The sequence below is a fragment of the Streptomyces sp. NPDC029044 genome, assembly GCF_040637495.1.
In the GTDB taxonomy this organism is placed as follows: Bacteria; Actinomycetota; Actinomycetes; order Streptomycetales; family Streptomycetaceae; genus Streptomyces.
Map to the genome: position 1 here is coordinate 1 of NZ_JBEZWN010000034.1, position 55,475 is coordinate 55,475.

Consider the following 55,475-nt stretch of genomic DNA (forward strand, 5'->3'; position numbering starts at 1 on the left):
CCCTCTCTCCCCCCACCCGCCGCTCTCCCGCTCGGCGGGGGCCGCGGGGGGGGCCGGGGTGGTGGGGGCGGGGGCGGGGGGGGCGGCGCAGGCCGCGCCGCCGCCCGACCCGCGTGAGGCACTGACCGACATGTGGGCGGACGGGGGTGCCGCATGGCGGACGTGATCACCTACCGGAACGCGGTCGCCGAGGGCATCGCCCGCGAGATGCGGCGGGACGCCTCAGTCGTGTGCCTCGGGGAGGACATCGCCGCGGCCGGCGGGGTGTTCAAGACGACCACGGGGCTGCTGGAGGAGTTCGGGCCCGAGCGCGTGTGGGACACGCCGATCTCCGAACAGGCCATCGTGGGCGCGGCGATGGGCGCCGCCATGACGGGGATGCGCCCGGTCGCGGAGATCATGTTCTCCGACTTCCTGGCCTGCTGCTGGGACTACCTCGCCAACGAGATCCCCAAGGTTCGCTACATGACCGGCGGCCAGGTGACCGTGCCCCTCGTCGTGCGCACCGCCAACGGCGGCGGGCTCGGCTTCGGCGCCCAGCACTCCCAGGCCACCGAGAACTGGGCGCTGACCGTCCCCGGGCTGAAGATCGCGGCGCCGGCGACACCGGCCGACGTCACCGGCATGCTGGCGGCGGCGATCCGCAGCGACGACCCGGTGGTCTTCTTCGAGCACAAGGGGCTGCTCGCGACCAAGGGGCCGAAGCCCCCGCCCGGTCACGTCGTGGAGCTCGGCCGGGCCGCGGTCGTCCGCGAGGGCACCGACGTCACGCTCGTCGCGCTCGCCTCGACGGTTCCCCTGGCCCGCGAGGCCGCAGACGTCCTGGCCCGGGAGGGCATCGAGGCCGAGGTGGTCGACCTGCGCTGTCTGGTCCCGCTGGACGCCACGACCGTCCTCGCCTCGCTGGGCAAGACCTCGCGGCTCGTCACCGTCGAGGAGAACCCGTACCAGGGCGGCTGGGGCGCCACCGTCGTCTCGGTCGTCGCCGACGAGGGATTCGCCCTGCTGGACGCGCCCGTGCGGCGGGTCGCGGGGGAGTGCGTCCCGCTGCCGTTCGCCGACACGCTGGAGCAACAGGTCATCCCCACCGTCGACAAGATCGTCACGGAGGTCCGCCGGCTCGCCGCGTACTGAGCCGCACACCCGCCACCGCACACCCCATGGGAGGAAGCGCGATGACCACCAGGACACTGCTGCGCTCCGGTCACGTGATCTCGATGGACCCGGACATCGGGGACCTGCCCCAGGGGGACGTCCTCGTCGAGGACGGCCGGATCGCGGCCGTCGAGCCGGAGATCAGCGCCGACGCCGAGGTCCTCGACATGACCGGCCACATCGTGATCCCCGGCTTCGTCGACACCCACCGTCACACCTGGGAGGCCCCCATCCGGGGCGTCGCCCCCGACGCCACCCTCGACGACTACTTCGTCGACATCCTCGACACCTTCGCACCGCTGTACACCCCCGAGGACGTGTACGCGGGCAACCTCGCGGGCGCCCTGGAGTGCCTCAACGCCGGCATCACCACCCTCGTCGACTGGTCGCACATCAACAACACCCCCGAACATCCGGACGCGGCGATCCAGGGCCTGAAGGACTCCGGCATCCGGGCGCGGTACGCGTACGGCAGCGCCAACACGTCCCTCGCGGACTACTGGTTCGAGAGCCGGATCGTGATCCCGGCGGACGACGTACGGCGGATCCGGTCGACGCACTTCGCGTCCGACGACGGCCTGCTCACCATGGGCCTCGCCACCCGCGGCCCCGGCTTCTGCGTCGACGAGGTCGTCACCGCCGAGTGGGCCATGGCGCGCGAGCTCGGCCTCCCCATCACCGTGCACGTGGCCATGGGCCGCCTCGCCGGCCGTTTCGGCATGGTCAGGCAGCTCCACGGGCTGGGGCTGCTCGGCCCGGACACCACTTACGTGCACAGCTGTTACCTCAGCGCGGAGGAGTGGCGGATGGTCGCCGACAGCGGTGGCACGGTGTCGGTCGCGCCGCAGGTGGAGCTCCAGATGGGGCACGGCTGGCCGCCCGTGATGCAGGCCATCGAGCACGGTCTGCGGCCCTCCCTCAGCATCGACGTGGTCACCACCGTTCCCGGCGACATGTTCACCCAGATCCGTGCGGCCTTCGGGGCCGAGCGCGCACGCGTCAACGCCGACTGCTGGCAGGCCAACATGCCCGTCCCCGGCACGATGCTGACGGCACGTCAGATGCTGGAGATCGCCACCGTGAACGGGGCCCACGTCGCCGGTCTGGAGGACCGCACCGGCTCCCTGACCCCGGGCAAGCGCGCCGACATCGTGGGGATCGACGCCACCGCCCCGAACGTCGCCCCCGTGCACGACGCGGCGGCCGCCGTGACCCTGTGCGCCGATGTCTCCAACGTGGACACGGTCCTCGTCGACGGCGTGATCCACAAGCGGGACGGCAGCCTCCTCGGCGACACCGCCCGTGCACTGCGGCTCGTCGGCGAGTCCAGGGACCGGCTCCTCGCGGCGAAGGAGGCCAAGGGGGCGAAGGCGCCGGCATGACGAATCACCTGGTGCGTCACGCCGCCGGCCCGGCCGAGCCGCCGCACGACGGCCGCGGTCACCGGCGCCGGGCGCTGGTCGGCGAGGACGACGGCAGCGTCCACACCGGCTTCGGCCTGTGCGAACTGCGGCCCGACGGGCGGGTGCCCGCCCACGTGCACTCCTACGAGGAGACCTTCTTCGTCCTCGACGGGGCAGTGATCCTCGACCTTCCGGACGGCTCGTACCTGCTGGAGACGGGCGACTACGGCCTGCTGCCGACCGGTGTTCCGCACGCCTGGCGCGGGGCCGGGGGCGCCGGCGGCCGCTGGGCGGACATGCTGGCCCCCGTGCCCCGCGCCCGCTACGGACACGACACCCAGGCCGTGCCGGACCTGCCCGCGCGCGAGCCGGCCCGGGTCGACGTCCGTGACCCGCGCACCCGCTCCTTCGGCCACTTCGAGCCCGGCCAGATGGATCCCGGCAAGCAGTCGCAGGACCTGCTGGCCGTCACGGCGAGCATGCGGACCGCGCTGCTGGTCTACAGCGGGATCACGGTGAAGATGATGATCGACGGCGATCTGGGCGCGGTCGCCTCGACCATGTTCATGGTGCAGTACGCGTCCGACGGGGTCATCGGAACCCACGACCATCCCTTCGAGGAGACCTATCTGATCCTGGAGGGCGTGGCCGAGGCCACCCTGGACGGCGAGCGGTACCGGCTGGAGCCCGGCGATCTGGCCTGGGCGGGCGTCGGATGTGTGCACGGATTCGTCAACGCGGGGCAGGGGACGCTGCGCTGGCTGGAGACACAGGCGCCGCAACCGCCGTCACGGCACTCGTACCGGTTCACGCGGGACTGGGACTATCTGCGCGCGGCACTGGAGGAGAAGTCATGAGCAGTGTGCTCGTCGTCGGCGGAACGTCCGGGATCGGGCTGGAGTTCGCCCGGGCGCGGGCCGGCCATGGAGACGACGTCGTTCTCACCAGCCGCGACGTCCAGCGGGCCGACACCGTCGCGAAGGAGGTCGGCGCCCGCGGACTCGCCCTCGACCTGGCCCGGCCGCTGGAGGTCGCGGGGGCCCTGGCCGGCATGGGGCGCGTCGACCATCTGGTGATCGCGGGCGTCACCCGGGACGACAACAAGGTGACCGAGTACGACATCGACGCCGCCCTGCGCCTGGTCACCCTGAAGCTGGTGGGCTACACGGAGGTGGTGCACACGCTGCGCGGCCGGCTGCACGACGACAGCTCCATCGTGCTGTTCGGCGGCCAGGCGAAGGAACGCCCCTACCCGGGCGCGACGACGGTGGCGACGGTCAACGCGGGGGTGCGGGGCCTGATGAACTCGCTGGCGGTGGAACTCGCTCCGGTCCGGGTCAACACCGTGCATCCCGGTGTCGTGGGCGACAGTCCGTACTGGCAGGCCAAACCGGAGAAGGTGCTCGCCACGCTGCGCACCGAGACCCCCACGGGCCGGCTCGCCACCATGGCGGACGTGGTCGACGCGGTCGACTTCCTGCTCCGCAACCGGTCGGTCAACGCCGTCGAACTGACGGTGGACGGCGGCTGGTTGCTCGGGTGAGCGGCCTTGCGGCGGAGGCGTCGGCGGGTGCCGGTCACCCGGCACGCCGCAGGGTGTCCTCCGCGACCTCCTTCTCCACCGCCGCCCGCACCAGCGCGGCGGCGAGGACGGCCGGGTCGGTGTCACCGGCCAGCTCGGTGAGGCGCTCCGGATCCTCGGGCAGGTCCAGCCGCTCGGCTCCCTGGAGGGCCTTGGCGTCCATGTAGGGAGCCGCCTCCGGCCAGATGCCCTGCGCCTCGCGCAGGAAGATGTCGGCACCGGCGGGCCCGATGCCGGGGAACTCCTGGAGGAGACGGCGCAGTTCGGCGACCTCGCCGTCCGCCTCCCGGCGCAGCCGCCGCAGGTCGCCGCCCCACCGCTCGGTCAGCAGCTCGGCGGCGTCGCTGAGCTGGGTGGCCGTGCGTTCGTCGTAGCGCCGGTAGCCGCCCTGGCCCAGGGCGTCGACCCGTTCCTGCCAGGAGGCCTGCGCCATACGGCGCGGATCGCGCAGCCCCGCCTCGTGCAGGGCACGGGCGGTGGCCAGCGCGATCGAGCCGCGGATGCGGGCACTGAGCAGGTGGGACAGCACCAGCAGCCGGTACAGCGGCTGCGGGGTGTCCTTCAGCCCGATGCCCGCCTCCTCGGCGTACGTCCGGCCGTGCGCGCCGACGAGTTCCCGTACGACGCGTTCTGGGCGGCCCACGTGCCTACCCCTTCAGCGTGTCGTGGCCGACCGTCATCAGCCAGCGCCGGCGCCGGGTGTCCTCGGCCGTCACCTCCGGCTCGGGCTCGTTCTCCAGGTCCACCTGCCCGGTGACCGTGTCCACGACCTTCCGCATCACGCGCAGGTCGTCCTCGGTCAGGTCGGTGCGCCGCTTCTGGAGGATCGCCAGGACGTGCTGCCCGGTGGCGGAGCCCGCCTGGTCCGGCAGCGGCTCGGTGGCCTCGTCGGCGTCGCGGACCCGCAGCCAGGCCGCGAGTTCCTGCGAGGTCATGTTCACCACGCGGTGGAAGTCCTCCCACAGCGCGTCGAGTTCGAGGGCGTCGGTCATCGCCTGCCCCTTCCGTACGTACGTCGGTCGTCCTGTGCCCGTCCCCGCCAGGTCAGCGGGGGAAGTTCTCGGCGTCGAACATCCAGCGCTGCTTCTCCAGCTCCGCGGTGATGCCGATCAGCAGGTCCTGGGTCACCGGGTCCGCCTTCTCGGTCACGTCGATGCGCTCGCGCAGCCGGCCGACCGCCTCCTGAAGCGCCTCCACCATCACCTCCACGGCGTCCGAGTCGCGCACCCAGCCCTCCTTCGGGGCGGGCAGCGTGAAGGCCTTGGCGATGGTCTCCGGCCGACCGTCCGGCGGGACGCCCAGCGCCGCGGACCGCTCCGCGACGGTGTCGGCGAAGTCCCGTGCCGTGGTGACCACCTCGTCGAGCTGGAGGTGGATGGACCGGAAGCGGGGGCCGACGACGTTCCAGTGCGCCTGCTTGCCCACCAGCGAGAGTCCGAGCAGATCCACCAGCGTGTCCTGGAGGGCCTCGCAGGAGACCTTGCGGGCGTCGTCGGGCAGTGTGCTCCTCACAGCCGTCATAGGGCACTTCTCCTTCTCGCGTCGTTCCTGGTCGTCCGGAGCAGTGCGTCGCGCTCCTCCTCGCCGGTGCCGCCCCACACGCCCGAGGCCTGACCGCTGCTCAGCGCGAAACTCAGACAGGGGTCGGTCACCGGGCAGCGTGCGCAGATCCGCTTCGCGGCGCTCACGTCCCGCAGGGCGGGGCCGGCGGTGCCCACGGGAAAGAACAGCTCGGGGTCCTCGTCCACGCAGGCGGCGCTCCGCAACCACTCCATGAACGCGCGGGTGCCCTGGGCACACTGGTGCAAACGCGTCGTGCGGGGATAGTCCGGCCTGCGATATGACCTGTAGGGAACGCCGGTGGGCGCAGAATCTTCACAGGTGGCGGGGCAAGGGGCTATAGTTCGAAACTAGCAGTGCTAATTAATGCGCGTTGTCGCGCGGCGTGAGGAGCCTCTCGTGCGTCCCGTCCACTTCGCGGCCGCCCGCCGCACCCCCATCGGCAAGCTACGGGGATCCCTCTCCTCGGTACGGCCCGACGACCTCGCGGCGACCGTCGTCCGCGCCCTGGTGACCGGCGTGCCCGCCCTGGACCCCGCCCGGATCGACGACGTCTACTGGGGCGCGGCGAACCAGGCCGGCGAGGACAACCGCAACGTGGCCCGCATGGCGGCGCTGCTCGCCGGTCTCCCCGACTCGGTGCCCGGCGCCACCGTCAACCGCCTCTGCGCCTCGGGCCTGGAGGCCGTGACCACGGCCGCCCGCACCATCGCCGCCGGCGAGGCCGACGTCGTGATCGCCGGCGGCTCCGAGTCGATGAGCCGCGCCCCCTTCGTCCTGCCCCGCCCCGACGACGCCCTGCCGCACCGCATGGAGACCGCCGACACCCGTCTCGGCTGGCGCCTGGTCAACCCGGCGATGCGCGATCTGCACGGCCTGCTGGCCATGGGCGAGACCGCCGAGGAGGTCGCCGCGCGGTACGGCATCCCGCGCGAACGCCAGGACGACTTCGCCCTGCGCAGCCACCAACGCGCCGCCCTGGCCCGCAGATACGGCCACTTCGACGACGAGCTCCTCCCGGTGGAGCGCCCCGACGGCGTGGTCGTCGACACCGACGAGTGCGTCCGCGAGGACACCTCGGTCGAGAAGCTGGCCCGGCTGAAGCCGGTCTTCCGGGACGGCGGCACGGTCACCGCGGGCAACGCCTCACCGATGAACGACGGCGCCGCCGGGCTCCTCCTCGTCAGCGAGGAGGCCCTGAACGACCTGGGCCTGGAGTCGCTGGGCCGCTACGTCGCCGGCGCCTCCGCCGGTGTCCACCCCGACATCATGGGCATCGGCCCCGTCCCCGCCACCCGCAAGGTGCTCACCCGCGCCGGCTGGAGCGTCGGCGACCTGGAGGAGGCCGAGTTCAACGAGGCCTTCGCCGCCCAGGCCCTGGCCTGCGTGGACCAGCTCGGCATCGACCCCGACCTGGTCAACCCCAGCGGCGGCGCCATCGCGCTGGGGCACCCCCTGGGCTGCTCCGGCGCCCGCATCCTCACGACGCTGCTCCACCGGATGCGGCGCACCGGGGCGGGACGGGGCCTCGCCACGATGTGCGTCGGCGTGGGACAGGGCAGCGCGGTCCTCGTCGAGCGGACATAGCGGCAGCCGAGCGGTGGCCCAGGCGGCCCGGCGGGCCCACCAGGCGAGACAGCGCTTACGGGCACCGGTTCGTTGCACATAGCATCAGTGTTCGCATGAACACCATGACGCTCTGGCACATCACCGGCTGGGAGTTCGCCGCCCTCGCCTTCGCGGCCCTGCTCGTCGGCTTCTCGAAGACCGCCGTGAGCGGGGCCAACACGGTCAGCCTCGCCATCTTCGCCGCCGTGCTGCCCGCCCGTGCCTCCACCGGCGTGCTGCTGCCCATCCTGATCGCCGGAGACCTCCTGGCCGTCGCCACCTACCGGCGGCACGCCCACTGGCCCACCCTGTGGCGGCTGTTCCCGGCGGTCGCCGCGGGCGTCGTCGTCGGCACGGTGTTCCTGCTCTGGGCGGACGACGCGGTCGTACGGACCTCGATCGGCGCGATCCTGCTGCTGATGGCGGCCGTGACGGTGTGGCGCCGGCGCACGGCCGACAAGGAGGAGGAGCCGGACTCGGTCGCCACCCGGTCGGGCCGCCTCAAGGCCCGCTCCTACGGCGTGCTCGGCGGCTTCACCACCATGGTCGCCAACGCCGGCGGCCCCGTGATGTCGATGTACCTGCTCTCCGCGGGCTTCCGCAAGCTCGGCTTCCTCGGCACCTCGGCCTTCTTCTTCCTCATCGTCAACGTCTCCAAGCTGCCCTTCAGCGCGGGCCTCGGCCTGATCGACGGCCGCTCGCTGCTCCTGGACCTGGCGCTCGTGGCGTTCGTGGTGCCCGGCGCGCTGCTGGGCAAGTGGGCCGTGCACAGGATCAACCAGCGGCTGTTCGAACAGCTCGTCATCGCGGCGACCGTCCTGGGCGGCCTGCAACTACTGCTGCGCTGACTCCCGCAGCAGCGCCGGAAGGTCCGCGAAGGAGTCGATCACGTGGTCGGGCGTGCCGTCGGCGTCCCGCAGCGTCTCCGGCTGGAACTTGCCCGTCCGCACGAGCACCCCGGTGACGCCGGCCCGCTGCGCCGCCAGCACGTCGGACTCGACGTCGTCCCCGACCATCACCGCCTCCCGCGCGCCGACGCCCAGCCGGGAGAGTGCCGACGCGAAGAACGCGCGTGCCGGCTTGCCGGTGATCTCGGCCTCCACCCGCGCGGCCCGTTCCAGCCCGGCGAGGAACGCCCCGGAATCCAGCCGCAGCCCCTCGTCCGTACGCCAGTACAGGTTGCGGTGCATCGCCACCAGCCGGGCTCCGCGCTGGAGATGCCCGAAGACCCGGTCGAGCTCCGTGTACCCGAACTCGGGACCGGCCCCACCGACCAGGACGACGTCCGGCACGGCCCCGGTGTCACCCTCCCCGACGACCGTGACACCGTCGAGGTCCTCCGCGATGTCGCCACTGTTCAGCAGCGCGCACCGGGCACCGGGACAGTGCTCGGCCAGGTACGCGGCGGTGGCGGCGGGCGCGGTCAGGATCTCCCCGGCGGACACCGGGAACCCCGCCTGCGCCAGCGTCCCGGCGATCGACGCCCGGGTGCGGGAGGTGGTGTTGGTGACCAGCAGGACGGCGAACCCGGCCGCCCTGACCTCCCGCAACGCCTCGACGGCCCCGGGCAACGGCCGCCACGAGACGGTGAGCACCCCGTCGATGTCGATGAGCACGGCACGCACGGACTCCATGCCAGGACGATAACGACCGGGAGCGGTGATCGCCGGTCACCACCCGCCCCGCCCCGGGCGGAACCCCACACCCGCCCCGCCCAGGGCAGAACCCGACCTCGTACGCTCGACGCCGTGTCCCCTCACGTCCTCGTCCTCGGCGGCACGGCCGAGGCCCGTGCCCTGGCCGCCGCGCTGGCCGAGCACCCCGGTGTCCGCGTCACGACGTCACTCGCCGGGCGCACGGCGAAGCCGGGAGCGCTCGACGGGGACGTGCGCGTCGGGGGCTTCGGCGGGGCCCGGGGACTGGCCGGGTGGCTGCGCGAGCAGGGCGTGGACGCCCTCGTCGACGCCACGCACCCCTTCGCCGGGTCGATCACGGCCAACGCCGCCCGCGCCGCGGCCGAGACCGGCGTACCCGCGGTGGTGCTCCGCCGCCCCGGGTGGCGGCCCCGCCCCGGGGACCACTGGCACCCGGCCCCCTCGCTGGACGCGGCAGCCGGCCTGCTCCCGCACCTCGGCCACCGGGTGCTCCTCACCACCGGGCGGCTCGGCCTGGCCTCCTTCGCCCACCTGACGCGGCTCCACTTCGTCGTACGGTCGGTGGATCCCCCCGAGCCGCCGATGCCGCCCGACACCCATGTGCTGCTCGCCCGCGGCCCGTTCACCGTCCCCGGCGAGACGGCCCTGCTGCGTGAGCACCGCATCGACGTCCTCGTGACCAAGGACAGCGGGGGAGCGGCGACGGCGGCCAAACTGACCGCGGCCCGGGACCTCGGTCTGCCGGTCGTGGTCGTACGGCGGCCGCCGCTGCCGGACGGCGTGACGGCCGTTCCCGATGTGGCAGGCGTGCTGGAGCGGCTGGGGCTCGGGTAGGACGCTCACACCGAGCCGGCCGCGAGGGACTTCTCCCCACTACGCGGCAGCCCATGGCTCAGATCCTCCACCAGCAGCCGCTTCGCGATCGCGTCGACCGCCACCCGCAGGTCGCTGTCCGAAGGACGGCCGATGTCCCGCCCCAGCCGGTCCTCCAGCCAGTCGGCCCAGGCCCGGGTGAGGACCGCCGCCTCCCTCCGAACTGCCCAGCGTACGGAAGAAGGTCACACGGGTGCCCGGTGATGTGCCCGCCGCTCCCGTCAGCCGCGGGGGTTCCGGCGCAGCAGATACGTGTCCATGATCCAGCCCTTGCGCTCACGGGCCTCGGCCCGCAGCCGCTCGATGCGGGGCCCGGCCTCGGCGATCGGGCCGGAGGCGAGGATCTCGTCCGGGGTGCCGATGTAGGCGCCCCAGTAGATGTCGACGTCCTCCTGCGCGTACTGCCGGAACGTCTGGTGGGCATCCAGCATCACCACCACGTCGTCCACACCCTCCGGGAAGCCCTCCGCCAGCCGCCGCCCGGTGGTGATCTGCACCGGCCGGGCCACCCGGTTGAGGCCCGTGCGGTGCCGGGCGACGAGCGCCGAGACGCTGCTGATGCCGGGCACGACGTCGTAGTCGAACGCCACGGCGCCCCGCTCCAGCACCTCCTCCAGGATCCCCAGCGTGCTGTCGTACAGCGACGGGTCGCCCCACACCAGGAACGCGCCGGTCTGCTCCTCGCCCAGCTCCTCGGCGATCAGCCGCTCATAGATGTCGGCCCGGGCGCTGCGCCAGTCCCCGACGGCGGGGGAGTACGCCGCGCCACCGGCGCTCCGGTCCCGCTCGGGGTCGCGCGCCTCGACGACGCGGTACGTCCCCCCGGGCACGTGCGCGTCGAGCATGTCCCGGCGCAGCCCGGTGAGATCCGCCTTCACCTCGCCCTTCTCCAGGATGAAGAACACGTCCGTGCTCCGCAGCGCCCTGACCGCCTGGAGGGTGAGCTGGTCGGGGTCGCCCGCACCGATACCGATGACATGAATCTTTCGCACGGCCCGAGTCTGCCGCACGCAAACCGGGGCGGGTACACCGAGGTCGGCTCGTCGCCCCTGGGTGTGGGGGAGGCCATCGTCCGTCGCCGCAGCTCAGCGCCCGGCTGCCGGACCCCGCAGCCGAGGCGCCCGCGACCCCGCGTCGACCGGCCGGCCGGTTCGTTCCACGTCCCCGGCCAGCTCCCGCGCCCACGCGGCCACGCTCACGACGTCGATCCCGTGCGGCAGATCCTGCCCGGCCGCGGATCCCCACGCCTCGGCCGCTCCCGCCCCGCGCCGCAGCAGCCGGGCCCCGCCGGTCAGGTTCCCCCGGGCGGCGTGCGTGAGCCCCACGGCGAGCTGGGCGAGCCCCCGCCACAGCTCGCGCTCCTGATCGGGCCCCGACTTCCACGCGTCCTCGAACACCTCGTGCGCGTGGAACGGCTTGCCCTCGTCCAGCAGCCGCTGCGCTTCCGCGACGGTCTCCTCGGGGGTGCGGACGACACCCTCGGGCTGCCGGGGCACCCCGTCCGCGCCGTACGGAAGGGGCCGCCCGAGACCGTCCCGGGGCCGGGCGTTGCGCGCCCGCCCCTCACTGTCACGGTCCCGTGCGTCGCCAGGCCGGTCCGGGGTGTTCTCTCCTGTGCTGCCCATACGCCGATTGTCCCGCCCGGCCCGCTTTCGGCGCGGCCAGGGGTGTGGGGTAAAGTGCTGTTCGCGCGATCACGCGGCTCACCGCGGGTGGCGCGCACCGGGACGTGGCGCAGCTTGGTAGCGCACTTGACTGGGGGTCAAGGGGTCGCAGGTTCAAATCCTGTCGTCCCGACGGTGCGAAGGGTCCCGCAGGCCGATGCCTGCGGGACCCTTTCGTTGTGCGTACACGCCGGCCCTGTGCGTACCCCCTTGACCTCAAGAGCACTCCAAGCTGAAGACTCCCCAGCGTGCCCCGAACCCCGGGGCACGCCCGAGGGGAGACACCCATGAAGTACCGCACGATCGGCACGGACCCGCGCACCCGCCGCGAGGTGAGCGTGCTCGCGCTCGGCGCGATGCTGTTCGGCTCGGTGACGGACGAGGCGACGTCCTTCGCCGTGCTCGACCGCTACGTCGAGGCCGGCGGCACCTTCATCGACACGTCCGACAACTACGCCTTCTGGACCGACGGCGGCCAGGGCGGCCAGAGCGAGGAACTCCTCGGGCGCTGGCGGCGCAGCCGCGGCGTCGGCGACGAGATCGTCATCGCGACGAAGCTCGGCGCCCGCCCCCTGGCCCCCGGCACCGGCTACACCGACAACCCCGAGGGCCTGTCGGCGAAGGTGATCCGCGAGTCGGCGCAGCGCAGCCGCGAGCGGCTCGGCATGGAGAAGCTCGACCTGCTCTACGCGCACATCGAGGACCACACCGTCCCGCTCCAGGAGACCGTCGAGGCCTTCGGCGGGCTCGTCGCCGAGGGCACGGTCGCACTGCTCGGCGTCAGCAACCACGCCACCTGGCGCGTCGAGCGGGCCCGGTCCCTTGCCGCCGCGGCCGGCCTGCCCGGCTACGAGGTGCTCCAGTACGCGCACACCCACCTGCGCCCCCGCACCGACGTGCCCGACGGCCTCTTCCCGGACGGCAGCCTCGGCCACGCCGGCCCTGACCTGCTGAGCTACCTCAGGGCCGAACCCGGCCTGACCCTGGTCGCGTACTCACCCCTGCTCAAAGGCGCCTACACCCGCCCGGAGCGGCTGCCCGCCGACTTCGACCACCCCGGCACACCGGCCCGGCTGGCCGTACTGCGCGAGGTGGCCCGGGAGACCGGGGCGACCGTCAACCAGGTCGTGCTCGCCTGGCAGATCGGCGGCGACCTGCCCGTCCTGCCGCTGGCGGGGGTCTCCTCGGTCGCACAGCTGGAGGAGAACCTGGCGGCGGTGGACCTGGAGCTGACCCCGGAGCAGCTCGCCCGGCTGGACGCGGCGCACTGACACCGTGCGACCGTGGAGGGGAACGGCAAACCGGACCTCCGGAAGGAGCACCGGCCATGACCACCCACCCGGCCCATCCCGCCGCCGGCTCGATCAGCACCACCCCGGAAGGCCTCCTGTGGGAGCCCAGCGAGCGCTGGGTGCGCGGCCGCAAGGGCGACGTCACCGTCGTCGACAGCCGCCACCCGGTGCTCGTCTGGGAACCCGGCCTGCCCGTGCCCCAGTACGCCTTCCCGCGGGCCGACGTGCGTACCGACCTCCTGCGCCCGGCGGCCGACCCGCCCACCGGCACCCACACCGGCTCCCGGATCTTCTACGACCTGGCCGCCGGCGACGGTGAGGTACGCGCGAACGCGGCCTGGACCTTCCCCGCCGACGACCTGGCCGGTCACATCGCCTTCGAATGGTTCAGGCGCACCGACACGGGCCTCGACCACTGGTACGAGGAGGACGAAGAGATCTTCATCCACCCCCGTGACCCGCACAAGCGCGTCGACGCGCTGCCCAGCAGCCGGCACGTGCGGGTCGAGATCGACGGGCAGGTCGTCGCGGACAGCCACGACCCCGTCCTGCTCTTCGAGACCTCGCTGCCCACCCGGTACTACCTCCCCCGGGAGGACGTCCGCCTCGACCTGTTCGACGCCACCGGCCACCACACCGGGTGCCCCTACAAGGGCACCGCCTCGTACTGGTCCTGGCGCGACGAGGGCGACGTGCCGCCCAACCTCGTGTGGACCTATCCCGAACCGCTGCCCGCGGTGGCGGCGATCCAGGGGCGCGTGGCCTTCTTCAACGAGGTCGTCGACATCACGCTGGACGGCGAGCGCCTGGAACGCCCGGACACGCCGTTCAGCGGGATGCTGCGGAAGGCGAGCCGCCGGTGAAGCCGTCGAGCAGGGCGTCGAGACCGGCCGCGAGGCCCTCCGGGCCGCCCTGCTCGGCGAGCGCCGCCGCCGCCTCCCTGAGGGTCGGCAGCTCCTTCGCGGACAGCCGGTGCAGTCCGAGGCGGAAGGCCGGGTCGGTCTCGTCGGCGTTGTCCACCGTCGGGCGCAGCTCCACGGACACGTAGCCCAGCAGCCAGGCCGTGAAGGCGCGGAACACATCGGCCGCGGCCGCGTCGTCGAAGCCGGCGCCCCGCAGCAGGGACAGCACCCTCTCGTGATCCCGCAGGACCGCGGCGGGCCTGCGGGCGAGCGGCACCGCCAGCAGACGCGTCGAGAGCAGCGGCACCGCCTGGGGGTGCGTGAGACACACGGCGTAGGTCGCGCGGGCGATCCGGTGCAGCCCCGCCCGCCAGTCGGGGTCCTCGTCGGTGTCCGCGGCCAGCCGCTCCTCCAGCTCCAGGTACAGCGCCTCGACCAGCCCGTCGAGCAGCGAGTCCTTGCTCGACGCGTACCGGTAGAGCGCCATGGCCTCCACGCCGAGCTCGGTGCCGAGGCGGCGCATGCTGAGCGCCGAGAGCCCTTCGCGGTCCACCAGGGTCAGGGCACTGGCCAGCACCCGCTCCCGGTTCAGCCGGCCGTAGCGGCCGCGGTCGCTGGCGCGGCGGGCCTGGGTCGGCGCGGCCGCTCCGCCCTTGCCGCGACTCCTGGCTCGCTGCTCGGCCATGACCGCCTCCTCGTCTCGGGGGCTGGGCCCCGGCGCGACCCGGCATCCGCGGGTGTGACGTGTATACGTACATCGTAGGGCGGAGGGCCCCGGGCGGCCGGGAGGCCGGGCCGGGGAGAGGCGGCGGCAGTCAGCGGAGGCGGTCGACCACGCCGACGGCTCTGACCGCGGCGCGGTGCACCCGGGGGCTGGCATTGATCGCCGTGTGGGCGGTGCGGCCCGACGCCATGCGCAACCTGCACAGCACCGCTGCCGGGGTGCGCCGGCCGACGTACCCCTCGGTGACGCTCAGGTCCGCCGTCTTCAGCGCGTCCTTGTAGCGGGAGGTGCCCTTGCCCATGTCGATGTGGGTGATGCCGCGTTCCGCGGCCGCCCCGGCGCACTTGAGGTGGAGCAGGATGCCGGGTGAGTACTTGGCGAACCGGGTGTCGTAGGCGGGGAACCAGGTGGCGTACACCTCGCGGGAGCGCAGCCCGTAGAGCATGGCGACGGGGGTGTCACCCGCGCGAAGCACGGACAGGGTGCCCGAACAGGACTCGGACGGCAGGTCGAACAGTTCCCGCAGGAACGCCCTGAACCAGGCCTGGGAGAGCGGGTCGCGCTCTCCCCTGGCCTGGAGCTGGGCGGACTTCCAGCGGAACAGGGTGTCCAGCAGTGCGGGGTCGGGCGCGTGGAAGTCCAGCCGGAGCGGCCCCACGTCGCGGGCCAGCCTGCGTTCCTGTCCCCGCGCGGCCCGCAGCGTCTTGGGCCGCAGCCGTTCCAGGTAGGCCTGGTGGCCGCCGTTCAGTTCCATCACCGGGGAGGCGACCCGGGCGCGCGGCGTGCCCGCCGTCTCGAAGGGGGTCTGGCCCGCGGCCAGATGGTCGTACTCCCACAGCGCGAGACCACAGGCCTTGAGCAGGTCCGCGGGGTCCCAGTTCAGGCCCGGCCGGTGGATCAGGCCCTGGCAGTCGCAGAAGCCGGAGCCGATCGGTTTGCCGGCCCCCAGGGCGTGCCGCTCGAAGGGGAAGAACCCGACGGTGTCACCGTCCGCACGCAGGCGTGCCACCCGGGAGGTGGGACGCCTGCGGCCCACGGCCCGGGTGAACTCGCTGGCGAGAAAGGGACTGGCCAGTCTCAGCTCCGCGCGCTGCATGTCGTTCCACGCGCCGAGGTCGGCGGCGGTCAGTTCGTCGGGACGCAGAACGGTGACGTCCATTGCGATCACCTCAGTCGTAACGGGAGATCATCGCGGAGTAGTCCGCGAGTGACGAACCCGGGGTGCCGTCGTAGAGGTTGCTGTCGAACGCCCACATCAGGCCCCGTAGTCCGCACGTGTCCATCTGGCGGGCCGCGGCGGACATGACGCCGGGGTAGTAGGGGCTGACCCGCGTTCCGGCGCTCTCTCCGCTGAGCAGCGTGAAGCCGTGCTGCCGGGCGGCCCGGCTGACCCAGCGCATCGACGACCACTCGTCGTGCACGCGGTCGGGCGGAGCGAGGACGTTCACCTCGGGGTCCTCGGGGGAACAGCCGTTGTTCCGGGGCTTGCCGGTGCCGTCCACGAGGGAGGTCGGCACGATCTGCACGTTGTGACGGTGGCGGATCTGTCCCAGGGTCCGGAAGAAGCCGACTCCGAGGGTGACCAGCCGGTTCCCCGCGGACTCGTCCAGGTGGCGCTGGACGGCACGCCGGAGGTCGCGCGGGTAGTAGCCGCTGCCCGCCAGCAGCACCTTCAGGTAGCCGCTGTAGCGCAGCGACCTGTAGAACTCGATCTGCCAGTTCACCGCGTTCGACAGGGCCAGCAGGTACCAGTCGTACCACGTGCTGACCTGAGCCTCGGTGAACTCCCTTCCCCCGTAATCGCGTTGGCCCGGCTTCCAGCCGGGGGACGGGTTCGCGGGGGTACCGGGCGGCCGGCCCGCGCGGTCCGGGCTCTGGGCGTTGGCGTCGAAGGCCCAGTAGGAGTTGTCCCCGTCGCCCGAGGGGTAGCCGAACTCGCCGGTGCCGCTCACGCCCACCCGGATCGCCCAGAAGTTGTCCAGCCCGATCTCCCGGTCCACCCGCTCCACGTAACGCTGCGCCTTCTCGCGCACGGTCTGGCTGAAGACCATGTTGGGCGCGTCGGTGAGCCGGTTTCCGTCCTGGTCGACGTAGGCGGCCTCCGGATACTCGTCGAAGAGCCAGTCCGGCGCGTGATGCAGGCCGAGGCTCACCTCGATGAGCGAACCCGCCCGTTGGAGCCGCTCCAGGGAGCTCCTGACGCTGTCCAGGTACCGGGAGGAGAAGTGGCCTTCGGCCGTCTCGTACCGGTCCCAGAAGATCTGCAGATGGGCGACCCTGATGCCCTTGCTGCGCTCCAGTTGCGCCTTCTCGGCCATGGTCTGCAACGTGCCGAAGACGTGCCCCCGGCCCTCGTCGCGCTCCACGGCCGCCGGGGAGCACGCGGCGACCAGCAACGCGGCCGTGAGGACACTGAGGTGCCGCCTGCGGTACGGCGCGGCCCGGTTGCCGGTGCCGGCCGCCTGTCGCCATGCCGGGTTCATGCCAGGGACTCCTGGTACAGACACTCGTACTGCGTGCGGAAGCGGTCGGGTCCGAACCGCTCCTCCACCGTGGCACGGCCGCGCCGGGCCAGCATCTCCCAGCTCCGCGGCTGCTCCAGCAGCCGGGTCAGCAGCTCACCCGTGCGGAACGCGTCGCCGACAGGGGCCCGGAGCGCCGCGGAACCCAGCCCGGCGAACTGGGGCAGGTCGCTGAGGACCACGGGGCGCCCCGTGGCGAGCGCCTCCAGCACGATGAAGGGGACGTCCGCCTTCCCGCCGAGGGAGCGCGGGGTGAAGAGCACGATGTCCGCCGCCGCCAGCAGCCCCGGCATGTCCGGCACATGACCGAGGACGTCCGGCCGCGGCAGTCCCTCGCGGGCCGCCAGGGCCAGCAGCCCGCTGCGGAGCGCGCGCTCGTCCTGCCCCGGCCGGCCCCGCATCGCCAGCACCAGACGGAAGCGCGCCCCCGAGCGGTGCGCCTGCGCCGCGGCGGCGATCGCCTCACACGCGCCGCCCGCCGGGTCGTGATGGCCGGCGAACACGACCAGCGGAGGTCCCGGGGCACGCGGGCGCCACGGCCACCGGTCGAGCGGGATCGTCGGCGGTATCACCCGTACGTCCCCGAACCCCGCGGCACGCAGCTGCCCCGCCGTCGCCTCCGAGAGGGCGACGGTCACGCCCAGCGGCCGGGACCGCTCCAGCAGCCCGGCGTCCATCACCCCGGGCACCGTGTGGATGACCGGGCCGCCGCCGAGCAGACCCCGCCGCAGCCGGGAGAACAGCGGATAGGTCCCGCCGATCGTCAGGATCGCGTGCACCAGGTCCGTACGGCGTGCCAGGACGCTCCCGGCGAGGGCCGCCTGAAGCCGCTCCGGGACGTGCGGCGCGCCGTCCCGGGACACGAGGGGGACGCCCCGGCCGCGGGCCGTTCCGGGCGGGCCGTGCCGCGGCCAGCGGCTGAACCACAGAAAGTCCCTCTCCGGCATGCAGTCGGCGATCGACGCCGCCAGCTGTGTGTCGGCTCCCGCCCCGCCCTCCCACGGACCGCTGGTGAAAAGCAGCACCCGGGACGGTGTCGGCCGGCTAGCCACCGCCGCCGCCCGCCCCGGCCGCGTGGGACACCGGCGGCAACGGCAGCCGGTACACCGCCACCGTGCCGTACGTCCGGCCGTGGAAGGAGAAGAGCAGGTCGCCCTGCCGGGTGAGCTCCCGGGCCTGCCGCTGGGTGAACGGGGAGTACCCCTGGTCGATCAGCCGCCACGAGGCGACGATGTACGCCGCCCGCGCTCTCGCGCGGTCCTCCGGGGTGCGCCAGCGCCCGATGCGGTAGCGGTCCTCCAGGATCAGGTCCACCGAGCCGCTCGTCGAGATGACCCGGCTGCCCTGGGGCACGTGGTCCAGCATGTACCTGCGCAGTTGCGGGTAGCCGTCGTCCGGCGTCGTCCTGGTCTGTGCGTAGGTGACCCCGGACGCGGCCAGAGCGGCCGCGAGGACGAGGACCGTGGTGGTCCGTGCGATTCCGGAACGCAGCGGCCGGCGCCCGGCCCGCCCTTCCCACAGCCGCGCGGCCGCCAGTCCCACGACCACGATCGTGGGAACGAGGAGCATGTACAGCGCCTGCTCCTCCAGCGTGCCCTTGAGCACGGCGTAGGCGAGCGCGATGCCCGCCGACAGGTACCAGAGCCCGAGCAGGCGCTGCGCCCGGTTGCCCCGACGCAGCAGTGGGATCACCGCGAGGGGGCCCAGGGCCAGCAGCACGTAGGTGCCGCCGAAGTTGCTCATCTCCTCGGCCACGCGCTGGGAGAGCGGCGGCGCGCCGGCCGCGTTGAAGCCGGTCTCCTGGACCTGGCCCAGCAGCCGTCTGATGCCGTGGGTCTTCACCGCCCACATCTCGTCGAAGTGGCCCGCGGCCGCCACGACGGTGACGTAGACCGCGTACGGCACGGTGGCCGCCGCTGCGGCGAGCAGCGGCACGGACCGCCGCGACCGCCAGGTGAACAGCGCGGCGGCGACCAGCGGCAGCACCGTGATGAGCGAGGCCACGTCCTTCGTCAGGATGGCCAGCCCGAACAGGAGCCCGCCGGCGACGGCCCGGCCGCGCGCTCTCGGCCGCCGGTCGGATTCCGTCAACGGCAGCAGCACGAGATAGCCCAGCAGAACCCAGAGCATCATCGACGTCTCGATGAGCACACGGTCGTTGAGCCGCAGGATGAACGGGTCGAACGCGAAGACCAGGCCCACCGCCACGGCGACGGGGACGGACCGGGTGACGCGGGTGATCAGGACGACGAGCACCGCAGCGGTGATCATGGCCAGGACGGCGTTCAGCAGCCGCATCTGGTGCACGCCGGAGACGACGTCCGCGTAGCCGCCGAACAGCCTCTCCCAGCCGCCCTCCAGGTAGAAGTAGCCGGGCGGATGGAGGAAGAACAGCCCGCCCTTGTACCGGGGGAAGCCTCCCGACTCCACCGAGTGGCCGATGTGCCAGTAGTACACCTCGTCGCCGAACACGTCCGGTGTCTGACCGAAGCCGACCAGACGGACCACTCCGGTGAGAGCGGCCGAGAGGACCGCCACCAGCCACAGGGGGACCGCCCGGCTCCGCAGCCACGCCACCGACACCGGCAGGGCCTTGCTCACGACAGCCATGGCGCACCCCCGGCGAGCAGGTAGATCTCCGGAACCTCCGGAATGCGGCCGCCGGGGAAGAGCGCGTCGGCCTGCGAGCGGTACCCGCGCACCAGCGCCGCCTTGGCGGCGAGGCCCCGTGACCACTCCACCCCGGTGAGCCCGTTCCGCTCGACGAAGCGGGGGTCGACAGGGTGCTGCTGGTTGTAGGGGAAGTCGCTGTAGAAGACCACCCGGTGACCGCTGAGCTCGGCGGCCGTGCGCACCAGGACGTGGTCCACGTGCCGGCCCACGCCCGAGGGGGCCAGCAGGATCGTCCGGGGAGCCGACGCAAGGGTCTCCAGCACGGCCCGCGCCTGGTCCAGGGTGCCGGCGTCGAAGGGGGAGATCCGGCCCGTGGCCACGTGCAGCCGGTAGGTCGGGTACATGTGTGACGGCTCGGGCAGCGCGCGGCGCAGCCACTCCCGGGGCCGGCCGGAGACCGTGGGCTTGCGGCGGAACAGGCCGTCGGTCAGCCCCAGATGGACCCAGTCCACACCGAGCCGCCGCAGTACTTCCCCGTCCTCGGCGCGCCGTTCCCGGTACAGGGACTCCGCGTCGGTTCGACCGGCCAGCCGCAGATAGTGCCGTCCGGAGAGCGTGTACGGCGGTGCGCCCGCCTCCGTGAAGAACGTGGCCACGCGAACGTTGGTGCGGTCCGCGGCGTGCGCCATCAGAGCTCCGCAGGACAGGACCGCGTCGTCGAGGTGCGGGGAGAGCACGACCAGCGGGGTACCCGTGTCGATCACCGCGGTCAGCGGATCGGCTGCCATGACCCGGCCCCCTTCCTTTCTGCTCCCTCCCGCGGCGTCGCGGTGGCTCGTCCCGCTGCACACGGCCGGTTCAGCAGCTCCTGGACGAGAGTTCGGTACTGACCTGTGGTCCGGTCCCACGACAGCCATCGCGCCGCCTGGTACGCCAGGTGCCCAAGCCGCCGGCGGGTCTCCTCGTCCGCCGTGAGGACCCGCAGCTGACGCCCCAGGGCCTCCACGTCGAACGCCGGGACGGTGACGTTCCCGCCGCCGTCCATCCAGCGCAGCGTGGGCAGATCGAAGTGCAGCACCGGCTTGCCGTGCGCCATGGCCTCCAGCGCCACGAGTCCGAATGACTCGCTGCGGGACGGCAGCACCATGAAGGCGCATTCCTCCAGGAACCGCTGCTTACGGCGTCCGCTCACCTCGCCCACCCGGCGGGCGTCGGCGCCGGATGCGGCGATCAGCGCGGCGAGCTCCGCCTCCGCGCCGCGGGTGCCCGCGCCGGCCAGCAGCAGAGGCAGCGAGGGCGGACCGGCGGCGCAGGCCGCGAGCAGGAGGTCCAGCCCCTTCTCCCAGACGTCCACCCGCCCCAGGAAGGCGATGTACTCGCCCTCCCCGATCCGCCGCGGGGCGGCGGGCGGTGGGTCGACGCCGTTGTGGATGACGTGCGTGACGGCTTCGGGGGCGTGGCGCTTCACCGTCGCGGCGTCCGCCTCGTTCAGGACGACGACGTCCTCGTAGAACCGCAGTCCGTACCGCTCGACCAGTGCGAACGGCAGGTGGTAGCGGTGTGTCATCGCCACCCCGCTCAGCGACTGGGCCAGCCCCACCACCGGCCCGCGGGCGAACAGCGGCAGGAACCCCGTGGAGAAGGGCGGTGTGAAGCTCTCCAGCCACAGGTCGTGCGGCAGCCTGCGGGCCGTGACCGGCAGTACCGCGTGGTAGAGGAGCTGCCCGAGGCGCGGTCCGGCCCAGCCCAGCGGCAGCCGGTGGTACCGCACCCCGTCGCGGGTCTCGGTGCCACCGCGTGCGGCCACCGTGACGACCGTGACCCGGTGGTCCTCGGCGAGGCGGCGGGCGACCTTGTCGACGAGGAGTGCCCCGCCGCCGTGGTAGTGCGGATTGCGCAGGTCGTCGAAGGTGGAGATCACCACGTGCGGTCCGCTGCCGGGGGGAGGTTCCGGCGCCGTCGCCGGTGCCGGCCGCAGCTCCGGGAGACAGGTCAGCGCTTCGGCCGCGACCGCGTCGGGTGACGCCGCGGCGTCCACCGGGCGCACGTACGGCAGCCGGACGGCCCAGTGCCGGTAGCGGTCCCGGCACTTCGCCAAGGGCCCGAGCGCGTACACGCCGTCGCGTTCCGCCAGCACCTCGGGCTCCGCATCCAGCAGCAGGGTGACCTCGTACGTCCTCGCCAGCCGGGCGAAAGCGGCCGCCAGCCGCGAACCGGGCTCGGGATCGAACTTGACGAGGGCGTCGAGCGGACCGCGGTCGGTCACCACGGCCGTCGGCCGCCCCCGAGAGGTCAGACGCGCCCGGACCGTGGCCTGTGCGATACCCGCGACGAGTTCTGCGGCGTCCACCCAGCCGTGCAGCCGGCCGGCCCACAGACCGATGCCCGAGGCGATCGACCTGGGCCTGCCGGGGGAGGCGGGGAACCGGGACCGGATGCGCTGGGGCAGGCGCCGGCACACGACACAGCCGTAGCAGTACTGGGCCGCCACCGCGTACCCGTGCTCGCGCAGGTCCGCCGTCATCCGGCCGACCAGGGACGACTTCCCGGCGCCGTCCGGCCCGGACACACAGACCAGCAGGGGGCGATGTTTCATGACAGGAGCATCCTTCGCCTCTTGGCGACGACGAGCGGCACCCGCAGGGCCGCCTCCCGCGCCGCGACCCGGGCCCGCCCATGACGCAGGAGGTGCAGCGCGTGCCCCGCGCCCACCCGCAGGGACGCGCCCACCGGAAGCGGCACCGGCAGCCTGACCGGCGCGCCCTCGTCCAGTCGGCGCATCGCCCCGACCGCCACGGCCAGGGCTCGGTCGCCTCCGGCTGCCCAGCCCTCGCGCGCCGCCTCGTGCCGGGCCTCGGCCACGATGTCCGGCGCCAGCAGCTTCCGTATCGCGAACAGCTCCGACAGGTCGAAGGTGAGGTTCTGGAACAGGCCGTGCGCCAGCCAGATCCGCAGCTCGTCCGGCGGGCGGGGCACCAGCCACGCGCCCCCGGACGGGCGGGACCGCTCGAAGAGCCGGCGTGTGGGCAGCACCGGCACGCCGAACCACGAGACTGCGGTGTGCAGATGTGCCGCCGGGCCGCTGGGCGGTTCCAGCAGCACCTTCGTCGATCGCTCCAGCCAGTACGTAGAACGGTCGTCGTACCAGCCCTCCAGGGCGCCGCAGGCGTCCTCCCAGCGCCCGTCGGGCACCACGAGGTCGAAGTTGCCATAGACGTAGTCGCCGGCCAGGTCGGCCTTGATGAGCACCGTGGGGATGCCGGCCGCGTACAGCCGGCCCGTCGCCTCCGTCAGGTTCTCCCGGAACAGCTCGTTGGCGGTGTCCACCTCGGTCACGACGTCCGCCAGTTGCCGCGGGTACGCGCGCGCGAGGCGGCCCTCGACCTGGTTGTCACGGGCGAGCCGCAGCGCGTGACGCAACGCGGAGTCACCGGCCGGCCGGGGGTCGCCGCGCCAGACGGCGTCCACGAGCAGACGGTCGGGTCGCTCCTGCGCGCGCAGGGCGCCGGCGTTCGCGGGGTCGGTCTTCGTAGGCGTCATGGCTCCACCCGGTCGGTCGGTGGTCGTCTCTGGAAGGCCGGCGGACCCGTCCGCCGACGAGGGCCCGGCGGTGACCTCGGTCCGGTCCTCCTCGGGATCCGGTGCCCCCGGCCGCCGCAGGAAGCGCTCCACGGCCCGCACCCCGATGGCCGTCGCCACGATCAGCCACACCAGCGGGAAGGGGCGCAGCAGCACCAGCAGCACCGTGAGCAGCAGCGGCTCCACCCACGGTGTGCGCCGCAGGAAGGCCGTCCCCTGGCGGCGCAGGAGCCGGCCCAGGAGCAGGGCGAGCGCGGCGACGGCGCCCACCGCCCCGCCCACGGCGATGCCGCGGACGCCGTCGATGCGCCAGCCCGCCAGCAGCGCGGCCGTGTAGACCACCAGACCGGCGATCTGCCAGCGTGCGCAGGCGTAGTCGTCCACGGCCTGGGAGAAGGTGACGGCGAGGTTGACCGCTCCGATGGCGAACCCGGTCAGTGCGGTGAAGGCCATCAGGGTGCTCATCATGCTGTAGTCGGCGGGGAACACCATGCCGAGGACGGGGCCCGGCACGGTGGCCAGAGCCGCCATGAGTGGCAGGGAGACGAGCACGTACATCCGTACGGCGCTGGCGCTGAGCCGGCTTCCCGCCCGCCGTCGGGACAGGGCGGGGAAGAAGGCCATCGACACCGCGCCGGCCACGAACAGCGGCACGCGCGAGAGGGTGACGCTCGCCTGGTAACTCGCCGCCTCCGCCGGTTCGGTGGGCAGCATCGTCACCAGCACCACGTCGACCGCCGCCATGAGCGCCACCAGCCCCTGGAGCCGGGCGATGCCGAGCGCCCGCCGCCACAGGTCCCGGTTGGCCGACGCGCTGCGCCAGGGCCGGCCGCTGCCGCTCGGCAGGGACGGCCACCACAGCAGGAACGGCAGGGCGCCGATCCCGAAGGCGGCCAGCGCGCCGGTGTCGCCCAGTCCGAGGGCGACGACGAGGAACACCCCGACCGCCATCTTCGCCAGCACCTCGGCCACGTGCAGCAGCGACAGGGTCCGCATCCGCTCCTGGCCCTGGAGCCAGCCCGCGGTCACTGTCGTCGTGTAGATCAGGAAGGTGCTCAGCGCCAGCGCCAGCGTCGTGGCGGGTCCGGCGAACCGGGTCGCCACGGCGGCGACGACACTGCCCATGACGAGTCCGCCGCCGATGCTCGTGATGACCGCGAAACGGCCGGCGTCGCCGCGCTCGGCGTCCGACCGGGCGCGGGCCAGGGCCTGTGCCAGCACCCACGGCACGGTCACCGTCGCCACGGTGGCCGCGCTCAGCAGCAGCCACTGCCCGGCGACGAACCGCGCATAGGAGCCGACGTCCAGCAGTCTGGTCAGCAGCAGGGCGTAGCCGTAGTTCACGGCACCCACGGCGAGGGCCGCCGCGGTGAACCAGCGGGCGCCGTGGACGGCCTTCACCACGTCCGGGCGGTTCGCCGGGTGCTGCATCGTCGCGGTACGCGGGGCGGTCATGCCGGGCCCCGCCGTTCCCGGGTGGCGGGCCGGCCGGTGGCGGGCCGGCCCGCGTCGTCCGCACCGGACCCGTCCGCCGCAGGGGGCACGAGCTCTTCGCGCCGGTGCGCGAGCCGGAAGGCCGCGTCGGGCACGCCGAGCCGCCGCAGCGCCTGGAACGCGCGCAGCTCGTCGCAGCCGTGCAGCAGCACCTTGAAGGTGTCGCCGTGGCGGGTCCACCGGTCGGTCTCCCGCAGGAGGGTCCTGAGTGTGCGTTCGATGTGATCGCCGTCGGGGGACCGGAACCAGGTGAGGACCGTCAGGTCGCTGGCCCGGCGGCGCGACCTGCGGTGCAGGCGGACACGCCGGGCTTCTTCGAGGATCACTTGGGCGAGCCGCTCGGCGCTGTCGTCCCAGGAGAACCGGCTGCTCCAGGCGCGGCAGCGACGTGCGGCCCGGTCGCGGGCGCCGGGGTCGGACAGTTCGGTGAGGGCCGAGTCGAGGGCGTCGGCCAGCGGCACGCCGTCGGGGACCAGCCAGCCGTTGTAGCCCTCCCGCACGGCGTCGCGCAGGCCGGGGACGTCGAAGGCGAGGGCGGGCGTGCCCATGGAGTTGGCCTCGATCACGGTCAGGCCCCAGCCTTCCGCGACGGACGGCACCACGGTGAGCCATGCGCCGCCCAGCAGCGCCTGTTTGCGTTCCTCGCTGACGTGGCCGTGGAACGTGACCGTCGCGTCGAGGCCGAGTGTGGAGGCGAGTGCGCGCAGGTTCGGCAGTTCACCGCCGTCCCCGGCCAGCTCCACCCGCAGGTCCGGCCACCGGTCGCGGAGCGCGGGGAGGGACCGCAGCAGCAGGCCCACCCGCTTCTGCGGCGTCATCCGGGTGACGACGGCGACGGTCGGCGTCGCGGCGCGGGCGACCGGCGTGGACGACGGTTCCGGGCTGCCGTTGGGCACCAGGTAGACGGGGTTGCGGAAACCGAGTTCGGCGCGGACGCCCTCCCGGGTGGAGGGGGACACGGCGACGATGGCGTGCCCGCGGTACACCAGGCGGCTGATCTGCTTCTCCAGCAGCCGCCCGGCGGTGTTCACGGGCCACCGGAAGAAGAGATCGAACTGCTTCTGGTGGATGTGGTGGATGACGCACACGTCCGCGGTCCAGCGCGGGGTGAACAGCGGTGAGAAGAACGGTATGCCGTTCTGGAAGTCGACCACCGCGTCGTAGGTGTGACGGTTCCTCAGCAGATGCAGCGCCGCGGCGCGGTAGACGCCGTAGGTGCCACCACCGCGCAGCACGCGCACGCCGTCGGTCGACTCGGCGGCCCGTGAGCCCGGGAAGCGCGCGGCGAAGAGGGTCACCCGTGCGTCCGAACCGGCCAGCCGCCGGGCGATCTCGAAGCAGTAGGCCTCCGCCCCGCCGGCCTGTGGGTGGGCAGGGTCCCGCCAGTTGAGGAACAGCACGTTGGTCCGGGCAAGGTGCTCGAGTGCAGTCATGAACAGTCACCGTGAGAGGGAGATGCGTAGTACGTCCGCCATGGAGCGAATGCCGTCGCGTCGGGCCGAGAACGTCGATCCGGGCATGTCCGTCCAGGCCACCGGGACCTCGACGACCGTGCCGCCGGCCCGCGCGATGCGGGCGAGTAGCTCCACGTCGAAGGCGAAGCCGTCCACCCGGCAGGTCGCCGCCGCCTCCCGGGCGAGACGCCCGTCGAAGAACTTGAACCCGCACTGGGTATCGGCGATGTCCGGGAGCGTCAGGTGGGTGAGCCGCCGGAACATCCAGCCGCCGCAGCGGCGCAGCGCCGACTCCTCGACCTCGAACCGGGAACCGTCGACGTGCCGTGAGGCGATCACCGCGGCGCAGCCGTCCTGGAGCAGCGGCAGCACCTTGCCGAGGGTCTCGACCGGGGTCGCGTTGTCGGCGTCGAGGAACCCGACGAAACGGGCCGTGGAGGTGAGGATGCCCCGTCGTACGGCGGCGCCCTTGCCGCGTTCACTGCAACCGATGACATGGACGCGGGTGAGAGGGCTGTCGAAGCGTTCCGGCACGTCGTTCGTGCAGTCCACGGAGTTGTTGTCGACCACGACGACGGCGGACGACCAGACCTGTCCCCGGAGGTAGTCCAGCGTCGTCCCGATGGTGCGGGGCAGGCGGCGCTCCTCGTTGACGGCGGGGATGACGATCTCCAGCTCGACCGGGGGGCGCCTGAGACACGGGGGAATCCCCTCGCGTGTGTGCACAGGAGTTCACCTCCGTCGTGATCCGGCGGCGCTGGTGCGTCGCCGTACGTTTACGACGTATACAAGTATCTTGTGATGATTTGTTCTGATGCGTCAAGAGGGGCCGGGTAGGGGTTGACGAGCGTGCTTGCCCGGGCGACGATGTACGTATACGCCGTAAACATCGGGTGGTGTCCGTCGCGGGAACGGCGGAGGACGGTGATCATGAGCGTACCGATCGAGGACTTTGCCCTCCTCAGCGATCTGCAGACCGCGACCATGGTCGGCCGTAACGGCTCTGTCGACTGGCTGTGCCTGCCCCGCTTCGACTCGCCGGCCTGTCTGGCCGCGCTGCTGGGCGACAGCGGCAACGGCTGCTGGCGCGTCGCCCCCGCGGACCCGGCATCCGCCGGCGCTTTCCCCGACCGGTGCGCGGAGCGCGCGTACCGGAAGGACACCCTGGTGCTGGAGTCGCGGTGGGAGACCCCGGACGGAACCGTCCGCGTCACCGACTTCATGCCACCCCGTACGCAGCTGCCCTGTCTCGTCCGCGTGATCGAGGGGCTGTCCGGGGCCGTCCCGATGCGCAGCGAACTGCGGCTGCGCTTCCACCAGGGCAGGGTGGTGCCCTGGGTCCGCGACGCCGGGCAGTGCACCGTCGCGGTCGCCGGCCCCGACGCCGTCTGGCTCGGCGCCGACGGGCCGGTGACCACGCTCGGCGACACGGACGCCACGGTGTGGGAGTTCACCGTGCCCGCCGGGCGGCGAGTGGCGCTCACACTGGCCTGGTCGCCGTCCCACCGGCCCGATCCGCCGGCGCCGCTGTCCGTCCCCGCCGAGACGGCGCTGAAGGAGACCGTCGACTTCTGGCGCCGCTGGGCGGGCCAGTGCCGCTACCGGGGGCCGTGGCGGGAAGCCGTGGTGCGCTCGCTGATCACCCTCAAGGCCCTCACCTACGCCCCCACCGGCGGCATCGTCGCCGCCCCCACCACCTCCCTTCCCGGCCGCATCGGTGGCGACCACAACTGGGACCACCGCTACTGCTGGCTACGCGATTCCACCCTCACCCTGTCCTGCCTCCTGCGCAGCGGCTACCGGGACGAGGCCACGGCCTGGCTGGACTGGCTGGTGCGGGCCATCGCCGGCGACCCCGCCCAGCTACAGGCGGTCTACGGCGTCGGCGGCCAGCGCCTGCTGCCGGAGACCGAAGCACCCTGGCTCCCCGGCTACGAGGGCTCGCAGCCGGTCCGGTTCGGGAACTACGCCGTGGGCCAGTTCCAGCTGGACGTCTACGGCGAGGTGATGGACACGCTCTGTCTGTCCCTGCGCGCGGGTATCCCCATGCCGGCCCACGTGTGGGACCTGGTCGAGGCGCTCATGGGCTGGCTGATCCGGCACTGGCGGGAACCCGACCAGGGGCTGTGGCAGGTGCGCGGACCGCGGCGCCAGTTCGTCCACTCCAAGGTCATGGCGTGGGTGGCCGCCGACCGCGCCGTACGCATGGGGGAACTCCTGGGCCGCAATGGCTCCTCGGCGGAATGGCGCGCCATGCGCGACGAGGTGCGCCGGCAGGTCCTGCGGGAGGGCTGGGACGCCGGGCAGCGCTCGTTCGTCCAGGCCTACGGTTCGCCGGACCTGGACGCCTCCAGCCTCCTGATGCCCAGGCTGGGCTTCCTGCCGGCGTCCGACCCCCGGGTGCGCGGCACCCTCCGGGCGATGAGCCACCTCGACCACGGGGGATTCCTGCGGCGCTATGAGCACGATGGCGACGGACGGGACGGCACGCCCGACGGCGAGGGCGCCTTCGTGGCCTGTTCCCTCTGGTACGCGGCCGCCCTCGCGGCCGGCGGTCACACCGAGCAGGCCCAAGAGGTCTTCGAGCGTGTCCTTGCCATCCGCAACGACGTCGGACTGCTCGCGGAACAGTGGGACCCGGACACCGGACGGCAGTTGGGCAACGCCCCACAGGCGTTCAGCCACCTCGCGCTGGCGGAGACGGCGTTCACCCTGTCCGCGGCGCAGCCGCGCCGGGGCCTGCCGAGGCGTGCGGCCGGGCACGAATAGCTCATCGCCCCGCGGACGAGGCGTTCACCCAAGCGGCGTTCCAGGGCCGCCATCGTAGTGTTCGCGCAGCGCGACCGCGCTCTGTTCCACCGTCAGGGGCCCTGCGAACAGGAAGCCCTGCCCGAACCGGCAGCCCATCGAGGTCAGCAGGTCCCGCTGCCCCCGCTGCTCGATGCCCTCGGCGATGATCTGCAGCCCGAGCGTCCTGGCGAGGCACACGATGCCCCGGACGAGTGCCGCCTGCCGGGGGTCCCGCGGGATGTCGTCGATGTAGGTCTTGTCCAGCTTGAGGGTGTCGACCGGGAAGTCGCGCAGGTAGCGCAGCGAGGAGAACCCGGTCCCGAAATCGTCGACCGCGATCCGTACGCCCAGTTCCTTCAGCGATCGTATGAGCCGGTCGAGCCGGTCGTCACGGCGCACCAGCACGGATTCGGTGAGTTCCAGCTGGAGCGAGCCGGGGGCGAGGCCCGGGGTCTCGACGGCCCTGCTCACCTCCTCCAGGAAGTCCGCGTCCTGCCACTGAAGGCCGGAGACGTTGACACTGATGTACGGCGCGACGGCCCGGCCGGCCGTCCGCTGCAACCGGGCCATGTCCGCGGCGGCGTTGCGCAGCACCCATGCGCCCAGGGGTGCGATGTGGCCGGTCTCCTCGGCGAGCGGGATGAACTGCCCCGGTGAGGCCAGCCCGCACCGGCCCTGCGGCCAGCGGGCCAGCGCCTCGAAGCCGATGACCTGGCCCCCGGTGATGTCCACGACTGGCTGGTAGCGCAGTGCGAACTCCTCCCGGGAGATCGCGCGGTCCAGGCGCGCCCGCAGGTCGTGCCGCTCGGTGACGCGGACCCGCAGCCCCGGCACGAAGCGACGCCACTGCCGCTTCCCGGCGGACTTCGCCGCGTGCACGGCCAGTCCGGCGCACGACAGCAGTTCGTCGGGATCGGTGCTGTCCCAGGTGGTGGCCACCCCCACGCCGGCGGAGAGGGCGACGGTGCCCTCGGGCAGCCGGAAGGGTCGGTCCAGTACCCGGATCACCTGTTGCGCCAGCAGTTCGGCGTCCTGGGGCTGCCGGGCCTCCTCCATCAGGACCGCGAACGCATCGCCGTCCAGCCGGGCCGCGGTGTCGGTGCGCCGCAGTGTCTCCGACAGCCGCTCGCCCACCGCCTTCAGGACCCGGTCACCCGCTGCGTGCCCCAGGGTCTCGTTGACGGTCTTGAAATCGTCCAGGTCGACGAAGAGGACGCAGGCCAGGGGCGACTCCCGGTGGTTGCGCAGCAGGGCCCTGCCGATGCGCTCCAGCAGCAGGGCCCGGTTGGGCAGGCCGGTGACGGGGTCGTGGAAGGCCCGGTGGGAGAGTTCGTTGCGCAGCTTGCGCTGCTCGGTCACGTCCCGCAGGGTGACGACGAGCCCGCCGACGATCCCGTCCGCCCGCAGGTCGCGGCAGCGTGCCTCCACCTCGGTGCGCCCGACCCGCCCGCGCACCCCCCACTGGTCGTGGACGTCCCGGCCAGGACCGCTGTCCAGCGCGGCCAGTGCCCGGTCGACCCGCTCCCGGTCCTGCGGTTCGACCAGACTCCGCAGCGCTGTCCCCGTCACCTCACCGCGGCCGAACAGGGTCCGTGCGGAGGGACTGGCGTAGCGCACGGTCGAGTCGGCGCCGACGACCAGGACGACGTCCGAGGTGCTGCTCAGGAGGGTGCGGAAGTACGCCTCGCCCCCCGGGAGCGGGTGGGCGGGCCGGAGTGCGGCGCGCTGTGCCGCCGGCCCGGCGTGTGCCGCGAGGGTTTCCAGCGCTGCCCGCGCCCCGACGAGCCGCCGTTCCGGTCCGGCGGCCAGCAGGACCCCCGCGCGGGCGGACGCGGGGCCCGGCGGCCCTGCCGGGGAGCAGACGAGGACGGCGGGCGGGCCGGCCAGTCGCGCGGCGATGCCGGGGGGCAGCCGGTCGACGGGCAGTAGCAGGGAGGTGCGTCCGGTGCCGGGCGGGGGGCCGGGGACCTCACCGGCCGGCAGGAGGAGGGATCCGTGCGGGCGGTGCGGGCCGAGCAGTTCGTTGACCGCCGCCTCGCAGCACCGGGCGACCTGGGCCGGGCTCTCCGCCGCCTCCAGCGCGGTGATGGCCGTCCGCAGCACCCGCTCATGGGCCAGGGTCCTGCGGTGTTCCGCGAGCGCGCTCGCCAGACGCAGGACCAGGAGCAGGAAGAGGCCGCAGGAGAGGGCGGCCGGCACGGCCGGGTCGCGGATCCGGCCCGTGTGCTGGCCGAGGAGGAGTATTGCGGGCGGTATCAGCGTGGCCGTGGCGAGCAGGACGAGCCGGAGCCGGACCCCGGGGAGGGGCCGTGACGGTGGCTGCGGCGATGCCGGACCGGCCATGGTGGGATGCAGCGCGGCCAGTCCCCAGGCCGCGCTGAGGACGATCCAGCCGGAGCCGGGGAGGGCCCAGGAGGGGCTGCTGCCGCCGAGCAGCAGGATCCCGGAGGCGACGTCGGCGCAGAGCAGCGTCACCGTGCCCAGTGCCAGCAACTGCACGGCGCGGTCACGGCCGGACAGAGGTCTCGGGATGAGCAGGCGGGCCGGCATCGTCAGTAGCACCAGGTCGGCCAGCGGATACGCGAGGGCGATGGCCCTCTGCTGCCAGGTCAGGCCGAAACGGGTGTCGAGCGGTTGCACCAGGTGGATCCAGGCGGGCAGGGCCAGAGCGGTGGTGATGATCAGCGCGCTGAGCAGGCAGGGCAGGGCGCGGCCCACCCGGCGGCACCGGACGAGGCCGAACAGCCCGAGGGCCAGGAGCGGGTAGGCGGCGAGGTTGATGGCGTCCGCCAGGGACGGAAACAGCCCGAAGGCCCGGACGGACGGGGACTGCGCATGGGTGTACGCGCCGCCCGCGGCGACGACCGCCAAGCCGGCGGCGAGCATCAGCCAGGGCCATCGGCGGCCCGGTCGGTGGACCAGGACCCCGGTGATGAGGGCCGCCGCCCCGGCCGGCACCATGACCGTCCACACAGGCTCCCGGAGCCCCGGGACCGCCAAGTACAGGCAGATGGCTGCCCCGGCCGGCGCGATGCAGGCGGCCGACAGCCGTTGGGCCGGCGGCATGGACACACACGCCTCCTCGGGTCGGAGGATTCGGGAACGCCGAGCAGGCTGCGGCCGTGCACGGGGGCCGCACTCGACAGGGGCGGCGCATCGCGGTCGCGGCTGTTCCGCGGTCATGTCCGGTCGGATCGTTCAGTACTCCTTCGGCTTGGGGCGGTGCGGTGATTCCGCGTAGCCGTTCGGATGGAGCCGCTGAAACCGCCAGGCGTCCCGGCACATGGCGTCCAGGTCCCGGGTGGGGCGCCAGCAGAGGTCGCGCGCGGCGGCGCGCGCGTCGGCGACGTACTCGGCCACGTCGCCGAGGCGCCGCGGGGCGTTCTCGGTGGGGATGTGACGGCCGGTGGTGCGCGCAAACCGGGTGACCACGTCGAGGACGGAGCTGCCCTCGCCACGGCCGAGGTTGTACACCCGCATGCCCGGTTCGTCGCCGAGACGGTCCAGCGCCACCCGGAGCGCCTCGACGGTGTCCATGACGTGCACGTAGTCGCGGATCGCGGTCCCGTCGGGCGTCGGATAGTCGGTGCCGTACACGCGCAGCCGGTCCCGCTGCCCCGTGGCCACCTGGGCCAGGGACGGCATCAGCTTCCAGGGCGGGTCGCGCGGGGCCTCGCCGAGCAGTCCGCTGGGGTGGGCGCCGACCGGGTTGAAGTAGCGCAGGCACATCACGGCGTACTCGGGGCGGCGGGCGCACACGTCGGCCAGGATCTGCTCACAGACCCACTTGGAGGCGGCGAAGGGGTTGGTCGGGCGGGCCGGCGTGGACTCGTCGAGCGGCCCGTGCGCGGCCTCACCGTATATCGAGCACGTGGACGAGAAAATGAGCCGGTGCACCCCGTGTTCCTGCATGGTACGCAGCAGGGCGGTGGTGCCGGCGATGTTGGTGTCGTAGTACTCCACGGGCAGGCGCGCCGACCGGCCGGCCGACTTCAGGGCGGCGAAGTGCACGACGGCGTCCACGGCGTGCCGGTGGAACACGGCCGACAGGGCCTGGCGGTCGCGGATGTCCAACTCGTACACGGCGCCCACGAAGCGTCCGGCGACCCGCTGCACCCGTGCGAAGACCTGCGGGGTGCTGTTGGAGTAGTCGTCGACGACGATCAACTCGTAGCCGTGGTCCAGGAGTTCGGCGCATGCGTGACTGCCTATGAAACCGGCTCCGCCGGTGACCAGGACGGTGGACGGTGCGCTCATGGGCCAGGCTCTTCCCGGGGACGCCGTACGTTTACGGTGTATATATACGACTTTGCGCCCGGCTGTGCCGCGGAGTCAAGCTGTTCGGCCCATCCGCACCATCCGCTATGGCCGCACCAGCAACTGGAAGTCGAACGTGTAGACCGAGGCCCGGTAGATGTGCGTTCCGTACTCGACCGGGCGCCCCGTGTCGTCGTACGCCGTGCGCTGCATCGTCAGAAGCGCCGCACCCGCCTCCTCGTCCAGGCGGGACGCCTCCTCCGCGGTCGCCGCCCGGGCACCGACCGTCTGGCGGGCGCTGTGCAGGGTGATGCCCGCCGAGCGCATCATGCGGTACAGGCCCGTCGACTCCAGCCGGGCGTCGTCGAAGGCCGGCAGGGACACCGGCAGGTAGTTGCAGAGCAGCGCCACCGGCCGGCCGTGGGTGCGGCGCAGCCGGTCCAGGACGGTCACCTCGCTGCCCTCCGGCACCCCCAGGGCGGCGGCCACGTCGCAGGCGGCCGGGACGACCTCGTTGCGCACGACCTCGGTGGTCGGCGCCTGCCCGGCCGCCTCCAGGTCGTCGTAGAGGCTGCTCAGCTCCAGGGGGCGCCGGACGCGGCTGTGCACCACCTGGGTGCCCACCCCGCGCCGCCGGACCAGCAGCCCTTTGTCGACGAGGGACTGGATGGCCTGGCGGACGGTGGGGCGGGACAGCCCGAGGCGGACCGCCAGGTCCACCTCGTTGCCCAGGAGGTTCCCCGGGGCGAGGACCCCGCGCTCGATCGCCGCCTCCAGCTGCTGCGCGAGCTGGTGGTAGAGCGGCACCGGACTGCCACGGTCCAGGGCGAAGTCCAGTGAGCTGAGCGCAGGGGCGGCCGCGGTGCGGGCCCGGTCGCCGGTCCTCGCCATGGATGAACCCCCCTTACGGGTGTCAGGAGTTGCTCGGGAAGCCGAGGTTGATGCCGCCGTCGGAGGGGTCCGGCCAGCGGGTGGTGATGACCTTGCCCTGCGTGTAGAAGGCGATGCCGTCGTTGCCGTAGATGTGCAGGTCGCCGAAGAGGGAGTCCTTCCAGCCGCCGAAGGAGTGGTAGCCGACGGGGACCGGGATCGGGACGTTGACGCCGACCATGCCCGCCTTGACCTCCAGCTGGAAGCGGCGGGCCGCGCCGCCGTCCCGGGTGAAGATCGCGGTGCCGTTGCCCCAGCGGGAGGAGTTGATCAGCTGGATGGCCTCTTCGTACGTCTCCGTCCGCACGACCGCGAGCACCGGGCCGAAGATCTCGTCCCGGTACGCGTCCGCCGTCAGCGGCACCCGGTCCAGCAGGGAGACCCCGAGGAAGAAGCCGTCCTCGTGGCCCTCCACCGAGAAGCCCGTGCCGTCGACCACGACCTCCGCGCCCTGCTCGGCGGCCGACGCCACGTACGAGGCCACCTTGTCGCGGTGCTCGCGTGTGATCAGCGGGCCCATCTCCGAGGCCGGGTCGTTTCCGGGGCCGATCCGCAGGTTCTTCGCCCGCTCGGCGATCTTGCCGACCAGCTCGTCGCCGATGTCACCGACGGCCACGACCACCGACACGGCCATGCAGCGCTCGCCCGCCGAGCCGTACGCGGCGTTGATCGCCTGGTCGGCGGCGAGTTCCAGATCGGCGTCCGGCAGCACCAGCATGTGGTTCTTGGCGCCGCCGAGGGCCTGCACCCGCTTGCCGTGCTCGACGGCCTTCAACTGGATGTACTTGGCGATGGGCGTCGAACCGACGAAGGACACCGCCTCGATGTCCGGGTGCTCCAGAAGGCGGTCCACGGCCGTCTTGTCGCCCTGCACGACGTTCAGCACGCCCTCCGGCAGGCCCGCCTCGGTGGCCAGCTCGGCCAGCCTGAGGGAGGCCGACGGGTCCTTCTCCGACGGCTTCAGCACGAAGGTGTTGCCGCAGGCGATCGCCAGCGGGAACATCCACATCGGCACCATGGCAGGGAAGTTGAACGGCGTGATGCCCGCGACCACGCCCAGCGGCTGGCGGATCGAGGCCACGTCGACCCGGGTCGAGACCTGGGTGGACAGCTCGCCCTTGAGCTGCACGGAGATCCCGCACGCCAGCTCCACGATCTCCATGCCGCGCGCGACCTCGCCGAGCGCGTCGGAGTGCACCTTGCCGTGCTCGGCGGTGATCAGCTCGGCGATCTCGTCGCGGTGGGCGTCGAGCAGCTCGCGGTACTTGAACAGGATCGCCGTGCGCTTGGCCAGGGAGGACTCGCCCCAGCTCTCGAAGGCGGCCTTGGCGGAGGCGACCGCGGCGTCGACCTCGTCGACGGAGGCGAACGCGACCTGCTTCTCCTGGGCACCGGTCGCCGGGTTGTAGACGGGGCCGAACCGGCGGGAGGTGCCCTCGACGGGCTTGCCGTCGATCCAGTGGGTGATGGTCTTCATGGTGCGCAAGGGCCTTTCGTAAAGCTTGGGTTCGGGGGAGTTCAGAGGTGGCGGCGGCGGTCCGCCACCTGGCGGTCGTAGCGCTCCCGGGCCTCGACGGCCGCCTCGCGGGTGGCGGTCTCGGCCACCGGCACGTCCCACCAGGCCTCGGCCGGGGGAGCGGTCGGTGCCGGGTCGGTCTCGACGTACACACACGTCGGGCGGTCGGAGGCGCGGGCCGCGGCGAGCGCCTCGCGCAGCTCGCGCACGGTCTTGGCGCGCAGCACGTCCATGCCGAGGCTGGCGGCGTTGGCGGCGAGGTCGACGGGCAGCGGGGCGCCGGTGAAGGTGCCGTCGGCGGCCCGGAAGCGGTAGGCGGTGCCGAACCGCTCGCCGCCGGTCTCCTCCGACAGACCACCGATGGAGGCGTAGCCGTGGTTCTGGATCAGGACGATGTTGACCGGCAGGCCCTCCTGGACGGCGGTGACGATCTCCGTCGGCATCATGAGGTAGGTGCCGTCGCCGACCAGCGCCCACACCGGAGTGCCCGGGGCGGCCTGCTGGACGCCGATGCCGGCGGGGATCTCGTAGCCCATGCAGGAGTAGCCGTACTCCAGGTGGTACTGGCGCGGGCTGCGCGAGCGCCACAGCTTGTGCAGGTCGCCGGGGAGCGAACCGGCGGCGTTGATCACCACGTCGTCGTCGCCGACGGCCGCGTCCAGCGCGCCGAGCACCTGCGTCTGGGTCGGGACCGCGCTGTCGTCGTCGGCCCGGTAGGCGGCCTCGACGGCCTCCTCCCAGCGCTCCTTGCCGGCGCGGTACCCGGCCTCGTAGGCCTCGGACACGCGGTGCCCGGCCAGCCCCTCGGCCAGCTTCTCCAGGCCGGACCGGGCGTCGCACACCAGCGTCCGCGCGGCCAGCTTGTGCGCGTCGAAGCCGGTGATGTTGAGGTTGAGGAACCGCACGCCCGGGTTCTGGAAGAGCGTGCCGGAGGCCGTGGTGAAGTCGGTGTAGCGGGTGCCGACACCGATCACCAGGTCGGCGGTGCGGGCGAGTTCGTCGCTGACCGCGGTGCCGGTGTGGCCGATGCCGCCGAGGTCGGCGGGGTGGTCGTGGCGCAGGGAGCCCTTGCCGGCCTGGGTGGAGGCGACCGGGATGCCGGTGGCCTCCACGAACGTCCTCAGCGCCTGCTCGGCCTCGCTGTGGTGGACGCCGCCACCTGCCACGATCAGCGGCCGCTCCGCCGACCGGATCGCCTCGATCGCGGCGCTCAGCTCGACCGGGTCCGGCGCGGGACGCCGTACGTACCAGACGCGCTCGGCGAAGAACTCCTCCGGCCAGTCGTACGCCTCCGCCTGCACGTCCTGCGGCAGGGCGAGGGTGACGGCGCCGGTCTCCGCCGGGTCGGCCAGCACCCGCATCGCCTGGAGCGCCGAGGGGATCAGCGCCTCGGGGCGGGTGATCCGGTCGAAGTACCGCGACACCGGGCGCAGCGTGTCGTTGACCGACACGTCGGCCTCGACCGGGTGCTCCAGCTGCTGGAGCAGCGGGTCGGGGGCGTGCGAGGCGAAGTAGTCGCCGGGCAGCAGCAGCACCGGCAGCCGGTTGATCGTCGCCAGGGCCGCGCCGGTGACCAGGTTGGTGGCGCCCGGGCCGATCGACGTCGTCACCGCCTGCGCGGACAGGCGGTTCAGCTGCCGGGCGTAGCCGACCGCGGCGTGCACCATGGACTGCTCGTTGCGGCCCTGGTGGAACGGCATGACCTCCTCGCCCACCTCCAGGAGCGCCTGGCCGACCCCGGCGACGTTGCCATGGCCGAAGATGCCCCAGGTCCCGGCGATCAGCCGGCGGCGCACGCCGTCCCGCTCGGTGTACTGGGCGGAGAGGAACCGCACCAGTGCCTGGGCGGTCGTCAGTCGGCGGGTGGCGGCGCTCATACGGAGGTCTCCGGGGCGGTGTAGAGGGGGAGGCGGGGGTCGACCGGCTGGTCCGGCCAGGTGTCGCGGACCCAGGCGTGGTCGGGGTGGTCGCAGATCAGCCAGGCGCGCTCGGCCTCCGGGCCGGCCATGACGTTGAGGTAGTACATGTGGTGGCCGGGCGTGGCCATCGACGGCCCGTGCCAGCCGTCCGGGATGAGGACGACGTCACCGTCGCGGACCTCGGCCAGCACGTCGGTGTCCCGGCCCGGGCCGGAGGGGGAGACGCGCTGGTAACCGAGGCCGGGGACGCCGTCGTGGCCGGCGAACTCGAAGTAGTAGATCTCCTCCAGCACGGACTCCTCGCCCGGCCGGTGCTCGTCGTGCTTGTGCGGCGGGAACGACGACCAGTTGCCGCCCGGCGTGATCACCTCGACCGCGATGAGCTTGTCGCACTCGAAGACCCCGGCCGCGCCGAAGTTGTTGACCTGCCGGGAGCAGTTCCCGGTGCCCCGCAGCTCCACCGGCACCTCGGACGCGGGTCCGTAGCGGGCGGGCAGCCGGCGGGTGCAGCGCGCACCGGTCAGCGCGAACCGGCCGCCGCCCGCGGACGTCACGGTGACCCGGGCGTCGCGCGGCACGTACGCGAAGTCGCTGACGCCGCTGAACACATCGGCGCGGCCGTTCAGTTCGAACGTCTCCCGGCCGAAGTCGTCCCCGGCTTCGACCGTGCAGCCGCCGCTCAGCGGGACGACGATCCACTCGCTGTCGCCGGTGCCGAAGGAGTGGGCGCCGCCCGGCGGCAGCTCCAGGACCCGCAGGCTGGAGTGGCCCCAGCCGGCCTTCTCGGGCGTGACGTCGACGGCGTAGGGGCCGCCGAGGGCCTTGCCGGCGGGAAGGTGGTACGTCATGGCATCCTCCGGATCACAGCAGACCGACGGCCGTGTCGACCGCTTCTTCCACGCTGCCCCCGGCCGGGTAGAGCAGCGACCGTCCGACCACCATGCCCTGGACGGTGGGCAGTCGCAGGGCCTTGCGCCAGCGTTCGTACGCGGCGTCCTGGTCGTCGCCGACCTCTCCGCCGAGCAGGACGACGGGCAGGGTGGAGGTCTCCAGCACCTCGGCCATGTCGTCCGGGTCGTCGGTGACGGGCAGCTTCAGCCAGGTGTAGGCGGAGGTGCCGCCGAGCCCGGAGGCTATGGCGACGGAGCGGGTGACGGCTTCGGCGGACAGGTCGTTGCGCACTGCGCCGTCGACCCGCCGGGAGATGAACGGCTCGACGAACAGCGGCAGGCGCTCAGCCGCCATGGCGTCGATGGCCCGGGCGGTGGACTCCAGGGTGGTCAGCGAGCCCGGGTCGTCGTAGTCGATGCGGACCAGGAGCTTGCCCGCGTCGAAGCGGAGCCGGGCGATGTCCTCGGCGCGGTGCCCGGTGAAGCGGTCGTCCATCTCGAAGGCGGCGCCGGCGAGTCCGCCGCGGTTCATGGAGCCCATGACGACCTTGTCGTCGAGGACGCCGAGGAGCAGGAGGTCCTCCAGGATGTCGGCGGTGGCGAGGACCCCGTCGACGCCGGGCCGGGACAGCGCGGTGCACAGCCGCTCCAGCAGGTCGGCGCGGTTGGCCATGGCCAGGCGCCGGTCGCCGACCCCGAGGGCGCCGCGCGCCGGGTGGTCGGCGGCCACGATCATCAGGCGACCGCTGTCGCCGAGCAGCGGGCGCCGCGTCCGCCGGGCCGCCGCCTCGGCGACGGCCTCGGGATTGCGGGCCCGGACCGTGGTGAGGTCGGGGATGCCGATGTTCAAGGAAGGCTCCGTTTCAGTGGGCTCGTGCTCGGCGACGGCATCAGTGACTCGTGCTCGGCGACGGCACCCCGGCGAGCAGGCCGGCGACCTCGGACTCGGTGGGCATCGCGGAGGAGCAGGCGAGGCGCGAGGCGACGAGGGCACCGGCGGCGTTGGCGTGGCGCATGGTCTTCTCCAGGTCCCAGCCGGCGAGCAGACCGTGGCAGAGCGAGCCGCCGAAGGCGTCGCCCGCGCCGAGGCCGTTGACCACCTCGACGGGCACCGGCGGCACCTCGGCCCGGGTGCCGTCGCGGTGCACGGCGAGGACGCCCTTGGGGCCCTGCTTGACGACGGCCAGCTCCACGCCCGCCGCCAGCAGCGCCTCCGCGCAGGCCTGCGGCTCGCGCACGCCGGTGGCGATCTCGCACTCGTCGAGGTTCCCGACGGCGACCGTGGCGTGGCGCAGGGCCTCGCGGTAGTACGGGCGGGCCTCCTCGGGGTCGCGCCAGGCTGTGTCCTTCCAAAGCACCGGCCGCCAGTCGAGGTCGAAGACGGTGATGCCCGACTTGTCGCGGGCCTTCAGGGCGGCGAGGGTGGCGGAGCGGCTGGGCTCCTCGCTCAGGCCGGTGCCGGTGATCCAGAAGACCCGGGCGTCGCGGACGGCGAAGAAGTCCAGCTCGTCGGTGTGGATCTCCAGGTCCGGGGCCTTGGGGCGGCGGTAGAAGTACAGGGGGAAGTCGTCGGGCGGGAAGATCTCGCAGAACGTGACCGGAGTCGGGTACGCCGCGACCGGGGTGACCCAGCGGTCGTCGACGCCGAAGCCCTTGAGCTCCTCGTGCAGATAGGTGCCGAAGGGGTCGTCGCCGGTGCGTGTGATCACCGCCGTACGGCGTCCGAGGCGGGCGGCGGCGACCGCCACATTGGCCGCGGAACCTCCCAGGAATTTCCCGAACGTCTCCACTTGCTCCAGCGGGACCCCGGTCTGGAGGGGGTAGAGGTCGACCCCGATGCGGCCCATCGTGATCACATCGAAATACTGGGCTGGCTCGGCCATGCGCGACCTCCTCGGGAAGCTGGGGATGCGGGTCCTGGGGCGCCCTGCCACGGTGGGGGCGTGGATCCACGGGACCTGCCGCCCCCCAGGTGTAGGTCGCGGAGGGCGGTGCTGTCAATAGTTTGTACTTACATTCGGACCTGCTTGTGAAATGATGTCTTAACAAAGTATTGACAGCGGGCGTGGCAGCGACTTGTATCCCGTGCCATCGCAACAGTCGGTTTGCGGCATCATGATCCGGACTCCGTAAGGCTCCGGGACCACGGATCCCTTCGTGATCCCTTCCTTTCCCCCGCAGTAGCACAGTGAGGTGCCAGGAAAGATGGACCGCTCTTCTCACCCCCGCTCTCGCAGGTTCGCGCCCGTCGTCGCCGTGGCCGCGGCAGCGGCCCTGACCCTCGCCGGCTGCTCCAGCGGTTCCGGGGGCAAGAAGTCCGAGGAAGGCGCCGCCGACGCCTCGGCCGGCAAGGCGACCACGCCCCGCATGACCGTCGCCCTGGTCACCCACCAGGCGCCCGGCGACACCTTCTGGGACACCGTCCGCAAGGGCGCCGAGGCCGCGGCCGCCAAGGACAACATCAAGCTCATCTACTCCGCCGACCCGAACGCGGGCAACCAGGCCAACCTCGTCCAGAACGCGATCGACCAGAAGGTCGACGGCATCGCCGTCACCCTCGCCAAGCCGGACGCGCTCAAGGGCGTCATAGGCAAGGCCGAGAAGTCCGGCATACCCGTGGTCGGCCTCAACTCCGGCCTGAGCGACTGGAAGAAGCTCAACCTGCTGGAGTTCTTCGGCCAGGACGAGTCCGTCGCGGGCGAGGCCTTCGGCAAGAAGCTCAACGAGGTCGGCGCCAAGCACGTCCTCTGCGTCATGCAGGAGCAGGGCAACGTCGGTCTCACCCAGCGCTGCGACGGCGTGGCGAAGACCTTCGACGGCAAGGTCGACCCGCAGAACGTCAACGGCACCGACATGCCGTCCGTGAAGTCGACGATCACCGCCAAGCTGAAGCAGGACCCGTCCATCGACTACGTCGTCACCCTCGGCGCCCCCTTCGCGCTGACGGCCGTGCAGTCGGTCGGCGACGCCGGCAGCAAGGCGAAGATCGCCACCTTCGACCTCAACAAGGACCTCATCAAGTCCATCAAGGGCGGCGACATCCAGTTCGCCGTCGACCAGCAGCCCTACCTCCAGGGCTACCTGGCCGTCGACGGCCTGTGGCTCTACAAGAACAACGGCAACTACAGCGGCGGCGGTGAGCAGCCCGTGCTGACCGGCCCGGCCTTCGTCGACAAGTCCAACGTCGACAAGATCGGGGAGTTCGCCGCGAAGGGCACCCGGTGATGAGCATGACCCAGCAGGCCACGCCGGCGGTGGGAACACCGCCGGCCCCCGGCCAGAAGCAGTCCGACGGCCGGACGCAGCGGCGCCCGCTGGCGCTGCGGCTGCTGGCCCGGCCCGAGGTCGGGGTCTTCCTGGGCGCCGTCGCGGTGCTCGTGTTCTTCCTGATCGCCGCGCCGCCGGTACGTGACGGCAGCTCGATGGCGAACATCCTGTACCAGTCGTCGACCATCGGGATCATGGCGCTGCCCGTGGCCCTGCTGATGATCGGCGGCGAGTTCGACCTGTCCGCCGGTGTCGCCGTGATCACCTCGGCGCTGACCGCGTCGATGCTCAGCTACCAGCTGACCCTGAACGTCTGGATGGGCGTGATCGTCGCCCTGATCGTGTCCCTCGCGATCGGCGCGTTCAACGGCTGGCTGCTGGTCAAGACCGGCCTGCCCAGCTTCCTGGTCACCCTGGGGACGTTCCTGATCCTCCAGGGCGTGAACCTTGCGATCACCAAGCTGGTCACGGGCAACGTGGCCACCGACGACATCAGCGACATGGACGGCTTCGCCCAGGCGCAGAAGATCTTCGCCTCCTCGTTCGAGGTCGGCGGGGTGAACGTCAAGATCACGGTGGTGTACTGGCTGGTGTTCGCCGCCCTCGCCACCTGGGTGCTGCTGCGCACCAAGTACGGCAACTGGATCTTCGCCGTCGGCGGCAACAAGCACTCCGCGCGGGCCGTGGGTGTGCCGGTGACCTTCACCAAGATCTCCCTCTTCATGCTGGTCGGCTTCGGCGCCTGGTTCGTCGGCATGCACCAGCTGTTCTCCTTCAACACCGTGCAGTCCGGCGAGGGCGTGGGCCAGGAGCTCATCTACATCGCCGCGGCCGTCATCGGCGGCTGCCTGCTCACCGGCGGCTACGGCTCCGCGATCGGCCCGGTCTTCGGTGCCTTCATGTTCGGCATGGTGCAGCAGGGCATCGTCTACGCCGGCTGGAACCCGGACTGGTTCAAGGCCTTCCTCGGCGTGATGCTCCTGGGCGCCGTCCTCATCAATCTGTGGGTCCAGCGCACGGCGACCCGGAGGTGACCGCGATGACCAGCAAAGAAACGGGCACCCACGGTGCCGTCCTCGAAGACACCCCGCCCGCCGGCGAGCGCCCCATCGTCGAACTGCGCGGCGCCGGCAAGTCCTACGGCAACATCCGCGCCCTGCACGGCGTGAGCCTGGACGTGCACCCGGGCAACGTGACCTGCGTCCTGGGCGACAACGGCGCCGGCAAGTCCACCCTCATCAAAATCATCTCCGGGCTGCACCAGCACACCGAGGGCGAGTTTCTCGTCGACGGCGAACCGGTGCGCTTCTCCACCCCGCGCGAGGCCCTCGACAAGGGCATCGCCACGGTCTACCAGGACCTGGCCGTCGTCCCGCTGATGCCGGTGTGGCGCAACTTCTTCCTCGGCTCCGAGATGACCAAGGGCCCCTGGCCGCTGCGCCGTCTCGACATCGAGCAGATGAAGAAGACCGCGGACGAAGAGCTGCGCAACATGGGCATCGTCCTGGACGACATGGAGCAGCCCATCGGCACGCTCTCCGGCGGCCAGCGGCAGTGCGTCGCGATCGCCCGCGCCGTCTACTTCGGCGCCCGCGTCCTCATCCTGGACGAGCCCACCGCAGCCCTCGGCGTCAAGCAGTCCGGCGTGGTGCTGAAGTACATCGCCGCCGCCCGCGAGAAGGGCCTCGGCGTCATCTTCATCACCCACAACCCCCACCACGCCTACATGGTCGGCGACCACTTCAGCGTCCTGCGCCTGGGCACCATGGAACTGTCCGCCTCGCGCAGCGACGTCAGCCTCGAAGAGCTCACCAACCACATGGCCGGCGGCGCCGAACTGGCCTCCCTCAAGCACGAGTTGGCGCAGGTCCGCGGCGTCGACGTCGAAGGGCTCCCCGAAGAGGGGGACCTCACCGCTCCCGTAGCCACGTCCTCGGAAGGAAAGTCCTGACATGGCCCACGCGCTCGACCGCATCCGGGTCGGCTCCGCACCCGACTCCTGGGGCGTCTGGTTCCCCGACGACCCCCAGCAGGTGCCCTGGGAACGCTTCCTCGACGAGGTCGCCGAGGCCGGCTACTCCTGGATCGAACTCGGCCCCTACGGCTACCTGCCGACCGACCCGGCCCGGCTCACCGACGAGGTGACCGAGCGGAACCTGAAGGTCTCCGCCGGCACCATCTTCTGCGGACTGCACCGCGGCCCCTCCGAGTGGGACTCCACCTGGGAGCAGGTCAGCAACGTCGCCGCGCTGACCCAGGCCATGGACGCGAAGCACCTGGTCGTCATTCCGTCCTTCTGGCGCGACGACAAGACCGCCGAGATCCTGGAGCCTCCGGAGCTCACCACCGAGCAGTGGCGCAACCTCACCACCGGCATGGAGCGCCTCGGCCGCGAGGTGAAGGACACGTACGGCCTGGACATCGTCGTCCACCCGCACGCCGACACCCACATCGACACCGAGGAGCACGTCGAGCGGTTCCTCGACTCGACCGACTCCGACGCGGTCAACCTGTGCCTGGACACCGGGCACTACGCCTACTGCGGCGGCGACAGCGTCAAGCTGATCGAGACCTACGGTGAGCGCATCGGCTACCTGCACCTCAAGCAGGTCGACCCGGAGATCCTCGCGGACGTCGTCAAGAACGAGGTGCCGTTCGGCCCGGCCGTCGCGCGCGGTGTGATGTGTGAACCGCCCGCCGGTGTACCGGAGCTCGGCCCCGTCCTGACGGCCGCGCAGAAGCTGGGCGTGGACCTCTTCGCCATCGTCGAGCAGGACATGTACCCCTGCGAGCCGGACAAGCCGCTGCCGATCGCGGTGCGCACCCGCAAGTTCCTGAGGTCCTGCGGCGCCTGACGACCCGAAAGGACGGCCATGACGGAGCGCGCCCCCCTCGGAGTCGCGGTCATCGGTACCGGAAGGATGGGCGCCGACCATGTGCGCCGCATCCACGAAGTCACCAGCGGAGCACGGGTGACGGCCGTCGTGGACGTCGACGCGGAGCGCGCGAAGGCCGTCGCCGCCCGTGTCGACGGCTGCACCGCCCACACCGACCCGGCGGCCGCGATGGCCGCGGCCGACGTCGACGCCGTCCTGATCGCCTCACCCGGCCCGGCCCACGAAGCCGCCCTGCTCGCCGCCTTCGAGCACGATCTGCCCGTCCTGTGCGAGAAGCCGCTCACCCCCGACGCGGCCTCCGCCCTGCGCGTCCTCGAAGCCGAACTGCGCCTCGGCCACCGCCGTGTCCAGGTCGGCTTCATGCGCCGCTACGACCCCGAGTACGCGAAGCTGAAGGCCCTGCTGGCCACGGGCCAGCTGGGCCGCCCGCTCATGGTGCACAACCGGCACCGCAACGTCGCCAGCCCGCCCTTCTTCACCAGCTCCATGCTGATCAGCGACTCCGTCGCCCACGAGGCCGACGCGACCCGCTGGCTGCTGGGCCACGAGATCACGGCCGTCACGGTGCTGCGCCCCACCCCCTCGGCCAGCGCCCCGGACGCCCTCCAGGACCCCCAGTTCGTCGTCTTCGAGACCGACGGCGGCGCCCTCAGCGACGTCGAGATCTTCGTCAACTGCGGCTTCGGCTACCAGGTCCAGGCGGAGGTCGTCTGCGAACGCGGCACCGCCCGCATCGGCGACGGCCACGCCGTGGTCACCAACATGGCCGGCCGCTGGGGCGGCACCATCGCCCAGGACTGGACCGAACGCTTCGAGACGGCCTACGACCAGGAGATCCAGGCCTGGGTCGACGCCACCCGGCGCGGCGAGGTGACCGGCCCGAGCGTCTGGGACGGCTATGCCGCGGCAGCGGTGTGCGAGGCGGGGGTACGGGCGCTGGAGAACGGCGGCCGGGTCGAGGTCGAACTCGCGGAGAGGCCCGCGCTGTACGCGTGAAGAGGGCCCGGGGTCACGCCCCGGGCCCTCTTCCGCGCGGGTCAGGTCCTGGTCCGCGGCCGGGGCTCGAAGCCGGCCGTCCGGTAGCAGGTGTCGATGAGCTCCATCGTCGTCACCGCGTCGTCCGCGTCCAGCGGCAGCGGCGTGCCCTCCCTCACCCGGGCCGCGAACGCCTCCAGCTGGTACGTGTACGACGAGCGCGTGCCGAGGTGCTCCGTGCGCTCGCCCTCGGGTGTGCGGACCACGACCCGGTCGTCCAGCTGGGGCAGGACGAAGTTCCGGGCCGTCGCCTCGCCCCGGGTGCCGACGAGCCGGATGCTCATGTCCAGGCCGTCGTAGGCCATGTGACAGCGGGCCGAGCCCGTCGCGCCGCCGGGGTACTCCAGGTCGGCGTCCAGCCACTCGTCGACGCCGGGCGCGCCCGCGCGCTCCCCGGCCCGGGCCGCGGTCAGGCGTGGGGCGCCGCCCGCCCAGGGGGCGAGCATCCGCAGCGCGTGCAGGCTGTAGCAGCCGAGGTCCATCAGGGCGCCGCCGGCCAGCGGCAGGGACCAGCGCGGGTCGGTGTCCGGCGGCGCAGCGATGGCGACCATGGCCTCGACGTGCCGCAGTTCGCCGAGTTCGCCGGAGGCCAGCAGCTCGTGGAGGCGCCGGGTGACCGGGTGGAAGAGGTAGTGGAACGCCTCCATGAAGACCGTCCCGGCCTTCTCGGCGGCCCGCCGCACTTCCGCCGCCTCCGCTGCGTTGCTCGCCGACGGCTTCTCCGACAGCACGTGCTTGCCGGCCGCGAGGGCGGCCAGGTTCCACGGTCCGTGCAGGCCGTTGGCGAGCGGGTTGTAGACGACGTCGACCTCGGGATCGGCGATCAGCTCGGCGTACGAGGACGCCACCCGCTCCACCCCGTGCCCCGCGGCGAACGCCTCGGCGCGGGCGCGGTCACGGGCGGCCACCGCGACGAGGCGGTGGCCGGTCGCCCGGGCCGGGCCGGTCAGGGAGCGTTCGGTGATCCGCGCGGCTCCCAGCACACCTATCCGCAGGGGTTCCCGGCCCGTCCCGCTCATGCCTGCCGTACCTCCTCGATCGTCACCGGACGGTGCTCGTGCAGCGACAGCGTGCACGCGTCGGCGATCCAGCCCGCCTCCAGCGCGTCCTCGATGGTGCAGGGCGAGGGGCGGGTCCCGGCCACGACCTCGGTGAACGCGGTCAGTTCGGCACGGTAGGCCGCGGTGAAGCGGTCCATGAAGAAGTCGTGCGGGGTGCCCGCGGGGAAGGTCACCCCGGGCTCGACGGAGCGCAGCGGCAGCTTGTCCTCCAGGCCTACCGCGACGGAGTCCTGGAAGCCGTGGATCTCCATGCGGACATCGTAACCGCGGGCGTTGTGGCGGGAGTTGGAGACGACCGCGATGGTGCCGTCGTCGAGGGTGAGGATCGCGCCGGTGGTGTCGGCGTCACCGGCGTCCTTGATGTACTCGGCGCCCCGGTTGCCGCCCACCGCGTACACCTCGGTCACCTCACGGCCGGTCACCCAGCGGATGATGTCGAAGTCGTGCACCGAGCAGTCGCGGAAGATGCCGCCGGAAGCGGCGATGTACGCGGCCGGCGGGGGAGCCGGGTCCAGCGTGGTCGAGCGGACCGTGTGCAGCTTGCCGAGCTCACCGCTCTGCACGGCCGCGCGGGCGTTGACGAACCCGGTGTCGAAGCGGCGGTTGTAGCCGATCTGGATCGGCACGTCCCGGCCGCGGACGGCCTTGAGGACCTCGACGCCCTCGGCCATGGTCCGGGCGACGGGCTTCTCGCAGAAGACGGGGACGCCGGCCTCGACACCGGCGAGGATCAGCGCGGGGTGGGCGTCCGTCGCGGCCGCGACGACGATGCCGTCCACACCGGCGGCCAGCAGGGCTTCCGGCGAGTCCACGACATCGGCCCCGAACCGCTCGGCGGCCGCCTTGGCCGCATCGGCGAACGGGTCGGTCAGGACGAGGGAGTCGACGGCGTCGAGTCCGGAGAGGGTCTCGGCGTGGAAGGCGCCGATGCGGCCGAGGCCGAGGATTCCGATGCGCATGGGGTGTTGCTCCTTGTTGCAGGGTGGGGGAGGCGCCCCGTCAGGGGCACGGGGAACTGCGCGACAAGCCACTAAGGCGCCGCACACGAGCGGACAACAACGCGCGGCAAATCCCTAGTCGAGCCCCCCCAACACGTTCTGGTCCCAGTCGATGACCGACCCGGTGACCACCCCGGACCGCTCCGACAGCAGGAACACAACGAAGTCGGCGATCTCGTCTGGCTGCCCCAGCTTGCCCATCGGCAGCTTCGCGGCCGCCTCTTCGCGCCAGTCGTCACCCGCCCCGTGGAAGGCCTTCTGCGTCGCGTCCTCGCCCTCCGTGGCCGTCCAGCCGATGTTGAGGCCGTTGATCCGGATCCGGTCCCAGCGGTGGGCGTGGGCGGCGTTGCGGGTCAGACCGATCAGACCCGCCTTGGCGGCGACGTACGGCGCCAGGAACGGCTGCCCGCCGTGGGCCGACGAGGTGATGATGTTGACGACCGTGCCGGGCTCCTGACGCCCCACCATGTCCGCCACCGCCGCCTGCATCGCGAAGAACGGGCCCTTGAGGTTGATCCCGATGTGCTGGTCGAACAGCTCGGGCGTGGTGTCGAGCAGCGTTCCCCGGGAGGTCAGTCCGGCCGAGTTCACGAGGCAGTCGACGCGGCCGTACGCCCGTACGACCTGCGTCACGGAGTCCTTGGCCTGCCCCGCGTCCGACAGGTCGGCCCGCACGTACAGGGCCTTGCCGCCCGCGGCGGTCAGCTCCTCCACCAGTGCCTCACCGGGGCCGGGGCGCCGCCCGGTGACGGCCACGACCGCGCCCTCGCGCACGGCGGCCCGCGCGACGGCCGCGCCGACCCCCTGGCTTCCGCCGTTGACCAGGACGACCTTGTCGTCGAGAAGTGTCATCGGTTTCCTCAGCTCTCTCGCCGTTCGGCACCGGCCCGCAGCTCCGCCCGGAGCGCCTCCGGCGTCCACTCCTCGCGCAGCGCCCGCCGCATCAGATCCGCTTGCGAGGGCGGAGCCAGCCCGTCGACCGGCGGGTCGCTGTCGAGGTTGGTCGGGAAGGGGTAGCCCTCGGCGCTCGCCGCGATCACGTGCTCCAGCCACGCCCGGTCGGCGCCCTCGGCCTTGCGCCTGAGGAGAGCCGGGTACACCGCGTTGGCCACCGCCTCCCGGTCCACCGTCTCCATCGCCCGGCCGAACGCGGACGACACCTGGAGCAGGTTGGCCATGCGCCGGATGTCCGCGGAACGGTTGGTGCCGGCCGCGTGGAAGAGGGCCGGGTTGAAGAACACCGCGTCGCCCTTCGCGAGCGGCAGCTGCACCTGGTGCGCCTCGAAGTACGCCCGGAACTCCGGCCGCCGCCAGGCGAGGTAGCCCGGCGCGTACTTCTGCGAGTGCGGCAGGTACATCGTCGGCCCGGACTCCACCGGCATGTCGCAGTGCGCGACCGCGCCCTGGAGCGTCAGCACGGGGGAGAGGCGGTGCACGTGCGCCGGGTAGGCGGCGGCGACCTCGTTCGTCAGGAAGCCCAGGTGGTAGTCGCGGTGCGCGCTCTGCGCCGCGCCGCCCGGGTTGACCACGTTGAGCTGAGAGGTGACCTGGTAGCCGGGGCCCAGCCAGGCGGTGGCCACCAGGGCCAGGATCTCGTTCGCGTAGTAGTCGGCGAACGCCTCCGCGTCGTAGAGGGCCGTCTTCTCCAGCGCGTTCCACACCCGGTCGTTGGCGCCCGGCTTGGCGAAGTGGTCACCGGCGGCCGCGCCCGAGGCGCGCTGCTCGGCGATCAGCGCTTCGAACACGTCGGTGGCCCGGTCCACGACCCGGAGGTCGGGAAAGGCTCCGCGGAAGACCACGATGCCGGGGCCGTCGGCGAGCGCCCGCACCAGCTCGGCCTGGACCACCCGGTCACCTTCGAGCAGGCCGCAGTCGTAGACGAGCACGTTCCGCTCCACGGCGGAGGCGTGCGGATAGTCGGCGGGGTCGGTGGCCTGCTCGACCAGCGCGCGGAACGCGTCGAGATCGCAATCCTGTTCGGACAGCCAGGCGCGGTGGTGGACGGAAGTGAAGGACATCGTCGTCCCTTCGGGGTCACGGAGCGACGCAGCCCTGTCATTCTTGTCAGTACAAACACCTCGAACAACCAGCAGCGAGCCATCAAAAACCCCTCAAGGAGCCGGCGCATGGGCCACCCGTTCCCGATCCGGGAGATCGCACGTCAGGCGGGCCTGAGCGAGGCGACCGTCGACCGGGTGCTGAACGGCAGGGGAGGCGTGCGCGAGAGCACCGCCCGGGAGGTCCGCCAGGCCATCGCCGACCTCGACCGGCAGCGCACCCAGGTCCGGCTCGTCGGCCGGACGTTCATGGTCGACATCGTGATGCAGGCACCCGAGCGGTTCACGACCGCCGTGCGCGCCGCCCTGGAGGCCGAGCTGCCGTCCCTGCGCCCGGCGGTGCTGCGTTCCCGCTTCCACTTCCGCGAGACCGGCCCGGCCGGGGAGCTGGTGCGGATCCTGGACCGCATCGCGCGGCGCGGCTCGCAGGGAGTGATCCTCAAGGCGCCCGACGTCCCCGAGGTCACCGCCGCGGTCGGCCGCCTCGAAGCCGCCGGCGTCCCGGTCGTGACACTGGTGACCGACCTGCCCGCCAGCGCCCGCCGCGCCTACGTCGGCATAGACGACCGGGCCGCGGGAGCGACGGCCGCCTACCTGATGGGCCGGTGGCTGGGGGAGCGCCCGGGCAACATCCTCACCAGCCTCAGCAGCGGCTTCTTCCGCAACGAGGAAGAGCGCGAGATGGGCTTCCGCAGCGCCATGCGCGCCCGGCACCCCGAGCGCACGCTGGTCGAGATCGCCGAGGGCCAGGGCCTGGACGCCACCCAGTACGACCTCGTCCGGGCCGCGCTGGAACGCGACCCCGACATCCGCGCCGTCTACTCGATCGGCGGCGGCAACATCGCCACGCTGCGGGCCTTCGACGACCTCGGCCGCGACTGTGCGGTGTTCGTCGCGCACGACCTCGACCACGACAACACCCGGCTGCTGCGCGAGCACCGCCTGTCCGCCGTGCTCCACCACGACCTCCGCCAGGACGTCCGCGAGGCCTGCCACACCGTCATGCGCGCCCATGACGCGCTGCCGCCGGCGGGACCGACCCTGCCCTCGGCGATCCAGGTGGTGACGCCGTACAACATGCCACCGCAGGCGGCCGTGTGATCCGGACGGCCCGCCGGGCGTGGGTCCGGAAGCGGGGCCCGCGCCCCGCCTACGGTCGGACCCATGTGGACATCACGCCCGGACGGCGGGCCGGACCGGCTGCTGGCGCTCGCCGACGGGGTGTTCGCCATCGCCATCACCCTGCTGGTCCTGGATCTGTCCGTGCCGGGGGACCTGGAGCCCGACCGGTACCGGGAGGCCCTGCGCCGGGTGCTCCCCGACCTAGGGGCCTACGCGCTCAGCGTCGCGGTGCTCGGCAGCTACTGGCGCGACCACCGCAGGATCTTCCGCGGGGTGCGGGAGGTCGACGGACAGGTGATCAGCCTGTCCGTCGTCGGGTTCGGGGTCGCGGCCCTCGTCCCCTTCCCGACCCGGCTGCTCGCCGAGTACGGCGACCAGTCCGTGTCGGTCGCCGTCTACGCCGGGGCCGTGGCCGCGCTCGGCGCCTGCCACCTGGCGGTGGCCGCCGTCCTGGCCAGGCGCCCCTGGCTGCGGCACGGCACGCCCACCGAGGCGGCGACCCCGCTGTACCTCCTCGACAGCGCCACGATCGTGGTGGTCTTCCTGGTCACCGTCCCGCTGGTCTTCGTGACCGGCCCCGTCATCATGTGGCTGTGGCTCGTCCTCGTCCCGGCCAAGGTCTACCTGGGCCGGCGGCTCCAGACCAGGGCGTGAGGGGGCCGCTTCACGCCGGCCCGGCCACGTCCGCCCACGTACCGCTGCGCGCCGACCGCGCCATCGCGTCCAGCGCGGCCGCGCTGTGCACGGCGTCCGTGAGCGTCGCTCCGTGCGCGGAGCCCTCGGCGACCGACGTCAGGAAGCGGTACGCCTCGATGACCTTCAGGTCGTCGTACCCCATCGCGTTCGCCGCGCCCGGCTGGAACGCGGCGAACTCCCCGTGGCCCGGGCCGACGTAGAGCGTGGTGACGGACTGGTCCTGGTACGTCGTGCCGCGGCTGACGCCCAGCTCGTTCATACGGCGGAAGTCCCAGAAGACGGCCCCCTTGGTGCCGTGCACCTCGAAGCCGTAGTTGTTCTGCTCGCCCACCGAGACCCGGCATGCCTCCAGGACACCGCGCGCCCCGGAGGCGAAGCGCAGCAGGCAGCTGACATAGTCCTCGTTCTCGACCGGGCCGAGTTCCCCTCCGGCGGCGCGGCTGTGGCCCGCCGTGGCGCCGGCCGGGCGGGCCCGCTCCGGGAGGAAGACCGCAGTGTCGGCGGCGAGCGACGCGATGTCGCCGAGCAGGAACCGGGCCAGGTCCACACCGTGCGAGGCCAGGTCGCCCAGCACCCCGCTGCCGCCCCGCTCCCGCTCGTACCGCCAGGTCAGCGCACCCTCGGGGTGGGCCGCGTAGTCGCTGAACAGCCGGATGCGGACATGCGTGACCGCGCCGATCTCCCCGGAGGCGATCAGCTCGCGGGCCGTCTCGACGGCGGGTGCGTTGCGGTAGTTGAAGCCGACGGTGCCCTGCACTCCCGCTGTGGCCACCGCGTCCGCCACCGCTCGGGCGTCCTCCGCTGTCAGACCCACCGGCTTCTCGATCCAGATGTGCTTGCCCGCCTCGGCCATGGCGACGCCGATCTCACGGTGCAGGAAGTTCGGCGCGGTGATGCTGACGGCCCGCACGCGGGGGTCGGCCACGACCTCGCGCCAGTCGCGGGTCGTCGAGGCGAACCCGAACTGCGCTGCGGCCTCCTCCGCCCGGCCCGGCACCTCCTCGGCGACCGTCACCAGCTCCGGGACGAGGGGCAGCCGCGGATAGTGGTGCCGCACACGCGCGTACGCCTGGGTGTGCACCCGCCCCATCCAGCCGAATCCGACGACGGCGACGCCGAGCGTGTCCACCATGAGAGCCCCTCTTTGGACCGTTCCACAACCTGTCCAGGCCACCCTGAGCGGGGTTTGCCGACGCTGTCAACCCTTTGACAAGCCGTGGCGCCGCATGGAACGGTCCATCCCATGAGGCAGCCGACGATCCGGGACGTGGCCGAGCGGGCCGGTGTCTCCAAGTCGCTGGTCTCCCTCGTGCTGCGCGGCTCCGGCCAGGTACGGCCCGAGAAGCGGGACGCCGTGCTCCGGGCCGCCCGGGAGCTCGGCTACCGGCCCAACGCCGCCGCCCGCAGCCTCGGCGAGCAGCGCACCCTCCCCCAAGCTCTCGACTTCGCTCGACCAGGGGGGACCCCCATGGTCGGCGTCCTCCTCAACGACCTGCGCAACCCCTGGTTCGTCGATCTCCTGGACGGCCTGAACTCCCTGCTGCACGCCAACGGGCTGCACATGCTGCTGGCCGACGCCCGTCTCAACCGCCGCACCGGCCAGGACCCGGCCGACCCGCTGCTGGACCTGCGCGTCGACGGCCTGGTCGTGGTGGGCACGCTGCCCGATCCGGCGGCCCTCGGCGCCGTGGCCGAGCGGATCCCGGTCGTGCTGGCCGGCTCCCGCGAACCGGCGCCGCCGGGCGTGGACGTGGTGGCGGGCGACGACGAGCGGGGCGCCCGGCTGGTCGCCGAGCACCTGATCGGCCTCGGGCACCGCCGTATCGCGCACATCGCGGGCTACGGCGCGGTGGGCGAGCTGCGGCGCGGCAGCTTCGAGGCGACCATGCGCCGGCACGGCCTGGCGGAGCGGGCGGTGGTCGAGCCGAGCGACATGACCGAGGAGGGCGGCTACCGCACCACCGTCCGGCTGCTCAGCGGCCCCGAACGGCCCACGGCCGTCTTCGCCGTCAACGACATGGCCGCCATCGGCGTGCTGTCGGCGGCCGAGGAACTGGGTCTGCGCGTCCCGCGCGACCTGTCCGTCGTCGGCTACGACAACACGAGCATCGCCCGGCTGCGGCACGTGTGGCTCACGACGGTCGACCACACGAGCCACGAGGTCGGCCGCCGCGCGGCCCGCTGCCTCCTGGAACGCTTCCAGGGCCCCGGCGGAGCGGGCCGGATCCAACTGGCCACGCCCACCCTGGAGATCCGGGGGTCGACGGCCCCGGCGCCCTGATCGCTCACCTCGTTCAGAGGTTGATCGCGTACGCCTTGCGCAGCGTCTCGTGGACCGTCCAGGTCGTACGGTCGCCCTCGCGCAGGACGGCCAGGTCGCCGGGCCCGACCGTGAGCGTCGGCCCGCCCTCCACCTCGATCGTCGCCGAGCCGCTGATCACGACGAACAGTTCGTCGGCCTCGGTGTCGGTGACCACGCCGGGCGTGATCTGCCAGACGCCACGGACCTGACGGCCGTCCTCCGACTCCCAGACGACCTTGCCGGTGACCTCGGGCGTTCCGGAGACGATCTGCCCGGGCGCGAGGGGCTCGGGTTCGAGCTCGGCGTCGGGGATGTGCAGTACGAAGCTGTGCGTCATGCGGCGACCTTAGCCCTGGTGAGCGGGGGAGCGGCCTGGACAGAGTGTGGGGTGCCGGGCGGGCCCGGCGGACACACCGTCGGCCCCGGTTCCGAGGCAGCGGGGCGGACGGGACCGCGACGGCACCCCGCACACCGCCTTTGTCCGTCTCAACCCCTATGCCCTGGTCGGGAGTTCCCGCCGATTGGCGTATTGTTTGCGGCATATGCCCGGGAGTTGAGATGCCCGCGGGCATGCGACTGCGTGGGCGAAGGGGGAGCAGGACGTGGACGAGACGGGGCGACGGCCCGCGCGGCGGACCGGGTTGCCCGGGGGTGCCGTCACGGCGCTCCTGGCCGTGGCGGCCTGCGCCGGCCATGCGACCAAGGCGGACCTCCCTTGGTGGGCCGTCCTCGCCGTCGCCGTCTCGACGGTGGGTCTCGCCGGCTGGACCCGGCGCCCGGACCGGCCGTCGGCACGGGCCGGGGGACGGCTCCCCATGCGGTAGGGTTGACCTGCGTGATCACGCGGTTCACCCGCGCGATGCGCACCGGGACGTGGCGCAGCTTGGTAGCGCACTTGACTGGGGGTCAAGGGGTCGCAGGTTCAAATCCTGTCGTCCCGACTGGAGACAGTCGCAGGTCAGGGCCGGTTTCGGAGGTATCCGAAACCGGCCCTGTTCGCGGTCGGGCCGTTCTACGGAATGAAGCCGTAGTCCAGCTGACCGGCCAGCCTCGTCCTGTCGTCCTTCAGGGACAGCACGAGCGTGCGTGCGAGGGTGCCGCCGAAGCGGGTCCCGCCGTCGGCGGTCGGGACGGTGTCGATGAAACTCTCCACCAGCCCGTTGGGCATCACGTAGTGCGAGTACTGCTGTGTCGGGGCATCCTCGGGGTTGCCCAGGACCAGCGCGCTGCCGTTGAGCGGCCGGTAGTCGCTGCGCAGCCCCGGGCCGACGAACCCGTAGAGGCCGTCCCAGCCGCTCAGACCCGGCGCGAACGTGAACTTGTGGCTGATCGTGAACAGGTAGTACTTGCCGCCGCGGATGATCAGGTGCGGCCGTTCGGTCTGCTGGTTCACGCAGTTGGCCGAGAGCAGCGGGGGCTGGAGTTTCCAGTTCTCCATGCTGTCGCCGGTGGCCGTGGCCAGCCCGATGTTGCCCGTGTAGTACTTCGAGTCCTCCGGCACCTCGTGGCCGGCCGGGAGGTCACCCAGGTCACGCTTGGTGCACTGGTACGAGCCCGCGGTGCCGCCCGTGTTGCCCTCGAACAACAGGTGGACCTTGCGGTCCCGCGGGTCGCGGAAGACGAACGGGTCGCGGAAGGCGTAGATGATCGGGCCTTGC

51 protein-coding genes, 2 tRNA genes and 1 pseudogene (1 of these 54 running past the window's edge) are annotated in these 55,475 nt (G+C 72.5%); 21 read left to right on the forward strand and 33 right to left on the reverse strand.

Annotated features, from left to right (window positions below; translation table 11 throughout):
- Positions 1–153 precede the first annotated feature (153 nt).
- The 4 genes from AB0E85_RS24625 to AB0E85_RS24640 are packed head-to-tail and all read left to right on the forward strand — an operon-like array spanning position 154 to position 4,101.
- Complete coding sequence (locus tag AB0E85_RS24625) at positions 154–1,134, forward strand: alpha-ketoacid dehydrogenase subunit beta (protein WP_361930947.1); 981 nt, start codon at positions 154–156, stop codon at positions 1,132–1,134.
- A 41-nt stretch (positions 1,135–1,175) separates the two neighbouring features.
- Positions 1,176–2,537: an amidohydrolase family protein gene (locus AB0E85_RS24630; protein WP_361930949.1), complete on the forward strand. Its 1,362-nt coding sequence runs from the start codon at positions 1,176–1,178 to the stop codon at positions 2,535–2,537.
- On the forward strand, positions 2,534–3,415 hold the full coding sequence (locus AB0E85_RS24635) for a cupin domain-containing protein (RefSeq protein ID WP_361930952.1): 882 nt from the start codon (positions 2,534–2,536) through the stop codon (positions 3,413–3,415). The genes AB0E85_RS24630 and AB0E85_RS24635 overlap by 4 nt, the downstream gene beginning before the upstream one ends.
- Positions 3,412–4,101, forward strand: coding sequence for an SDR family oxidoreductase (locus AB0E85_RS24640; RefSeq protein ID WP_361930955.1), 690 nt, complete (start codon positions 3,412–3,414; stop codon positions 4,099–4,101). The genes AB0E85_RS24635 and AB0E85_RS24640 overlap by 4 nt, the downstream gene beginning before the upstream one ends.
- A gap of 34 nt (positions 4,102–4,135) precedes the next feature.
- On the opposite strand, the gene AB0E85_RS24645 is transcribed toward AB0E85_RS24640, so the two are convergent.
- Genes AB0E85_RS24645 through AB0E85_RS24660 form a run of 4 tightly spaced genes read right to left on the reverse strand, consistent with a single transcriptional unit; the run spans position 4,136 to position 5,915 of the window.
- A complete protein-coding gene (locus tag AB0E85_RS24645; protein WP_361930958.1) occupies positions 4,136–4,783 on the reverse strand; it encodes an endonuclease in 648 nt (215 codons plus the stop codon).
- A gap of 4 nt (positions 4,784–4,787) precedes the next feature.
- Entirely contained in the window at positions 4,788–5,132 is a 345-nt protein-coding gene (locus tag AB0E85_RS24650; RefSeq protein ID WP_361930960.1) for a DUF3140 domain-containing protein, read from the reverse strand.
- Positions 5,133–5,184: 52 nt separating this feature from the next.
- Complete coding sequence (locus AB0E85_RS24655; protein WP_361930963.1) at positions 5,185–5,661, reverse strand: DNA starvation/stationary phase protection protein; 477 nt, start codon at positions 5,659–5,661, stop codon at positions 5,185–5,187.
- Entirely contained in the window at positions 5,658–5,915 is a 258-nt protein-coding gene (locus AB0E85_RS24660; protein ID WP_361930966.1) for a WhiB family transcriptional regulator, read from the reverse strand. Before AB0E85_RS24660 ends, AB0E85_RS24655 begins: the two co-directional genes overlap by 4 nt.
- 184 nt (positions 5,916–6,099) lie before the next feature.
- On the opposite strand from AB0E85_RS24660, the gene AB0E85_RS24665 reads away from it, so the two are divergent.
- A complete protein-coding gene (locus AB0E85_RS24665; RefSeq protein ID WP_361930969.1) occupies positions 6,100–7,287 on the forward strand; it encodes a thiolase family protein in 1,188 nt (395 codons plus the stop codon).
- Between the two features lie 95 nt (positions 7,288–7,382).
- Positions 7,383–8,156, forward strand: a complete 774-nt coding sequence (locus AB0E85_RS24670) for a sulfite exporter TauE/SafE family protein (RefSeq protein WP_361930972.1) — start codon at positions 7,383–7,385, stop codon at positions 8,154–8,156.
- Here AB0E85_RS24670 and AB0E85_RS24675 read toward each other — a convergent pair.
- Positions 8,142–8,942 (reverse strand): HAD-IIA family hydrolase, encoded by an 801-nt coding sequence (locus AB0E85_RS24675; protein ID WP_361930974.1) that lies wholly within the window; start codon positions 8,940–8,942, stop codon positions 8,142–8,144. The two genes, AB0E85_RS24670 and AB0E85_RS24675, sit on opposite strands and share 15 nt — an antisense overlap.
- 114 nt (positions 8,943–9,056) lie before the next feature.
- On the opposite strand from AB0E85_RS24675, the gene AB0E85_RS24680 reads away from it, so the two are divergent.
- Positions 9,057–9,797: a cobalt-precorrin-6A reductase gene (locus AB0E85_RS24680; RefSeq protein WP_361930977.1), complete on the forward strand. Its 741-nt coding sequence runs from the start codon at positions 9,057–9,059 to the stop codon at positions 9,795–9,797.
- Positions 9,798–9,802: 5 nt separating this feature from the next.
- Here the strand turns inward: AB0E85_RS24680 and AB0E85_RS24685 are convergent.
- The 3 genes and pseudogenes from AB0E85_RS24685 to AB0E85_RS24695 all read right to left on the reverse strand — a co-directional run.
- A pseudogene (locus tag AB0E85_RS24685) lies at positions 9,803–9,994 on the reverse strand (hypothetical protein); the annotation flags it as partial.
- 63 nt (positions 9,995–10,057) lie between these two features.
- A complete protein-coding gene (gene cobF, locus AB0E85_RS24690) occupies positions 10,058–10,828 on the reverse strand; it encodes a precorrin-6A synthase (deacetylating) (RefSeq protein ID WP_361930979.1) in 771 nt (256 codons plus the stop codon).
- A 93-nt stretch (positions 10,829–10,921) separates the two neighbouring features.
- Positions 10,922–11,461: a DUF309 domain-containing protein gene (locus AB0E85_RS24695; protein WP_361930982.1), complete on the reverse strand. Its 540-nt coding sequence runs from the start codon at positions 11,459–11,461 to the stop codon at positions 10,922–10,924.
- Between the two features lie 98 nt (positions 11,462–11,559).
- On the opposite strand from AB0E85_RS24695, the gene AB0E85_RS24700 reads away from it, so the two are divergent.
- From AB0E85_RS24700 to AB0E85_RS24710, 3 genes are all read left to right on the forward strand, one after another.
- Positions 11,560–11,633, forward strand: a tRNA-Pro gene (locus AB0E85_RS24700).
- 154 nt (positions 11,634–11,787) lie between these two features.
- The gene (locus AB0E85_RS24705) at positions 11,788–12,771 is read left to right on the forward strand and encodes an aldo/keto reductase (RefSeq protein WP_361930984.1); all 984 of its coding nucleotides are present in this window, start codon (positions 11,788–11,790) and stop codon (positions 12,769–12,771) included.
- Positions 12,772–12,827: 56 nt separating this feature from the next.
- Positions 12,828–13,655 (forward strand): DUF427 domain-containing protein, encoded by an 828-nt coding sequence (locus tag AB0E85_RS24710; protein WP_361930987.1) that lies wholly within the window; start codon positions 12,828–12,830, stop codon positions 13,653–13,655.
- Here AB0E85_RS24710 and AB0E85_RS24715 read toward each other — a convergent pair.
- The 10 genes from AB0E85_RS24715 to AB0E85_RS24760 form a co-directional block, all read right to left on the reverse strand.
- Positions 13,621–14,379, reverse strand: coding sequence for a TetR/AcrR family transcriptional regulator (locus AB0E85_RS24715; RefSeq protein ID WP_361930990.1), 759 nt, complete (start codon positions 14,377–14,379; stop codon positions 13,621–13,623). The genes AB0E85_RS24710 and AB0E85_RS24715 overlap by 35 nt on opposite strands.
- A gap of 130 nt (positions 14,380–14,509) precedes the next feature.
- Complete coding sequence (locus AB0E85_RS24720) at positions 14,510–15,577, reverse strand: GNAT family N-acetyltransferase (RefSeq protein WP_361930992.1); 1,068 nt, start codon at positions 15,575–15,577, stop codon at positions 14,510–14,512.
- A 10-nt stretch (positions 15,578–15,587) separates the two neighbouring features.
- Complete coding sequence (locus AB0E85_RS24725; RefSeq protein ID WP_361930995.1) at positions 15,588–16,901, reverse strand: beta-galactosidase; 1,314 nt, start codon at positions 16,899–16,901, stop codon at positions 15,588–15,590.
- The gene (locus AB0E85_RS24730; protein ID WP_361930998.1) at positions 16,898–17,965 is read right to left on the reverse strand and encodes a glycosyltransferase family 4 protein; all 1,068 of its coding nucleotides are present in this window, start codon (positions 17,963–17,965) and stop codon (positions 16,898–16,900) included. The genes AB0E85_RS24725 and AB0E85_RS24730 overlap by 4 nt, the downstream gene beginning before the upstream one ends.
- A 19-nt stretch (positions 17,966–17,984) precedes the next feature.
- Entirely contained in the window at positions 17,985–19,550 is a 1,566-nt protein-coding gene (locus tag AB0E85_RS24735; protein ID WP_361931001.1) for a phospholipid carrier-dependent glycosyltransferase, read from the reverse strand.
- On the reverse strand, positions 19,538–20,341 hold the full coding sequence (locus tag AB0E85_RS24740; protein ID WP_361931004.1) for a PIG-L family deacetylase: 804 nt from the start codon (positions 20,339–20,341) through the stop codon (positions 19,538–19,540). Before AB0E85_RS24740 ends, AB0E85_RS24735 begins: the two co-directional genes overlap by 13 nt.
- The gene (locus tag AB0E85_RS24745) at positions 20,323–22,149 is read right to left on the reverse strand and encodes a glycosyltransferase (protein ID WP_361931007.1); all 1,827 of its coding nucleotides are present in this window, start codon (positions 22,147–22,149) and stop codon (positions 20,323–20,325) included. The genes AB0E85_RS24740 and AB0E85_RS24745 overlap by 19 nt, the downstream gene beginning before the upstream one ends.
- The gene (locus AB0E85_RS24750; protein ID WP_361931010.1) at positions 22,146–24,587 is read right to left on the reverse strand and encodes a lipopolysaccharide biosynthesis protein; all 2,442 of its coding nucleotides are present in this window, start codon (positions 24,585–24,587) and stop codon (positions 22,146–22,148) included. The genes AB0E85_RS24745 and AB0E85_RS24750 overlap by 4 nt, the downstream gene beginning before the upstream one ends.
- Positions 24,584–26,059 carry a glycosyltransferase family 4 protein gene (locus AB0E85_RS24755; RefSeq protein WP_361931013.1) on the reverse strand — a complete coding sequence of 492 codons (1,476 nt, stop codon included), beginning with the start codon at positions 26,057–26,059 and terminating at the stop codon, positions 24,584–24,586. Before AB0E85_RS24755 ends, AB0E85_RS24750 begins: the two co-directional genes overlap by 4 nt.
- 6 nt (positions 26,060–26,065) lie before the next feature.
- On the reverse strand, positions 26,066–26,806 hold the full coding sequence (locus AB0E85_RS24760) for a glycosyltransferase (protein WP_361931016.1): 741 nt from the start codon (positions 26,804–26,806) through the stop codon (positions 26,066–26,068).
- A gap of 204 nt (positions 26,807–27,010) precedes the next feature.
- Here AB0E85_RS24760 and AB0E85_RS24765 point away from each other — a divergent pair, with 204 nt between their 5' ends.
- Positions 27,011–28,849 carry a glycoside hydrolase family 15 protein gene (locus AB0E85_RS24765; RefSeq protein ID WP_361931019.1) on the forward strand — a complete coding sequence of 613 codons (1,839 nt, stop codon included), beginning with the start codon at positions 27,011–27,013 and terminating at the stop codon, positions 28,847–28,849.
- A gap of 24 nt (positions 28,850–28,873) precedes the next feature.
- Here the strand turns inward: AB0E85_RS24765 and AB0E85_RS24770 are convergent, their stop codons facing one another.
- The 8 genes from AB0E85_RS24770 to iolC form a co-directional block, all read right to left on the reverse strand.
- On the reverse strand, positions 28,874–31,936 hold the full coding sequence (locus AB0E85_RS24770) for an EAL domain-containing protein (protein ID WP_361931128.1): 3,063 nt from the start codon (positions 31,934–31,936) through the stop codon (positions 28,874–28,876).
- A gap of 132 nt (positions 31,937–32,068) precedes the next feature.
- On the reverse strand, positions 32,069–33,127 hold the full coding sequence (gene galE / locus AB0E85_RS24775) for a UDP-glucose 4-epimerase GalE (RefSeq protein WP_361931022.1): 1,059 nt from the start codon (positions 33,125–33,127) through the stop codon (positions 32,069–32,071).
- Between the two features lie 105 nt (positions 33,128–33,232).
- Positions 33,233–34,018 (reverse strand): GntR family transcriptional regulator, encoded by a 786-nt coding sequence (locus AB0E85_RS24780; protein ID WP_361931025.1) that lies wholly within the window; start codon positions 34,016–34,018, stop codon positions 33,233–33,235.
- Between the two features lie 22 nt (positions 34,019–34,040).
- Entirely contained in the window at positions 34,041–35,534 is a 1,494-nt protein-coding gene (locus AB0E85_RS24785) for a CoA-acylating methylmalonate-semialdehyde dehydrogenase (RefSeq protein WP_361931130.1), read from the reverse strand.
- 41 nt (positions 35,535–35,575) lie between these two features.
- Complete coding sequence (gene iolD / locus AB0E85_RS24790) at positions 35,576–37,450, reverse strand: 3D-(3,5/4)-trihydroxycyclohexane-1,2-dione acylhydrolase (decyclizing) (RefSeq protein ID WP_361931028.1); 1,875 nt, start codon at positions 37,448–37,450, stop codon at positions 35,576–35,578.
- A complete protein-coding gene (iolB, locus tag AB0E85_RS24795) occupies positions 37,447–38,340 on the reverse strand; it encodes a 5-deoxy-glucuronate isomerase (RefSeq protein WP_361931031.1) in 894 nt (297 codons plus the stop codon). The genes iolD and iolB overlap by 4 nt, the downstream gene beginning before the upstream one ends.
- Before the next feature lie 13 nt (positions 38,341–38,353).
- A complete protein-coding gene (locus AB0E85_RS24800; protein ID WP_361931033.1) occupies positions 38,354–39,232 on the reverse strand; it encodes a deoxyribose-phosphate aldolase in 879 nt (292 codons plus the stop codon).
- Positions 39,233–39,272: 40 nt separating this feature from the next.
- On the reverse strand, positions 39,273–40,265 hold the full coding sequence (iolC, locus tag AB0E85_RS24805) for a 5-dehydro-2-deoxygluconokinase (protein WP_361931036.1): 993 nt from the start codon (positions 40,263–40,265) through the stop codon (positions 39,273–39,275).
- A 322-nt stretch (positions 40,266–40,587) separates the two neighbouring features.
- Between iolC and AB0E85_RS24810 the strand changes: the two genes are divergently transcribed.
- The 5 genes from AB0E85_RS24810 to AB0E85_RS24830 are packed head-to-tail and all read left to right on the forward strand — an operon-like array spanning position 40,588 to position 45,542.
- On the forward strand, positions 40,588–41,607 hold the full coding sequence (locus AB0E85_RS24810) for a sugar ABC transporter substrate-binding protein (protein ID WP_361931039.1): 1,020 nt from the start codon (positions 40,588–40,590) through the stop codon (positions 41,605–41,607).
- Positions 41,607–42,683 carry an ABC transporter permease gene (locus AB0E85_RS24815; RefSeq protein ID WP_361931042.1) on the forward strand — a complete coding sequence of 359 codons (1,077 nt, stop codon included), beginning with the start codon at positions 41,607–41,609 and terminating at the stop codon, positions 42,681–42,683. Before AB0E85_RS24810 ends, AB0E85_RS24815 begins: the two co-directional genes overlap by 1 nt.
- Positions 42,684–42,688: 5 nt before the next feature.
- Positions 42,689–43,600 (forward strand): ATP-binding cassette domain-containing protein, encoded by a 912-nt coding sequence (locus AB0E85_RS24820; RefSeq protein WP_361931045.1) that lies wholly within the window; start codon positions 42,689–42,691, stop codon positions 43,598–43,600.
- Position 43,601: 1 nt separating this feature from the next.
- Entirely contained in the window at positions 43,602–44,504 is a 903-nt protein-coding gene (locus tag AB0E85_RS24825; protein WP_361931048.1) for a sugar phosphate isomerase/epimerase, read from the forward strand.
- A gap of 18 nt (positions 44,505–44,522) precedes the next feature.
- On the forward strand, positions 44,523–45,542 hold the full coding sequence (locus AB0E85_RS24830) for a Gfo/Idh/MocA family oxidoreductase (protein WP_361931050.1): 1,020 nt from the start codon (positions 44,523–44,525) through the stop codon (positions 45,540–45,542).
- A gap of 41 nt (positions 45,543–45,583) precedes the next feature.
- Here the strand turns inward: AB0E85_RS24830 and AB0E85_RS24835 are convergent, their stop codons facing one another.
- The 4 genes from AB0E85_RS24835 to AB0E85_RS24850 form a co-directional block, all read right to left on the reverse strand.
- The gene (locus AB0E85_RS24835; protein WP_361931053.1) at positions 45,584–46,600 is read right to left on the reverse strand and encodes a Gfo/Idh/MocA family oxidoreductase; all 1,017 of its coding nucleotides are present in this window, start codon (positions 46,598–46,600) and stop codon (positions 45,584–45,586) included.
- Positions 46,597–47,601, reverse strand: coding sequence for a Gfo/Idh/MocA family oxidoreductase (locus tag AB0E85_RS24840; RefSeq protein WP_361931056.1), 1,005 nt, complete (start codon positions 47,599–47,601; stop codon positions 46,597–46,599). The genes AB0E85_RS24835 and AB0E85_RS24840 overlap by 4 nt, the downstream gene beginning before the upstream one ends.
- A gap of 114 nt (positions 47,602–47,715) precedes the next feature.
- On the reverse strand, positions 47,716–48,492 hold the full coding sequence (locus AB0E85_RS24845; protein WP_361931058.1) for an SDR family oxidoreductase: 777 nt from the start codon (positions 48,490–48,492) through the stop codon (positions 47,716–47,718).
- A gap of 8 nt (positions 48,493–48,500) precedes the next feature.
- Complete coding sequence (locus tag AB0E85_RS24850; protein WP_361931061.1) at positions 48,501–49,658, reverse strand: phytanoyl-CoA dioxygenase family protein; 1,158 nt, start codon at positions 49,656–49,658, stop codon at positions 48,501–48,503.
- A gap of 108 nt (positions 49,659–49,766) precedes the next feature.
- Between AB0E85_RS24850 and AB0E85_RS24855 the strand changes: the two genes are divergently transcribed.
- Positions 49,767–50,798, forward strand: coding sequence for a LacI family DNA-binding transcriptional regulator (locus AB0E85_RS24855; protein WP_361931063.1), 1,032 nt, complete (start codon positions 49,767–49,769; stop codon positions 50,796–50,798).
- A 63-nt stretch (positions 50,799–50,861) separates the two neighbouring features.
- Positions 50,862–51,473, forward strand: coding sequence for a TMEM175 family protein (locus AB0E85_RS24860; RefSeq protein ID WP_361931066.1), 612 nt, complete (start codon positions 50,862–50,864; stop codon positions 51,471–51,473).
- Positions 51,474–51,483: 10 nt separating this feature from the next.
- On the opposite strand, the gene AB0E85_RS24865 is transcribed toward AB0E85_RS24860, so the two are convergent.
- Positions 51,484–52,647 (reverse strand): Gfo/Idh/MocA family oxidoreductase, encoded by a 1,164-nt coding sequence (locus tag AB0E85_RS24865; protein WP_361931069.1) that lies wholly within the window; start codon positions 52,645–52,647, stop codon positions 51,484–51,486.
- A gap of 111 nt (positions 52,648–52,758) precedes the next feature.
- Here AB0E85_RS24865 and AB0E85_RS24870 point away from each other — a divergent pair, with 111 nt between their 5' ends.
- Complete coding sequence (locus AB0E85_RS24870; RefSeq protein ID WP_361931072.1) at positions 52,759–53,796, forward strand: LacI family DNA-binding transcriptional regulator; 1,038 nt, start codon at positions 52,759–52,761, stop codon at positions 53,794–53,796.
- Positions 53,797–53,809: 13 nt separating this feature from the next.
- On the opposite strand, the gene AB0E85_RS24875 is transcribed toward AB0E85_RS24870, so the two are convergent.
- Positions 53,810–54,154 (reverse strand): cupin domain-containing protein, encoded by a 345-nt coding sequence (locus tag AB0E85_RS24875; protein ID WP_062930430.1) that lies wholly within the window; start codon positions 54,152–54,154, stop codon positions 53,810–53,812.
- Positions 54,155–54,419: 265 nt separating this feature from the next.
- Here AB0E85_RS24875 and AB0E85_RS24880 point away from each other — a divergent pair, with 265 nt between their 5' ends.
- Together AB0E85_RS24880 and AB0E85_RS24885 are read left to right on the forward strand one after the other, a co-directional pair.
- A complete protein-coding gene (locus AB0E85_RS24880; RefSeq protein ID WP_361931075.1) occupies positions 54,420–54,641 on the forward strand; it encodes a hypothetical protein in 222 nt (73 codons plus the stop codon).
- Positions 54,642–54,684: 43 nt separating this feature from the next.
- Positions 54,685–54,758: transfer RNA gene (locus tag AB0E85_RS24885), tRNA-Pro, on the forward strand.
- 71 nt (positions 54,759–54,829) lie between these two features.
- Here the strand turns inward: AB0E85_RS24885 and AB0E85_RS24890 are convergent.
- Positions 54,830–55,475, reverse strand: the final stretch of a protein-coding gene (locus AB0E85_RS24890) for a glycoside hydrolase family 68 protein (protein ID WP_361931078.1). Its footprint extends 689 nt past the window's final position; only the last 646 of its 1,335 coding nucleotides appear in the window; its start codon lies beyond the right edge, outside the window; the stop codon is at positions 54,830–54,832.

Excerpts from the sequence above, each read along its gene's own strand:
- AB0E85_RS24625 (WP_361930947.1), top strand. The coding sequence starts at position 154 with ATGGCGGACGTGATCACCTACCGGAACGCGGTCGCCGAGGGCATCGCC.
- AB0E85_RS24630 (WP_361930949.1), top strand. The coding sequence starts at position 1,176 with ATGACCACCAGGACACTGCTGCGCTCCGGTCACGTGATCTCGATGGAC.
- AB0E85_RS24635 (WP_361930952.1), top strand. The coding sequence starts at position 2,534 with ATGACGAATCACCTGGTGCGTCACGCCGCCGGCCCGGCCGAGCCGCCG.
- AB0E85_RS24640 (WP_361930955.1), top strand. The coding sequence starts at position 3,412 with ATGAGCAGTGTGCTCGTCGTCGGCGGAACGTCCGGGATCGGGCTGGAG.
- AB0E85_RS24650 (WP_361930960.1), bottom strand. The coding sequence starts at position 5,132 with ATGACCGACGCCCTCGAACTCGACGCGCTGTGGGAGGACTTCCACCGC.
- AB0E85_RS24655 (WP_361930963.1), bottom strand. The coding sequence starts at position 5,661 with ATGACGGCTGTGAGGAGCACACTGCCCGACGACGCCCGCAAGGTCTCC.
- AB0E85_RS24660 (WP_361930966.1), bottom strand. The coding sequence starts at position 5,915 with ATGGAGTGGTTGCGGAGCGCCGCCTGCGTGGACGAGGACCCCGAGCTG.
- AB0E85_RS24670 (WP_361930972.1), top strand. The coding sequence starts at position 7,383 with ATGAACACCATGACGCTCTGGCACATCACCGGCTGGGAGTTCGCCGCC.
- AB0E85_RS24675 (WP_361930974.1), bottom strand. The coding sequence starts at position 8,942 with ATGGAGTCCGTGCGTGCCGTGCTCATCGACATCGACGGGGTGCTCACC.
- AB0E85_RS24695 (WP_361930982.1), bottom strand. The coding sequence starts at position 11,461 with ATGGGCAGCACAGGAGAGAACACCCCGGACCGGCCTGGCGACGCACGG.
- AB0E85_RS24705 (WP_361930984.1), top strand. The coding sequence starts at position 11,788 with ATGAAGTACCGCACGATCGGCACGGACCCGCGCACCCGCCGCGAGGTG.
- AB0E85_RS24710 (WP_361930987.1), top strand. The coding sequence starts at position 12,828 with ATGACCACCCACCCGGCCCATCCCGCCGCCGGCTCGATCAGCACCACC.
- AB0E85_RS24715 (WP_361930990.1), bottom strand. The coding sequence starts at position 14,379 with ATGGCCGAGCAGCGAGCCAGGAGTCGCGGCAAGGGCGGAGCGGCCGCG.
- AB0E85_RS24720 (WP_361930992.1), bottom strand. The coding sequence starts at position 15,577 with ATGGACGTCACCGTTCTGCGTCCCGACGAACTGACCGCCGCCGACCTC.
- AB0E85_RS24725 (WP_361930995.1), bottom strand. The coding sequence starts at position 16,901 with ATGAACCCGGCATGGCGACAGGCGGCCGGCACCGGCAACCGGGCCGCG.
- AB0E85_RS24735 (WP_361931001.1), bottom strand. The coding sequence starts at position 19,550 with ATGGCTGTCGTGAGCAAGGCCCTGCCGGTGTCGGTGGCGTGGCTGCGG.
- AB0E85_RS24740 (WP_361931004.1), bottom strand. The coding sequence starts at position 20,341 with ATGGCAGCCGATCCGCTGACCGCGGTGATCGACACGGGTACCCCGCTG.
- AB0E85_RS24745 (WP_361931007.1), bottom strand. The coding sequence starts at position 22,149 with ATGAAACATCGCCCCCTGCTGGTCTGTGTGTCCGGGCCGGACGGCGCC.
- AB0E85_RS24750 (WP_361931010.1), bottom strand. The coding sequence starts at position 24,587 with ATGACCGCCCCGCGTACCGCGACGATGCAGCACCCGGCGAACCGCCCG.
- AB0E85_RS24755 (WP_361931013.1), bottom strand. The coding sequence starts at position 26,059 with ATGACTGCACTCGAGCACCTTGCCCGGACCAACGTGCTGTTCCTCAAC.
- AB0E85_RS24765 (WP_361931019.1), top strand. The coding sequence starts at position 27,011 with ATGAGCGTACCGATCGAGGACTTTGCCCTCCTCAGCGATCTGCAGACC.
- AB0E85_RS24770 (WP_361931128.1), bottom strand. The coding sequence starts at position 31,936 with ATGCCGCCGGCCCAACGGCTGTCGGCCGCCTGCATCGCGCCGGCCGGG.
- galE (WP_361931022.1), bottom strand. The coding sequence starts at position 33,127 with ATGAGCGCACCGTCCACCGTCCTGGTCACCGGCGGAGCCGGTTTCATA.
- AB0E85_RS24780 (WP_361931025.1), bottom strand. The coding sequence starts at position 34,018 with ATGGCGAGGACCGGCGACCGGGCCCGCACCGCGGCCGCCCCTGCGCTC.
- AB0E85_RS24785 (WP_361931130.1), bottom strand. The coding sequence starts at position 35,534 with ATGAAGACCATCACCCACTGGATCGACGGCAAGCCCGTCGAGGGCACC.
- iolD (WP_361931028.1), bottom strand. The coding sequence starts at position 37,450 with ATGAGCGCCGCCACCCGCCGACTGACGACCGCCCAGGCACTGGTGCGG.
- iolB (WP_361931031.1), bottom strand. The coding sequence starts at position 38,340 with ATGACGTACCACCTTCCCGCCGGCAAGGCCCTCGGCGGCCCCTACGCC.
- iolC (WP_361931036.1), bottom strand. The coding sequence starts at position 40,265 with ATGGCCGAGCCAGCCCAGTATTTCGATGTGATCACGATGGGCCGCATC.
- AB0E85_RS24810 (WP_361931039.1), top strand. The coding sequence starts at position 40,588 with ATGGACCGCTCTTCTCACCCCCGCTCTCGCAGGTTCGCGCCCGTCGTC.
- AB0E85_RS24815 (WP_361931042.1), top strand. The coding sequence starts at position 41,607 with ATGAGCATGACCCAGCAGGCCACGCCGGCGGTGGGAACACCGCCGGCC.
- AB0E85_RS24820 (WP_361931045.1), top strand. The coding sequence starts at position 42,689 with ATGACCAGCAAAGAAACGGGCACCCACGGTGCCGTCCTCGAAGACACC.
- AB0E85_RS24825 (WP_361931048.1), top strand. The coding sequence starts at position 43,602 with ATGGCCCACGCGCTCGACCGCATCCGGGTCGGCTCCGCACCCGACTCC.
- AB0E85_RS24830 (WP_361931050.1), top strand. The coding sequence starts at position 44,523 with ATGACGGAGCGCGCCCCCCTCGGAGTCGCGGTCATCGGTACCGGAAGG.
- AB0E85_RS24835 (WP_361931053.1), bottom strand. The coding sequence starts at position 46,600 with ATGAGCGGGACGGGCCGGGAACCCCTGCGGATAGGTGTGCTGGGAGCC.
- AB0E85_RS24840 (WP_361931056.1), bottom strand. The coding sequence starts at position 47,601 with ATGCGCATCGGAATCCTCGGCCTCGGCCGCATCGGCGCCTTCCACGCC.
- AB0E85_RS24845 (WP_361931058.1), bottom strand. The coding sequence starts at position 48,492 with ATGACACTTCTCGACGACAAGGTCGTCCTGGTCAACGGCGGAAGCCAG.
- AB0E85_RS24850 (WP_361931061.1), bottom strand. The coding sequence starts at position 49,658 with ATGTCCTTCACTTCCGTCCACCACCGCGCCTGGCTGTCCGAACAGGAT.
- AB0E85_RS24855 (WP_361931063.1), top strand. The coding sequence starts at position 49,767 with ATGGGCCACCCGTTCCCGATCCGGGAGATCGCACGTCAGGCGGGCCTG.
- AB0E85_RS24860 (WP_361931066.1), top strand. The coding sequence starts at position 50,862 with ATGTGGACATCACGCCCGGACGGCGGGCCGGACCGGCTGCTGGCGCTC.
- AB0E85_RS24865 (WP_361931069.1), bottom strand. The coding sequence starts at position 52,647 with ATGGTGGACACGCTCGGCGTCGCCGTCGTCGGATTCGGCTGGATGGGG.
- AB0E85_RS24870 (WP_361931072.1), top strand. The coding sequence starts at position 52,759 with ATGAGGCAGCCGACGATCCGGGACGTGGCCGAGCGGGCCGGTGTCTCC.
- AB0E85_RS24875 (WP_062930430.1), bottom strand. The coding sequence starts at position 54,154 with ATGACGCACAGCTTCGTACTGCACATCCCCGACGCCGAGCTCGAACCC.